General features: G+C 57.4%; 55 protein-coding genes and 1 other RNA gene (2 of these 56 cut by a window edge). 31 read left to right on the top strand and 25 right to left on the bottom strand.

From position 1 onward, the window contains the following. Positions 1–1,130, bottom strand: the 5' portion of a protein-coding gene (locus CWM53_RS21605; protein WP_100729383.1) for a maltodextrin ABC transporter substrate-binding protein. 103 nt of this gene lie to the left of the window's left edge; only the first 1,130 of its 1,233 coding nucleotides appear in the window; its start codon is at positions 1,128–1,130; the stop codon falls past the left edge of the window. 356 nt (positions 1,131–1,486) lie between these two features. Between CWM53_RS21605 and CWM53_RS21600 the strand changes: the two genes are divergently transcribed. After that, positions 1,487–2,596: an ABC transporter ATP-binding protein gene (locus tag CWM53_RS21600; RefSeq protein ID WP_016160387.1), complete on the top strand. Its 1,110-nt coding sequence runs from the start codon at positions 1,487–1,489 to the stop codon at positions 2,594–2,596. Positions 2,597–2,830: 234 nt separating this feature from the next. Beyond that, positions 2,831–4,390 carry an EAL domain-containing protein gene (locus CWM53_RS21595; protein ID WP_088717837.1) on the top strand — a complete coding sequence of 520 codons (1,560 nt, stop codon included), beginning with the start codon at positions 2,831–2,833 and terminating at the stop codon, positions 4,388–4,390. Between the two features lie 62 nt (positions 4,391–4,452). Here the strand turns inward: CWM53_RS21595 and CWM53_RS21590 are convergent, their stop codons facing one another. Then, positions 4,453–4,725, bottom strand: coding sequence for a metal/formaldehyde-sensitive transcriptional repressor (locus tag CWM53_RS21590; protein ID WP_061155535.1), 273 nt, complete (start codon positions 4,723–4,725; stop codon positions 4,453–4,455). Between the two features lie 165 nt (positions 4,726–4,890). Here CWM53_RS21590 and CWM53_RS21585 point away from each other — a divergent pair, with 165 nt between their 5' ends. Beyond that, positions 4,891–5,736, top strand: a complete 846-nt coding sequence (locus CWM53_RS21585; protein WP_100729384.1) for a nickel/cobalt efflux protein RcnA — start codon at positions 4,891–4,893, stop codon at positions 5,734–5,736. A gap of 44 nt (positions 5,737–5,780) precedes the next feature. Here CWM53_RS21585 and CWM53_RS21580 read toward each other — a convergent pair whose 3' ends face one another. Next, positions 5,781–6,395, bottom strand: a complete 615-nt coding sequence (locus CWM53_RS21580) for a YczE/YyaS/YitT family protein (protein ID WP_008805419.1) — start codon at positions 6,393–6,395, stop codon at positions 5,781–5,783. Between the two features lie 88 nt (positions 6,396–6,483). Here CWM53_RS21580 and CWM53_RS21575 point away from each other — a divergent pair, with 88 nt between their 5' ends. Next, positions 6,484–7,911, top strand: a complete 1,428-nt coding sequence (locus tag CWM53_RS21575; RefSeq protein WP_100729385.1) for a PLP-dependent aminotransferase family protein — start codon at positions 6,484–6,486, stop codon at positions 7,909–7,911. Positions 7,912–8,045: 134 nt separating this feature from the next. On the opposite strand, the gene CWM53_RS21570 is transcribed toward CWM53_RS21575, so the two are convergent. The 3 genes from CWM53_RS21570 to ffs form a co-directional block, all read right to left on the bottom strand. Beyond that, positions 8,046–8,261 (bottom strand): hypothetical protein, encoded by a 216-nt coding sequence (locus CWM53_RS21570; protein ID WP_004142688.1) that lies wholly within the window; start codon positions 8,259–8,261, stop codon positions 8,046–8,048. After that, positions 8,258–8,515, bottom strand: coding sequence for a hypothetical protein (locus CWM53_RS21565; RefSeq protein WP_074386727.1), 258 nt, complete (start codon positions 8,513–8,515; stop codon positions 8,258–8,260). Before CWM53_RS21565 ends, CWM53_RS21570 begins: the two co-directional genes overlap by 4 nt. Positions 8,516–8,824: 309 nt before the next feature. After that, positions 8,825–8,921, bottom strand: an RNA gene (ffs, locus tag CWM53_RS21560) — signal recognition particle sRNA small type. Between the two features lie 241 nt (positions 8,922–9,162). Between ffs and CWM53_RS21555 the strand changes: the two genes are divergently transcribed. Both CWM53_RS21555 and CWM53_RS21550 read left to right on the top strand, forming a co-directional pair. Beyond that, positions 9,163–9,570, top strand: a complete 408-nt coding sequence (locus tag CWM53_RS21555; RefSeq protein ID WP_100676202.1) for a dTDP-glucose pyrophosphorylase — start codon at positions 9,163–9,165, stop codon at positions 9,568–9,570. A 68-nt stretch (positions 9,571–9,638) separates the two neighbouring features. Continuing rightward, positions 9,639–9,950: an MGMT family protein gene (locus CWM53_RS21550; protein WP_074386728.1), complete on the top strand. Its 312-nt coding sequence runs from the start codon at positions 9,639–9,641 to the stop codon at positions 9,948–9,950. A 37-nt stretch (positions 9,951–9,987) separates the two neighbouring features. On the opposite strand, the gene CWM53_RS21545 is transcribed toward CWM53_RS21550, so the two are convergent. Beyond that, on the bottom strand, positions 9,988–10,479 hold the full coding sequence (locus CWM53_RS21545; RefSeq protein WP_100729386.1) for a YbaY family lipoprotein: 492 nt from the start codon (positions 10,477–10,479) through the stop codon (positions 9,988–9,990). A gap of 221 nt (positions 10,480–10,700) precedes the next feature. Here CWM53_RS21545 and tesB point away from each other — a divergent pair, with 221 nt between their 5' ends. Next, positions 10,701–11,564 carry an acyl-CoA thioesterase II gene (gene tesB, locus CWM53_RS21540; protein ID WP_008805414.1) on the top strand — a complete coding sequence of 288 codons (864 nt, stop codon included), beginning with the start codon at positions 10,701–10,703 and terminating at the stop codon, positions 11,562–11,564. A gap of 51 nt (positions 11,565–11,615) precedes the next feature. On the opposite strand, the gene amtB is transcribed toward tesB, so the two are convergent. The 5 genes from amtB to CWM53_RS21515 form a co-directional block, all read right to left on the bottom strand. Further along, entirely contained in the window at positions 11,616–12,902 is a 1,287-nt protein-coding gene (gene amtB / locus CWM53_RS21535) for an ammonium transporter AmtB (RefSeq protein ID WP_061155542.1), read from the bottom strand. A 33-nt stretch (positions 12,903–12,935) separates the two neighbouring features. Continuing rightward, the gene (gene glnK / locus CWM53_RS21530) at positions 12,936–13,274 is read right to left on the bottom strand and encodes a P-II family nitrogen regulator (protein WP_002891893.1); all 339 of its coding nucleotides are present in this window, start codon (positions 13,272–13,274) and stop codon (positions 12,936–12,938) included. Positions 13,275–13,517: 243 nt separating this feature from the next. Then, positions 13,518–15,296 carry a SmdB family multidrug efflux ABC transporter permease/ATP-binding protein gene (locus CWM53_RS21525; RefSeq protein WP_061155543.1) on the bottom strand — a complete coding sequence of 593 codons (1,779 nt, stop codon included), beginning with the start codon at positions 15,294–15,296 and terminating at the stop codon, positions 13,518–13,520. Continuing rightward, complete coding sequence (locus CWM53_RS21520; protein ID WP_061155544.1) at positions 15,289–17,061, bottom strand: SmdA family multidrug ABC transporter permease/ATP-binding protein; 1,773 nt, start codon at positions 17,059–17,061, stop codon at positions 15,289–15,291. Before CWM53_RS21520 ends, CWM53_RS21525 begins: the two co-directional genes overlap by 8 nt. A gap of 42 nt (positions 17,062–17,103) precedes the next feature. Continuing rightward, the gene (locus CWM53_RS21515) at positions 17,104–17,562 is read right to left on the bottom strand and encodes an Lrp/AsnC family transcriptional regulator (RefSeq protein WP_004204786.1); all 459 of its coding nucleotides are present in this window, start codon (positions 17,560–17,562) and stop codon (positions 17,104–17,106) included. Positions 17,563–17,677: 115 nt separating this feature from the next. On the opposite strand from CWM53_RS21515, the gene CWM53_RS21510 reads away from it, so the two are divergent. Beyond that, on the top strand, positions 17,678–18,730 hold the full coding sequence (locus CWM53_RS21510) for a PLP-dependent cysteine synthase family protein (protein WP_074386730.1): 1,053 nt from the start codon (positions 17,678–17,680) through the stop codon (positions 18,728–18,730). 44 nt (positions 18,731–18,774) lie between these two features. On the opposite strand, the gene cof is transcribed toward CWM53_RS21510, so the two are convergent. Further along, positions 18,775–19,593: an HMP-PP phosphatase gene (gene cof, locus CWM53_RS21505; RefSeq protein WP_016160381.1), complete on the bottom strand. Its 819-nt coding sequence runs from the start codon at positions 19,591–19,593 to the stop codon at positions 18,775–18,777. 127 nt (positions 19,594–19,720) lie between these two features. On the opposite strand from cof, the gene CWM53_RS21500 reads away from it, so the two are divergent. Together CWM53_RS21500 and queC are read left to right on the top strand one after the other, a co-directional pair. Beyond that, complete coding sequence (locus tag CWM53_RS21500; RefSeq protein ID WP_074386731.1) at positions 19,721–21,421, top strand: SgrR family transcriptional regulator; 1,701 nt, start codon at positions 19,721–19,723, stop codon at positions 21,419–21,421. Positions 21,422–21,487: 66 nt separating this feature from the next. Continuing rightward, on the top strand, positions 21,488–22,189 hold the full coding sequence (queC, locus tag CWM53_RS21495) for a 7-cyano-7-deazaguanine synthase QueC (RefSeq protein WP_061155548.1): 702 nt from the start codon (positions 21,488–21,490) through the stop codon (positions 22,187–22,189). A 111-nt stretch (positions 22,190–22,300) separates the two neighbouring features. On the opposite strand, the gene CWM53_RS21490 is transcribed toward queC, so the two are convergent. From CWM53_RS21490 to bolA, 9 genes are all read right to left on the bottom strand, one after another. Further along, positions 22,301–22,702 (bottom strand): YbgC/FadM family acyl-CoA thioesterase, encoded by a 402-nt coding sequence (locus tag CWM53_RS21490; protein ID WP_023288617.1) that lies wholly within the window; start codon positions 22,700–22,702, stop codon positions 22,301–22,303. A gap of 111 nt (positions 22,703–22,813) precedes the next feature. Further along, on the bottom strand, positions 22,814–23,182 hold the full coding sequence (locus CWM53_RS21485) for a helix-hairpin-helix domain-containing protein (protein WP_077268420.1): 369 nt from the start codon (positions 23,180–23,182) through the stop codon (positions 22,814–22,816). Between the two features lie 148 nt (positions 23,183–23,330). After that, positions 23,331–25,205, bottom strand: a complete 1,875-nt coding sequence (gene ppiD, locus CWM53_RS21480; protein WP_061155550.1) for a peptidylprolyl isomerase — start codon at positions 25,203–25,205, stop codon at positions 23,331–23,333. Positions 25,206–25,419: 214 nt separating this feature from the next. Further along, positions 25,420–25,692, bottom strand: coding sequence for a nucleoid-associated protein HU-beta (gene hupB, locus CWM53_RS21475; protein ID WP_002444653.1), 273 nt, complete (start codon positions 25,690–25,692; stop codon positions 25,420–25,422). A 209-nt stretch (positions 25,693–25,901) separates the two neighbouring features. Beyond that, on the bottom strand, positions 25,902–28,256 hold the full coding sequence (gene lon, locus CWM53_RS21470) for an endopeptidase La (protein WP_061155551.1): 2,355 nt from the start codon (positions 28,254–28,256) through the stop codon (positions 25,902–25,904). Positions 28,257–28,439: 183 nt separating this feature from the next. Continuing rightward, the gene (gene clpX, locus CWM53_RS21465) at positions 28,440–29,714 is read right to left on the bottom strand and encodes an ATP-dependent protease ATP-binding subunit ClpX (RefSeq protein WP_061155552.1); all 1,275 of its coding nucleotides are present in this window, start codon (positions 29,712–29,714) and stop codon (positions 28,440–28,442) included. A 250-nt stretch (positions 29,715–29,964) separates the two neighbouring features. Then, positions 29,965–30,588, bottom strand: coding sequence for an ATP-dependent Clp endopeptidase proteolytic subunit ClpP (gene clpP, locus CWM53_RS21460; protein WP_002891804.1), 624 nt, complete (start codon positions 30,586–30,588; stop codon positions 29,965–29,967). A gap of 310 nt (positions 30,589–30,898) precedes the next feature. Then, a complete protein-coding gene (tig, locus tag CWM53_RS21455; protein WP_061155553.1) occupies positions 30,899–32,197 on the bottom strand; it encodes a trigger factor in 1,299 nt (432 codons plus the stop codon). Positions 32,198–32,542: 345 nt separating this feature from the next. After that, a complete protein-coding gene (bolA, locus tag CWM53_RS21440) occupies positions 32,543–32,860 on the bottom strand; it encodes a transcriptional regulator BolA (RefSeq protein WP_002891649.1) in 318 nt (105 codons plus the stop codon). A gap of 302 nt (positions 32,861–33,162) precedes the next feature. Between bolA and CWM53_RS21435 the strand changes: the two genes are divergently transcribed. The 8 genes from CWM53_RS21435 (at position 33,163) to CWM53_RS21400 (ending at position 41,149) form a co-directional block, all read left to right on the top strand. After that, positions 33,163–33,741, top strand: coding sequence for a lipoprotein (locus CWM53_RS21435; protein WP_061155554.1), 579 nt, complete (start codon positions 33,163–33,165; stop codon positions 33,739–33,741). Positions 33,742–33,784: 43 nt separating this feature from the next. Next, complete coding sequence (gene ampG / locus CWM53_RS21430) at positions 33,785–35,260, top strand: muropeptide MFS transporter AmpG (RefSeq protein WP_100729387.1); 1,476 nt, start codon at positions 33,785–33,787, stop codon at positions 35,258–35,260. A 479-nt stretch (positions 35,261–35,739) separates the two neighbouring features. Next, positions 35,740–36,684 carry a cytochrome o ubiquinol oxidase subunit II gene (cyoA, locus tag CWM53_RS21425; protein WP_074386735.1) on the top strand — a complete coding sequence of 315 codons (945 nt, stop codon included), beginning with the start codon at positions 35,740–35,742 and terminating at the stop codon, positions 36,682–36,684. Positions 36,685–36,703: 19 nt separating this feature from the next. After that, on the top strand, positions 36,704–38,695 hold the full coding sequence (gene cyoB / locus CWM53_RS21420; protein ID WP_061155557.1) for a cytochrome o ubiquinol oxidase subunit I: 1,992 nt from the start codon (positions 36,704–36,706) through the stop codon (positions 38,693–38,695). Beyond that, positions 38,685–39,296 (top strand): cytochrome o ubiquinol oxidase subunit III, encoded by a 612-nt coding sequence (locus tag CWM53_RS21415; RefSeq protein WP_074386736.1) that lies wholly within the window; start codon positions 38,685–38,687, stop codon positions 39,294–39,296. The genes cyoB and CWM53_RS21415 overlap by 11 nt, the downstream gene beginning before the upstream one ends. Continuing rightward, positions 39,296–39,625, top strand: a complete 330-nt coding sequence (locus CWM53_RS21410; protein ID WP_032732610.1) for a cytochrome o ubiquinol oxidase subunit IV — start codon at positions 39,296–39,298, stop codon at positions 39,623–39,625. The genes CWM53_RS21415 and CWM53_RS21410 overlap by 1 nt, the downstream gene beginning before the upstream one ends. 11 nt (positions 39,626–39,636) lie before the next feature. Then, positions 39,637–40,524, top strand: coding sequence for a heme o synthase (gene cyoE / locus CWM53_RS21405; RefSeq protein WP_002891629.1), 888 nt, complete (start codon positions 39,637–39,639; stop codon positions 40,522–40,524). A gap of 250 nt (positions 40,525–40,774) precedes the next feature. Next, positions 40,775–41,149: a hypothetical protein gene (locus CWM53_RS21400; RefSeq protein WP_100729388.1), complete on the top strand. Its 375-nt coding sequence runs from the start codon at positions 40,775–40,777 to the stop codon at positions 41,147–41,149. Positions 41,150–41,200: 51 nt separating this feature from the next. On the opposite strand, the gene CWM53_RS21395 is transcribed toward CWM53_RS21400, so the two are convergent. Beyond that, positions 41,201–41,959 carry an IclR family transcriptional regulator C-terminal domain-containing protein gene (locus CWM53_RS21395; protein WP_061155560.1) on the bottom strand — a complete coding sequence of 253 codons (759 nt, stop codon included), beginning with the start codon at positions 41,957–41,959 and terminating at the stop codon, positions 41,201–41,203. Between the two features lie 152 nt (positions 41,960–42,111). On the opposite strand from CWM53_RS21395, the gene CWM53_RS21390 reads away from it, so the two are divergent. The 8 genes from CWM53_RS21390 to CWM53_RS21355 all read left to right on the top strand — a co-directional run bounded on the left by CWM53_RS21390 (position 42,112) and on the right by CWM53_RS21355 (position 51,932). Then, the gene (locus tag CWM53_RS21390) at positions 42,112–42,933 is read left to right on the top strand and encodes a shikimate dehydrogenase family protein (protein ID WP_100631433.1); all 822 of its coding nucleotides are present in this window, start codon (positions 42,112–42,114) and stop codon (positions 42,931–42,933) included. Continuing rightward, positions 42,930–44,606, top strand: coding sequence for an FAD-dependent oxidoreductase (locus tag CWM53_RS21385; protein ID WP_074386740.1), 1,677 nt, complete (start codon positions 42,930–42,932; stop codon positions 44,604–44,606). The genes CWM53_RS21390 and CWM53_RS21385 overlap by 4 nt, the downstream gene beginning before the upstream one ends. Positions 44,607–44,619: 13 nt before the next feature. Further along, positions 44,620–44,940: an NIPSNAP family protein gene (locus CWM53_RS21380; protein WP_004204812.1), complete on the top strand. Its 321-nt coding sequence runs from the start codon at positions 44,620–44,622 to the stop codon at positions 44,938–44,940. Positions 44,941–44,950: 10 nt separating this feature from the next. Continuing rightward, complete coding sequence (locus tag CWM53_RS21375) at positions 44,951–46,642, top strand: FAD-dependent oxidoreductase (RefSeq protein WP_100729389.1); 1,692 nt, start codon at positions 44,951–44,953, stop codon at positions 46,640–46,642. A gap of 62 nt (positions 46,643–46,704) precedes the next feature. Continuing rightward, positions 46,705–47,523: a sugar phosphate isomerase/epimerase family protein gene (locus CWM53_RS21370; protein WP_061155564.1), complete on the top strand. Its 819-nt coding sequence runs from the start codon at positions 46,705–46,707 to the stop codon at positions 47,521–47,523. 10 nt (positions 47,524–47,533) lie between these two features. Then, on the top strand, positions 47,534–48,895 hold the full coding sequence (locus tag CWM53_RS21365; RefSeq protein WP_100729390.1) for an MFS transporter: 1,362 nt from the start codon (positions 47,534–47,536) through the stop codon (positions 48,893–48,895). Between the two features lie 334 nt (positions 48,896–49,229). Next, positions 49,230–50,408: a Gfo/Idh/MocA family protein gene (locus CWM53_RS21360; RefSeq protein ID WP_100729391.1), complete on the top strand. Its 1,179-nt coding sequence runs from the start codon at positions 49,230–49,232 to the stop codon at positions 50,406–50,408. 159 nt (positions 50,409–50,567) lie between these two features. Beyond that, positions 50,568–51,932: an MFS transporter gene (locus CWM53_RS21355; RefSeq protein WP_074386744.1), complete on the top strand. Its 1,365-nt coding sequence runs from the start codon at positions 50,568–50,570 to the stop codon at positions 51,930–51,932. Positions 51,933–51,975: 43 nt separating this feature from the next. Here the strand turns inward: CWM53_RS21355 and CWM53_RS21350 are convergent, their stop codons facing one another. Then, positions 51,976–52,467 (bottom strand): YajQ family cyclic di-GMP-binding protein, encoded by a 492-nt coding sequence (locus tag CWM53_RS21350; RefSeq protein WP_061155568.1) that lies wholly within the window; start codon positions 52,465–52,467, stop codon positions 51,976–51,978. A 217-nt stretch (positions 52,468–52,684) separates the two neighbouring features. On the opposite strand from CWM53_RS21350, the gene panE reads away from it, so the two are divergent. From panE to CWM53_RS21335, 3 genes are read left to right on the top strand one after another with little or no spacing between them, the layout of a single operon-like run. Then, positions 52,685–53,596, top strand: a complete 912-nt coding sequence (gene panE / locus CWM53_RS21345) for a 2-dehydropantoate 2-reductase (RefSeq protein WP_074386745.1) — start codon at positions 52,685–52,687, stop codon at positions 53,594–53,596. Further along, positions 53,559–54,152, top strand: a complete 594-nt coding sequence (gene yajL / locus CWM53_RS21340) for a protein deglycase YajL (RefSeq protein ID WP_060619477.1) — start codon at positions 53,559–53,561, stop codon at positions 54,150–54,152. Before panE ends, yajL begins: the two co-directional genes overlap by 38 nt. Before the next feature lie 51 nt (positions 54,153–54,203). Then, entirely contained in the window at positions 54,204–54,680 is a 477-nt protein-coding gene (locus CWM53_RS21335; protein WP_100729392.1) for an SRPBCC family protein, read from the top strand. 70 nt (positions 54,681–54,750) lie between these two features. Here CWM53_RS21335 and thiI read toward each other — a convergent pair whose 3' ends face one another. Continuing rightward, positions 54,751–56,199 (bottom strand): tRNA uracil 4-sulfurtransferase ThiI, encoded by a 1,449-nt coding sequence (thiI, locus tag CWM53_RS21330; RefSeq protein WP_061155572.1) that lies wholly within the window; start codon positions 56,197–56,199, stop codon positions 54,751–54,753. Positions 56,200–56,380: 181 nt separating this feature from the next. Here thiI and xseB point away from each other — a divergent pair, with 181 nt between their 5' ends. Both xseB and ispA read left to right on the top strand, forming a co-directional pair. After that, positions 56,381–56,623: an exodeoxyribonuclease VII small subunit gene (gene xseB, locus CWM53_RS21325; protein WP_002891398.1), complete on the top strand. Its 243-nt coding sequence runs from the start codon at positions 56,381–56,383 to the stop codon at positions 56,621–56,623. A 1-nt stretch (position 56,624) separates the two neighbouring features. Then, positions 56,625–56,800, top strand: the beginning of a protein-coding gene (gene ispA / locus CWM53_RS21320) for a (2E,6E)-farnesyl diphosphate synthase (RefSeq protein WP_074386747.1). The gene runs 724 nt beyond the window's last position; only the first 176 of its 900 coding nucleotides appear in the window; its start codon is at positions 56,625–56,627; its stop codon lies off the right edge, out of view.

The raw sequence follows: 56,800 nt of genomic DNA, 5'->3' as shown, positions 1-56,800 counted from the left end.
AGCGCGGCGTTGGCCGGCCCCCACACTTCCCCCATCTCCGGAATGCCCGGCATCGCCACCGCCCGCGCCGACTGGATGGCAACGGCGCTGGCCTTTTGGTCGTTTTTAATCACCGGATCGTCAATCATCGCCTTCAGCGGCGGAATTTCGCCGGTGGCGACATAGCGGTCTTTCACATACTGCGGCTGGTTGATGAACTCGATAAACTGTTGCGCCAGCGCTTTGTCTTTACTCCAGGTCGATACCACATAGCCTTTGACGCCCAGGAAGGAGCTCATCGGCTTGCCGTCCGGCAGGGTCGGCAGCGGCGCCACGCCATAGTTAATGCCAGCGGCTTCATACGGCTGGAAGGCCCAGGGGCCGTTGATCACCGCCGCCGCTTTTTTCTCGGTAAACAGCGAGTCGATGGCATTCAGCCCGTTATCGCCGAGGATCCCCGCCGGAAAGACCTTCTCGGCATAGAATTTTTTCAGGAAGGTGACGGCTTCCACGGCGCCAGGGGTATTGAGACCCACCTGCTGCGGCTTAAAGCCGCCGCTGTCGTTTTTAGCAAAGATATAACCGCCCATCGGGCCAATCGCCCCCCAGCTGTAATAGATCTGGTCAAACTTGGCGAGCAGGCCGTATTTGTTCTGCTCGCGCTGGGTTTTCGAGTAATCCAGCCAGGCCTGCAGGCTGTCCAGCGGCTTGTCGATCAGGTCTTTGTTGTAGATAAGCACCAGGGTTTCCACCGCCTTCGGGATCCCGTACAACGCGTTATCCATGCGGAAGGCATTGATGGAGGCTGGCGTAAAGGCATCCTGTTTCGCCTGATCGACGCTGAGCGGCGAGAGAAGTCCCTGAACCACGGCGCCGCCGAGCTGGTCATTCGGGATCACCAGCACGTCCGGCCCAATGCCCGCCGGGCCGTCGAGGCGCAGTTTTTCCAGCTGCTGGGCATAAGGCATCTCCTGGAGATTAACCTTCACGTTGTACTGCTTTTCAAAATCGCTAACCGCGGTTTTGATGCCGGCGGATTTTTTAATGTCTTCCCAGACGTTGAGCTGCCCGGCGGCGTGCGCCTGCAGGCTGGTGAGTTGCCCCGCCGCCAGGGTGGTAAGGATCAGTGCAGCAAGCGTGTTCTTTTTCATTATCAACCTCATGTGAAGGTATAACAATTTAATGGTTTTTATTGGACTTATCTCTGCCAGTCAGAAAAATAAATCACTTCAAACTGCCGAGTTATATGAGAAAAAGGTTCCAGCTCTCTTTTGTTATACGCTACCCGTAGATTGCTGACAAAACTACCATAAGCTGCCAGTTGTGTGATCATCCTTGCAGAAATGAAACGCCGCTGTATGGCGCTAAAACTGAGGAAGTTATAGTCAGGGCATGATTTTACTGCTGTTGAACATCGCCACGCTGATTTGTTACACGTAATACAATTCATGCTACACACAGCGACAAAGCAACGGCAAACAACAGCTACTCACTTCGGGGAATGTGGATGTCCAATATACGACTGAGGAATGTCACCAAAAGGTTCGGCAGCACGGTGACGCTGCACCAGGTCAATCTCGATATTGAAGATGGCGAGTTTGCCGTTTTCGTCGGTCCTTCCGGCTGTGGAAAATCGACGCTGCTGCGCATGATTGCCGGTCTGGAAGAGGTCAGCGAGGGTGAAGTGCTGATCGGCGATGAGGTGATGAATGATGTGGTGCCCGCCCGCCGCGGCGTGGCGATGGTCTTCCAGTCCTATGCGCTCTACCCGCACATGACGGTGGCAGAGAACATGGGCTACGGGCTGAAGGTTAACAAAGTGCCGAAAACTGAGATCCGCCGCCAGGTGGAAATGGTGGCCAAAACGCTTCAGCTCTCGCACCTGCTGGATCGTAAACCGAAGCAGCTCTCCGGCGGCCAGCGGCAGCGCGTGGCTATTGGCCGCGCGATCGTACGGAATCCCCGGGTGTTTATGTTCGATGAGCCGCTCTCTAACCTCGATGCGGAGCTGCGCGTCGATATGCGCCTGCATATTGCCCGTCTGCACCAGGAGCTGAAGACCACCATGGTGTATGTCACGCACGATCAGGTAGAGGCGATGACGCTGGCCGATAAAATCGTGGTCATGAACTACGGGAAGGTCGAACAAATGGGTTCGCCGATGGCGCTGTATTACAATCCGGTCAACAAATTCGTCGCCGGCTTTATCGGCTCGCCGAAGATGAACTTTTTGCCGGCCATCGTCAGCGACTGGCAGCCGGAACGCTTAACGGTCACCCTTGCGCAGGACCATCAGTTGGCCCTCAATATCGCTACCCAGCCGCTGAAGCCCGGCGCCGCGGTGACACTGGGGATCCGGCCAGAGCATCTGACGCCCGACGTCACCACCGGTACCGTGGTGGAGTTTCAATGTGAAGTGGTGGAGCGTCTGGGTAACAATACCTATCTGTTCGGCCAGTGTTACGGCCACGATAACGTCAAGGTCCTGCTGCCAGGCGACGTCCATTTCCGCCCGTGGCAGAAAATAAATCTGGCCTTCGATGAGCGCTTCTGCATGGTATTTGATGAGAACGACCTGCGTATCAGCGCCGATATCCCGGCTCCAGATGCGCACTAGCTAACATATTGCTGTCATCTGCGCAGCGTATGCTGCGACTGAATGCCGGAACACACCCTGCCCGGCATTCACACCCTCATTTTTTATTCTGCTGCATCGGAATCATCCTTCTCTCCCGGCATCGCAGCCTCTCGCGATGCCGGTTTTTTCGCGACCTCGGGTCACTTCTCTCGCTGCGCCCGGTTTATCTTTCGCATATACTGATGACACCCGGCGAACGATAAGGACACAGGCATGAGGACCCGGCATCTGGTGGCGCTGTTTACAGGGGTGCTGATACTGGCCATCATCCTGCCCATCTCACTCAGCATCTGGCAGGCAGCGCGACAGGCCAAAATGCAGTTCTATCGTGAACTGGATGATTATTCCAATCGTATCGTCGTCCGCACGCTGCAGGTCGCCGATCAGGCGCGGGAAGCGCTGCGCGAGGCCGACTCACACACTGCCGCCTCCTGTAGCCCTGAGCATCTGCTCACGCTCCGTCGCATCGCCTATACCCATCGCTACGTGCAGGAAGTGCTCTGGCTGCGTGATTCCGTGCCGCAATGTTCCTCGCTGGAAGATCATAGCGTCGCGGTCACTTTTCCCCCGCCGGATCACATTGCCGCCGACGGCTATCGCACCTGGCTGACCTCGATTAACGATCTCGGCCTCGATCACCAGATGACGGCCATGGGCAGTCAACAGCATATGGTAATGATCGATCCCATCTCTTTTATCGATGTGGTTCCTGCCAGCGAGGAGAAGATCCATACCATGCTGTTTGGTTTGGACCACCTGAAAATGGTGATCAGCAGCCAACCGCTGCCGGACACGGTCTGGCAACGCATTAAAGATCCGCATGTTAATATGCTGACGCTGGATAACACGGTCTATCGGATCCAGCGCATTCCCGAGCTAGGCTCCGGCATCGTGACCTGGTCGTCGACGCTGCCGCTGCAGCAGCGCATTCGACAACAGCTGATCTTTTGGCTCCCTGTCGGCATCTTCACCAGCCTGCTTGCCACCTGGCTGCTGCTGCGCCTGCTGAGGCACCTGCGCTCACCGCGTAACAGCATGCTGGACGCACTCAACTCTGAAGCGATTCAGGTTTACTATCAGCCGATAATCTCGTTGCAGGATGGGAAAATCGCCGGGGCCGAGGCGCTGGCGCGCTGGCAGCAACCCGACGGCACCTTTTTATCACCGGATATTTTTATTCCCCTGGCCGAGCAGACCGGGCTGATTACGCAGTTGACGGAAGATATCGTCAGGAAAATATTTACCGACCTGGGCCCCTGGCTGCGGCAGCGGCCGGAAGTGCACATCTCCATCAACCTGTCGGTAGATGATTTACGCTCGCCCACCCTTCCGACGTTGTTACACGATCAGCTGCAGCACTGGGGGATCGCCGCCGAACAGATCATTCTTGAAATTACCGAGCGCGGGTTTGTCGACCCGGAGACCACCATGCCGGTGATCGCTCACTACCGCCAGGCCGGGCACCGCATCTCGATTGACGATTTTGGCACCGGCTACTCCAGCCTCAGCTATCTGCAGAAGCTGGACGTCGACACGCTGAAAATCGATAAATCCTTTGTCGATACTCTCGAATACCGGCCACTGACGCCGCACATTATTGAAATGGCTAAGGCGCTCAATCTGGCCACCGTCGCCGAAGGGGTGGAAACTGAAAGCCAGCGCGACTGGCTGCGACAGCATGGCGTCCAGTACGCCCAGGGGTGGCTGTACAGCAAGGCGCTGCCGAAAGAGAAGTTCATTCTGTGGGCGGAAAATAACCTGCATGCCCATTAAGCGACAGGAGCGTTGAGCAGAACGCCAGCCGGAGCGGCCTCTTGGCCGCCCGCTGCCAGGCGCTACTTCAGATAGGATTTAATGACCTGCATCACCGTTTCCAGATCCGCTTCACGCTGCGTCTCGTCTGGCTCTTTCACCACATGGTCCGTCAGATGCCCCTGAATAACCTGCAGCATCATGCCGTTGACCGCGCCGCGGATCGCCGCCAGCTGCTGTAGCACCTCAGCGCACTCATGCTCGCGATTAAGCATTTTCTCTAACGCGGAACTCTGCCCCTGAATTTTCTTCAGCCGGGTCAGTAACATCTTCTTGTGTCGAACTGTATGTGACATTGCACGATCCACCGTTTCATTCTGTCCGTCATTGCCCGGCCCTCGTCGCCGGCAACGCCTGCCAGCATAGCATGATCCTTTTTGCCCGCCGCTTTTTCTACTGGGGGGTAGTATTTTACTACTGGGGGGGAGTAGGATAAACGCACTTTTGGCAAGGATCCCGATATGAACGATTTCACTTCCCTTCTGCAGCAGGGCAATGCCTGGCTGTTTATACCCAGCGCAATACTGCTCGGCGCGCTGCATGGCCTTGAACCCGGGCACTCAAAAACCATGATGGCCGCCTTTATCGTGGCGGTGCGGGGAACCTTAAAGCAGGCGGTACTGCTGGGGCTGGCGGCGACGGTTTCGCATACGGCAGTGGTCTGGCTGATCGCCATGGCCGGCCTGTGGTTTGGCCGCGGCTGGAACGCGCAGACGTCAGAGCCCTGGTTTCAACTGTTCTCGGGGATAGCGATTGTACTGATTGCCTGCTGGATGCTCTGGCGCACCTGGCGAGAATCGCAGCCCCACATGCATCATGATCACCACCATGAACATGAGCATCGCCACGAACATGAGCACCACCACGAACATGAGCACCACCATGACCATCACCATACGCCCTCATCCGCTGCGCCGCTGGTGGCGGCGGAGTGGCAGGACGCGCACCAGCGAGCTCATGCGCTGGAGATCAACCGGCGCTTTGATGGTCGCCAGGTGACAACCGGGCAGATCGTGCTGTTTGGCCTGACCGGCGGGCTGATCCCCTGCCCGGCGTCCATTACCGTGCTGCTTATTTGTTTACAGCTGAAGAAATTCTCCCTTGGCGCCACGCTGGTGCTGGGTTTTAGCGTTGGTCTGGCGCTGACGCTGGTGGCTTCCGGAGCCATCGCCGCATTGAGTCTTAAACAGGCCACCCGCCGCTGGCCCTGGCTTAACGATGTCTCGCGCAAGGCGCCCTGGTTCTCAGGTTTACTGATTATCGTGGTGGGGATCTACATGATGCTTCACGGCCTGAGCGGCCTGTAAGCGGCGGCTCGCCCTCTTTACGACGCAGAGGGCGAGTCGTTAATTCAGGAAACTATCTCCTGCGGAGTGCTGACCGCTTTGCGGCTGACGGGCTGGCGAAACCACGGCAGGCACAGCTGGATCAGCGGCCCAATCGACAGCGCGTAAATCACGGTGCCGACGCCAAACTTACCGCCCAGCAGCCAGCCAATCACCAGCACAGTCAGCTCAATAGCCGTCCGGATGCCACGCAAAGACCAGCCGGTACGAGCGTGCAGGCCAGTCATCAGGCCATCCCGCGGCCCGGGGCCAAAGCCCGCGCCGATATACATCCCGGTGGCGATAGCGTTCAGCACAATCGCCCCCACCAGCAGCACACTGCGGGCCACCAGCGACTCCAGCGGCGGCAGGACGGCCAGCGTGGCATCCGCCGCCAGCCCCAGCACGATGACGTTGCTCACCGTGCCGAGCCCCGGCATTTGCCGGATCGGGATCCACAGCAGCAGCACCGCCGCGCCGGTCAGGATAATCACCGTACCGAAACTGATACCCAGCTGTTTAGCCACCCCGAGATGGAAAACATCCCACGGATCGGCGCCAAGATTGGCATGCACGAAGAGCGCCGTGGATACCCCATAAAGCACCAGACCAATATATAACTGCAGCAGGCGACGAAGCATATTTTTTCCTCTACATCATTGCGAATGCCCTCATCATCAGCAAAAATGGACTGATAATTAATGGCCAGTTTTGGAAAAGTGGATCGCCATGTCAACCCGACGCTTTGGAACGCAATCGCTGGTACGCCTGCTCGGCAACTGGCAGGAGTCCACTTCACGCACGCCGCTATGGCGTCAGCTGGCGGAAGCGCTCCGCCTGCTGATCCTCGACGGTCGCCTGACGCTGCAAACGCGCCTGCCCGGCGAGCGCGAGCTGGCGACGGCGCTGAACGTCAGCCGGACGACCATCGCCAGCGCGCTCGGTCAGCTGCGGGAGGAAGGTTTTCTCTACAGCCGTCAGGGAAGCGGTTCGCGCATTGTCTTGCCAGAGCGCCCCGCCGACCTGCCGCCGCCCTCAGGCATCCCCTCCACGCTGAATCTCTCTACCGCCGCCCTCAGCGCCGGACCGGAAGTCCATCAGGCCTTCCAGCATGCCATGACGCTGCTCCCCCCCTACCTGACGCAAACTGGCTACGATCAGCATGGATTGCCGGTGCTACGGGAGGCCATTGCCCGGCGCTACAGCGAACGCGGCCTGCCGACGCGACCCGATGAGGTGATGGTGGTCAACGGCGCCCTTAGCGCCTTCGCCTTGATCCTGCGCCTGTTTACCGGCCCGGGTGACCGGGTGGTCATTGACGCCCCCACCTATCCGATGGCGATTAGCGCCATTCAGGGCGCCTCCTGCCGCCCGGTCGGCGTTGCGCTTCCGCAGCAGGGATGGGACTGTGATGGACTCGCGGCGACTATTGCGCAGACCGCACCGCGTCTGGCGTGGCTGATGCCGGATTTTCACAATCCCACCGGGCGCTGTATGGATGCTCCCACCCGCCAACGGGTCGCGGACATCGCCGCCAGAACGCGGACGACGCTGGTGATCGACGAGACCATGGTTGATCTCTGGTATAACGCGCCACCGCCCCCGCCGCTGGCCTGCTTTAATCCCGATGCCGCGGTGATCACCATTGGTTCAGCCGGGAAAAGTTTCTGGGGAGGACTACGCATCGGCTGGATCCGCGCCAGTGCGCGAACCATCGCCTCCCTTATTCAGGCTCGCGATTCCCTGGATTTAGGTACGCCGTTGCTGGAGCAACTGGCCTGCAGCTGGCTGCTGGCCAATGCCGCCACGCTGCTGCCGCCGCGGCGGGAAATGCTGAAGGCGCGCCGGGACATGTGCGAAACGCTAATGGCGGAGTATTTTCCCCGCTGGCGATTTTCACCGCCGGAAGGTGGCCTCTCTTTTTGGGTGGAGCTCCCTGACATGCTGGCCACGCTGTTCTCTGCGCGCGCGGAAAGTCAGGGTATCCATATCGGCACCGGTACACGTTTTGGTCTTGAGGGAGCCTTTGATCGCTATTTGCGTCTGCCATTTACACTGTCAGACGAAGCATTGCGCCAGGCCTTCTCCACGCTACAACCGCTGTGGCAAAGCCTTGCAGAGCAGAAGGAAAATACGCGTTTGCGGAAAATAATATAAGAAAATATCGACGGGCTGGCTTCAGCCCGTCAAATGACCATCATCCATGAGGTATATGAGATGTTTTTATAAAATTGCCTGCCTATCCTGCCCTCTGGTTATGGCAACCCGGTGACAGAAAAAAGGCAATTTCATTAATGCTGGCGCGGAATAGGAAACCCTTTCAGGGAAATAATAAAGCCATCTTCATCTTTTTTTATTTTTGCGCCGGTGTCACACCAGTCGGAGGCAATGCGAAAAAACTCATCACTACCGATATTCCAGTTCAGGCGCACGTGTTTTACGTATCCTGAGCGCAACATATCGCAAGCTTCGCTATAGTTGCTGGCCGTAGAGAATTGTTGTTTCATTTTTTCTTCTTCAGAAGTTTTCTTAATGCTTTGATTTCTTTAGGGGTTAATGGGGTCGCTTCCTCTTCGGTATGCTGGCTGTCAATGTCCTCTTCCGTCACCCCCGCCTCACCTGCTGACTCCTCCAGCTGAAAAGCCATCTGCAGCAGCTTTTCCGTTGCTGTACCCAGGTTCTCGTTATTCACTTCCGCATAATGACGCAGCTTCTCTTTTAACTCGGCGTCAATTTTTACATTCAAAACCACTGTGGTCATAGCTACGCTTCCCGTGCAATAAAATCATCATAATTAATACACGAAGTTAACATGCTGATCCAGAGATATATTTTATAGCATGGCTCTGGCAACAAATTCCCATCAGTAAGATGCCCTTTATTTATGACATACAAATGACATTAATATTTCAGTAGTATTTCATATTTATGACAAGTGAATATTATGGAATAAAAAGGGGGTGTTTTAACAACCAAAAATAATATGTGACCTGTATCAGAAATTAATTATAGCAGAAGTAAAGACCGGACAAATACAAGGGATATATCAGAAGGGCGAAATGGGTGGGGGCCCTGCCAGCTACATCCCGGCACACACGTCGTCTGCTCTGGCTGCTTCCTTCCGGACCTGACCTGGTAAACAGAGTAGCGTTGCGGGAGAACCAACAGAGCCCCCATTGAGAGCGCTAGTTACCTAACGCGCTGGCGCATTATCCCTGCTGACCTGGTGAATTGCAAGCTCGCCCCGCTCACCTGCCGGTTTATTGCACAATACGCCAATAAAACCAGCAACTCACGGTCAACCGGTAAGATTGCGAGCGCGCGCTCAGCACACAAGCGGGTTATCCACCATACTTAGCCACCTTGCGTCCCCTTTTATCATCAGCACATTGTCTCTACGGTAATCGAATGACTGACTCATCACCACAGACCATCACTCTGCCTTTACCCGCTATTGAAGGGATGACCATCGCCTTTCATGGCGTGAACTATCTGCGCCCGGAAAAAATGCTCGACTTCGTGACCATCAGTCAGGCACCAGTGCGAGCGGTCACGCCGCTGGCGCTGCTCTATTCCACTGTCGGCGTGCTGCGCCAGGTGGAACTGCGCAAGCTGCCCGTCTACATCAGCGGTCGGGTGGTTTACCCCATTTCGTCGCTGACCATGCCGGGCCTGCGGGCGAAGCTAATCATTAACGCCACCTCGCAGCGTTTGAAATTTCTTGAGAGCCTCATCGCCAGTTCACCGTCTGACAATGTCCATGGCATGCAGATCCTCGGCCTGGCCCTGACTTTCACTGTCGAACAACCCGCCTGAACCGAGGCAGGCTGTACAGCCTGCGGCTCAGCGCTTATGCTGGCGTTTTCCGGTTAACAGGGCTGAACATGGATCCGCACGACACATTCCCCCAACGCGTCTGGCACATCGTGGCGTCGATACCGGAAGGCTATGTCGCCACCTACGGCGATATCGCCCGCCTGGCCGGTTCACCGCACGCCGCACGCCAGGTAGGCGGCGTACTGAAGCGCCTACCGGAAGGGTCCACCCTGCCCTGGCATCGGGTGGTCAATCGCCATGGCGATATCTCCCTCACCGGGCCCGATCTTCAGCGACAGCGTCAGGCGTTGCTGGCCGAAGGGGTTCAGGTCTCCGGCAGCGGCCATATCGATCTTCAGCATTATCGCTGGGTTTACTGAAGGTAAAAAAAAGCCCCCGTCAGGGGGCTCGGCGAGCTTATTGCGCAACGGGGACGGCGGTCTGCGTGACCGGAACCAGCGTCAGGTCGGCATGCGTCCCCCCCTGGTTTATCACTGTCTGCACGGTATCGGTAATGAACATTAGCTGGCCGTTCACCGCGATCGCGGCACTCAGCAAAATACGGGCGTTCGGCTGAATGTCTGCCGGATTGTAAGGCAGGGCAAAGTTAAATGGCCCCTGTTTGCCTTCGGTACGCACCGCTTTTTGCGACAACACGCGGGCTGGCGCATCTGCCAGAGAAGCATCCGACAGGGTCACCGTCAGTACCGCGTCCGGCGGTAAAGCGATTCTCTGGCGGATATTAATCGTCCCCGTAACGCTCGGCTGCTGCTGTGCCACGCTCAGCGTCGCGATGCCATAAGGGTCGGGCGCGGCTGCCTGAGTCGAAGAACTGGTAGAGTGGTGATTAGCACAGGCGGTTAGCGTCGCGGCGACGGCTAAGGCACTAAACATATAGGCAAATTTCATGATGTTCTCCTTATCATCCCTTAATACCCAGGAGGATGTTCCGCCGCTTCGCCGGCAGGAACTTTCGTGTCGTCAATAAGTGTGGCACAGATCTCAGATTTGTTCCTGTTGCCCCCTCGTTATTCAGATTATTACACCCATCGGACCACTTGCGATTCCAGGTTATACTTTGCCACATCACGCGCATCGCGCTGCGCCGCTATCATTAATTGAGGATAAGTATGAGTCAGGCACTCTCTAACCTGCTGGCATTATTAGATCTGGAAAAAATTGAGGAAGGGTTATTCCGCGGACAGAGCGAAGACCTGGGATTGCGCCAGGTTTTTGGCGGCCAGGTGGTGGGCCAGGCGCTGTATGCGGCAAAAGAGACCGTGCCCGTTGAACGTCTGGTACATTCATTTCACAGCTACTTTCTGCGCCCCGGCGACAGCCAGAAACCGATCGTCTACGATGTGGAAGTACTGCGCGACGGCAACAGCTTTAGCGCCCGGCGAGTGGCCGCCATTCAGAACGGGAAGCCGATCTTCTATATGACCGCCTCCTTCCAGGCGCCAGAGCACGGCTATGAGCATCAGAAAGCGATGCCGCCGGCCCCCTCTCCTGACGGCCTGCACTCGGAAACCGATATCGCCCGCAAGCTGGCACACCTTCTGCCGCCGCAGGTGAAAGATAAATTCCTCTGTGATAAACCGCTGGAGATCCGCCCGGTTGAATTTCATAACCCGATGAAAGGCCATATCGCCGAACCGGTGCGCCAGGTGTGGCTGCGCGCCAACGGCGCCGTTCCCGACGATCTACGTATTCATCAGTATCTGCTGGGCTATGCCTCGGACTTTAATTTCCTGCCGGTCGCACTGCAGCCGCACGGCGTCGGCTTCCTTGAGCCAGGCATGCAGGTCGCCACCATCGACCACTCAATGTGGTTCCACCGGCCGTTTAATATCAATGAATGGCTGCTGTACAGTGTCGAAAGCACCTCGGCCTCCAGCGCCCGTGGCTTCGTCCGCGGCGAGTTCTACACTCAGGATGGAACGCTGGTAGCTTCAACGGTCCAGGAAGGGGTGATGCGCAACCGCAACGCATAAAAAAAGCCTCCCGGACGGGAGGCTTTTTGCTACAAGGAGAAGGGTTTTCTATCAGGCGTTGTAGGCGTTTTCGCCATGGCTGTTGACGTCCAGCCCTTCGCGCTCCTGCTCTTCCGGTACGCGCAGCCCTACGGTCATGTCAGCCACTTTGTAGCCAATGTAAGCCACGACGCCCGACCAGACGATGGTGATGGCGATACTTTCGAGTTGCACCAGCAGCTGATGGCCCATGGTGACGCCTTCTGCATAACCCACGCCGCCCAGAGAGGTGGCCGCGAAGATACCGGTCAGGATACAGCCGACGATGCCGCAGACGCCGTGGACGCCGAAGACGTCGCAAGGGTCATCAACCCGCAGCCAGCGTTTCAGCGCTGTTACGCCCCAAATACCCGCCAGACCAGATGCGATACCCACAATCAACGCCCCACCGACACCGATATACCCGCACGCCGGGGTGACGCCAACCAGACCGGCAATTGCACCGGAGCAGGCGCCCAGCAGAGAAGGCTTACCGCGCAGGGCCCATTCGCCAAAGGTCCAGGCCAGGATGGCTGCCGCTGTGGCGACGACGGTGTTGACGAAAGCCAGTGCGGCAATTTCGTTCGCTGCGCTGGCGGAGCCGGCGTTGAAGCCGAACCAGCCCACGTAGAGGATGGCAGTGCCGGTGAACACCATCGGCAGATTATGCGGTTTGAACGCTTCTTTGCCGAAGCCCACACGTTTGCCCATCATGTACGCACCCACCAGCCCGGCGACGGCGGCGTTGATGTGTACAACGGTACCGCCCGCGAAGTCCAGCGCGCCGTGGGTCGCCAGCAGACCGCCGCCCCAGACCATGTGCGCAATCGGAACATAAGAGAGCGTCATCCACACCACCACAAAAATCAGCACGGCGGAGAAACGAATACGTTCAGCCAGCGCCCCCACGATCAGCCCGACGGTGATACAGGCGAACGATCCCTGGAAGGCAACGTGGATGTACTGATAGAAGGTGCCCATCAGCGCTTTCAGTTCAATATTTTTCAGCATCACCCAGTCAAAGCTACCGAAGAAGCTGCCGCCGGTGCCGAAGGCCAGGGTATAGCCATAAATCACCCACAGTACACAGACCAGGCCAAAGGTCACAATCACCTGGGTCAGCATGGAAAGAACGTTTTTGCCGCGGATCAGGCCGCCGTAAAACAGCGCGATCCCCGGGATAGTCATAAACAGAACCAACGCGGTGCAAATCATCATAAACGCGTTATCGGCTTTGTCCGCCACTGCGGGCGCAGCCATTGCCAGTCCCGGAAGAAGGGCCAATGCCCCCAGACCCGATTTCATTGTTGCCATTTTCATTGTTTCGTTCCCCATCACTGTGTGGTCTGGAAATTACAGTGCCGCTTCGTCAGCTTCGCCGGTACGGATGCGAATGACGCGCTGCAATTCAGCGACGAAAATTTTGCCGTCGCCAATTTTTCCGGTGTAAGCCGCTTTGCTGATCACATCGATGACTTCATCCAGCTGATCGTCGGCAATCGCCACATCAATCTTCACTTTTGGCAGAAAGTTGACGCTATACTCGGCGCCGCGGTAGAGCTCCGCATGACCTTTCTGACGGCCAAAGCCCTTGACTTCAGTGACCGTCAGGCCCTGAATGCCGATGGAAGACAAGGCTTCACGCACGTCTTCCAGTTTGAATGGTTTGATTACCACGGTAACCAGCTTCATAAGTCCCCTCCAGTCAGTATTCGGTAATGGCCGCAGCTAACACGATGGATATAAAGCAAGGGCTATGCCAGAAATGAAAAAAGGCCGCAGAGCGGCCCTTTGATGGCAAAAAACAGGGTGCAGGTCAGACAATTGCCTGCTGAAACGCGTTTGCAGCGCAAAAATGCACCACAACAGTGCATTTGATGTAACGTTTTTGCACCACGGCAGGCCACGCTTTCTTCGCTGCCTGATGGTGGTGCATCAGGCGCTGAGCGATTCTTCTCTGGCGCTGGCCGCTAGCTCTTCGCCAGCCAGCTGCAGCTGATACATCTGCCAGTATCGCCCTTTCGCCGCCAGCAGCTGCTGATGATTACCTCGCTCGACAGCCTGTCCGCGATGCAGGACCAGGATGGTATCGGCCTCAACGATGGTTGACAGCCGATGGGCGATGACCACCAGGGTGGTATGCTGACGAACTTTCGCCAGCGCCAGTTGAATCGCCTGCTCGGTGCCGGAGTCGATGTTGGCCGTCGCCTCATCCAGAATCAACACCTGCGGAGTCTCCACCAGTACGCGCGCCAGCGCCAGCAGCTGCTTCTGCCCGACGGAGAGGTTATTGCCCTGCTCGCCCAACTGGGTGTACAGGCCATCGCTCATGCTGCGCGCCACCTCCGCCAGTTGCACCGCCTCCAGCGCTTCCCAGACCTGCGTCTCACTGATGTCCCGACCCAGCGCGACGTTGGCATAGAAGGTATCCGCCAGTACCACCGGATCCTGTTGCACCATCGCGATGCCCCGACGCAACGCGCTGTGGCTGAGGGAAGCGAGCGGCCGACCATCGATGCGGATCTCCCCGTGGGTTAACGGGTAATAGCCCATCATCAGACTCGCGAGAGTACTCTTCCCGCTGCCGGTATGCCCGACCAGCGCCACAAAGCTGCGCGAGGGAATGTCCAGGCTGATATCCTGCAGGACCAGTCGATCCCCCCGGTAGGCAAAGGAGAGATGGTCAATTTCCACCCGGCCGCTGCGCAGCGGCGCGTCATCCGAGCCCCACGCCTGGCGCGGGCGATCCATCAGCTCAAAAACGCGTTCGCCGGCGACCACCGCCTGCTGCAGCATCGACTGCTGGGTGGTCAGCTCAATGAGTGGCTCATTGAGGCGTCCGAGATAGCTGATAAACGCGTACAGGACCCCGACCTCGATCGTGCCCACCGCGCTAAAGCCAAACAGCATCAGCAGCCCGCACAGTACCAGCGAGGAAAAGAGGCTCAGCAGCGGGCGCAGCAGGAAACCGTCGAGGCGCAGCGTCTGCATTCGCGCCAGGTAGTGGGCATAGCTGGCCTCGCGCATCCGTTCACCAAAGCGCGCCTGCTGGCGGAACTGCTGGATCACCCCCATGCCGTTGATCACTTCGTTGAAACCATCGTTGATATCAGCAAGCCAGGCGCGCACCCGGCGCACAATCGGCGTGCTATAGCGCTGATAGATAATCATCACGATCAGTACCGCCGGGAAAATCGCGATCGCCACCAGCGCCATTCGCCAGTCGAGGCTGAACATTGCCACCAGCATCGCGCCGATCAGCGCGGCGCTGCGCAGCACGGTTGCCACCACCGTCACGTACAGGTCACGAATGACTTCGGTATCGTTGGTCACCCGTGAGATAAGCTGCCCGACCGGCTGGGTATCAAACTCGCTGAGCGGCTGATGCAGGGCGGCATCCATCACGTCGCTGCGCAATTGCTGGACGACGCCGACCGCGGCGCGGTTAAACAGTAGCGACTGGTTATAGTGCAGTAACGCCGCCAGCAGCTGCAGGCCGATATAGGCTACCGCCAGGCCTGCCACCAGCTTCAGCGGCAGCGTATGCTTCGCCACCATATTATCGATGAAATAGCTGATGAGCAGCGGGCCGCTCACTTCCGCCGCCGCCGCGATCCACATCATCCCCACCGCGATGGCCAGCGGCTTACGCCACGGTGAACCATAGGCCAGCAGGCGTTTAAGCGTCGGCCAGAGTTCGGTAAAGCTACGCATCCAGGGCCTCCTCTTGCGCCTGCGGAACCTCGTCGAGCGCGGCTTCCAGCTGCTGGTAACGATACATGTCGCGATACCAGCCTGGCTGCACGGCCAGCGCCTCGTGGCGGCCACGCTGGGCAATATGCCCATGCTGCAACACCAGAATTTCACTAGCCTCGGTCAGCGCCGACAGCCGGTGGGCGCTGATAATCACCGTCCTCCCCTCTCCCCACTGGCGCAGGTTGTGCAGGATCTGGTGCTCCGTACGGCCATCCACCGCCGACAAAGCATCATCCAGGATCAAAATTTCGGCCTCCAGCAGCAGAGCGCGGGCAATCGAGATGCGCTGTTTCTGGCCGCCGGAGAGCATCACGCCGCGCTCGCCCACTTCGGTATCGTACCCCTGGGGCAGGCGCAGAATGTCGTCATGCACGCTGGCCAGCCGTGCCACGCGTTCAATCTGCGCTGGTGTCGCATCCGGTTTGCCCAGCGCGATATTATTGGCGACGGTGTCGGAGAATAAAAAAGGCGTCTGATTGACCACCGCCAGCCGGGCACGCCAGCTGTCGAGCTGCAGACGCGGCAGCGGCAGATCGTGAAAGCGGATCTCGCCGCTGGTGACGTCAAAATGACGTTGCAGCAGCGCCAGAATGGTACTTTTACCGGCACCTGTCGGCCCGCAGATACCCAGCATTTGCCCAGGCTGGAGGGTAAAATTAACCTGCTCCAGCGACGGTTTACTCGCCTGCGGATAGCTGAAATTGCGGATGGCAACCTGCAGGACACCGCGGCCTGCCGGCACGGCTTCAGTACCGTCGTCCACCGCTGGCGCCTCTTCGAGCATCGTGCGGATACGACCATAGGCCGCGCTACCGCGCTCAACAATGTTAAACATCCACGCCAGCGCCAGCATCGGCCAAATCATCAGGCCAAGATACATTACAAAGCTGGTCAGCTGGCCCAGCGTCAGGCTGCCGTGGATCACCATCCAGCTGCCGCCGCCGATAGCCAGCAGGTTAGCGGCCCCGATGGCGATATAGATGGTGGGGTCGAAACGCGCATCAATGCGTGCCACGCGCATGTTTTTCGCGCCGGTATCGGCGGCATCGGCGGCAAACTGCGCCGACTGGCGATCCTCCAGCCCAAAAGCCTTAATCATACGGATGCTGGTCAGGCTCTCCTGTGTGCGATCGTTAAGGCTGGAAAAGGCCGCCTGGGCCACGCGAAAACGTTCGTGAAGCGCATCGCCGTTGCGTTTAATCGCCAGCGCCATCAGCGGCATCGGCAACAGCGCCAGCAGGGTGAGCTGCCAGCTAATCTGCGTCGACATCACAATCAATACCGCACAACCCATCACCATCGAATCCACCAGGGTTAACACCCCTTCACCGGCGGCAAATACCACCCGGTCAACATCGTTGGTGGCGCGGGCGATCAGATCGCCAGTACGATGGCGTAAATAGAATGCCGGATGCTGGCGGCTCAGTTGCCGGTAAAAATCTTCCCGCAGTTCGACCGCCAGCTGGTAAGAGGCGCCGAACAGCAGCACGCGCCAGACATAGCGCAGCAGGTAGACCATTACCGCGACCAGCACCAGCGCGCCGATCCACATCCACACCTTCTCGGCGGTGTAATGTTGTTGCGTCACGCCGTCCACCACAATGCCCACCACCTTCGGCGGAATAAGCTGCAGGACGGCAATAATGGCCAGCAGGGCAATCGCGCCAAGATAGCGGCGCCACTCCCGGCGGAAGTACCAGCTGAGTTGAGCAAATAATCGCAAGCAGTAAAATCCTGATTTGTAATGGGTTACGGCGCAATACCGTTATTCGACAGGCAAGGCGGTGGTATATTTTATCTGTTCCATAGCAAAACTCGAAGTGACATCCGACAGCCCCGGCACGCTGTTCACTAAACGTTTATAAAAATCGTCATAGCGTTTCATATCGGCCACTTGCACCCGCAGCAGGTAATCATACTCTCCTGCCATCCGCCAGAAGCCGAGCACCTCTGCCATCTGCGTCACTTCGCTCACAAAATGGCAATACCAGTCGCTGCTGTGATGCTGGGTCTTGATCAGGACAAACGCCGTCAGGCCCAGCCCCACCTTTTCCGCATCCAGTAAGGCGACGCGCCCGCGCAAAATACCTTCATCTTCGAGCCGTTTCAGGCGTTTCCAGCAGGGTGTGGTGGTCAGATTAACGGCATCGGCCAGCGCCTGCAAAGAGAGGGTGCAATCTTCCTGCAGCAGCGCCAGCAGCTTACGGTCAATTTTATCTAGCATAGGGTATCCGAAGAGAAAATTTTGCTCCCATAATGGTAATCCAAAGGTTAAATGGCAACAATTTTTCCCGGACTTTCCGCTAAGCTAGGCACAAAATGACAAACAGGAAATCACGATGAATAGCGCCTGGGTTAAACATGCCATTAGCGAAATCAACGCCGACTATCAGCGCTCCGCTGACACGCATCTGATCCGTCTGGCGCTGCCTGCGTTTCCAGGCATCCAGCTGTATCTGAAAGATGAAAGTACCCACCCCACCGGCAGCCTTAAGCATCGCCTGGCACGGTCGCTGTTTCTCTATGGCCTGTGCAACGGCTGGATCAAAGAAGGTACGCCGATTATCGAGTCCTCCTCGGGCTCAACCGCCGTTTCGGAGGCCTATTTCGCCCGCCTGCTGGGGCTGCCGTTTATCGCCGTGATGCCTTCCTGCACCGCCAAACGTAAAATCGAACAGATCGAGTTTTACGGCGGACGCTGCCATTTTGTGCAGAGCGCCTGCGAAATCTACGACGCTTCCGAAATGCTGGCCCGCGAGCTGAACGGCCATTATATGGATCAATTCACCTTCGCCGAACGGGCCACCGACTGGCGCGGTAACAATAATATCGCCGACAGTATTTTCCGCCAGATGAGCCATGAACCGCACCCGCAGCCATCATGGATCGTCATGAGCGCCGGCACCGGCGGCACCTCGGCAACCATTGGCCGCTATATCCGCAGCCAGGGCCATGAGACGCAGTTGATGGTTGTTGATCCGCAGAATTCGGTCTTCCTCGAGTACTGGCAGACCCGCGACGCCAGCCTGCGCAGCCTGGTCGGCAGCAAAATTGAAGGCATCGGCCGCCCACGCGTCGAACCGTCATTTATTCCCGACGTCGTCGACGAGATGTTGCGCGTGCCGGATGCGGCGAGCGTGGCCACCGCCCTGTGGCTGGAAACACAGCTTGGGCGCAAGGTCGGCGCTTCTACCGGCACCAATATGTGGGGCGTATTGCAGCTGGCCGCGCGGATGCGCGAGGAAGGACGAACGGGTTCCATCGTCACGCTGTTGTGCGACAGCGGCGAGCGCTACCTGGAAACCTATTACAACCCGCAGTGGGTGGCCGCCAATATCGGCGATATCGCGCCCTGGCAGGTGGAGATCGCCGCGCTGGTCGGCAGGCGATAAAAAAAGCCAGATAGAAAACTATCTGGCTTGCCGGAAGGGTCTCTCTATTCGGGGGAATAAGGAAGATCAGGATTATCCAGCCAATGCGTTAAAAAGTGGGAGACCGCCTGATGTCGGCAGTCACCGATAACAGGAAGATGCGGCAGCTCGGCTTTCAGCTGCGGCATCGCGTTGCCCATGATAAATCCCCGCCCAACGCTGCCCAGCATCTCGCGGTCGTTCATCGCATCGCCAAACGCCATGCACTCCTGCAGGGTGAAGCCTAAGTGCTGGCTGAGCACCGCCAGCGCCGCACCTTTATTACACCCAACCGGCAGCACTTCCAGACAGTCCATCGCCGAGAAGCAGAGAAACGCGCGATCGCCCAGCGTCTCATTTAGCTGGATCCGCAGGCGGCGGAGATCGTCATGATCGCCGCAAAAACAGATCTTGGTGACATGCTGCGCCGACATGCGTTTCGGATCGCACAGTTGATAGTGAAAGCCGCTGAAGACATGCGCTTGCAACAATTCAGGCCTTGCCTGACCGGTGAACCAGCCGCCATCGTTAAACACATGCATGCTGGCCTGAGTATCCCATTTGCTGTGCAGCACCGCTTCCGCCGCCTCGGGAGCGAGATCCTGGCGATAAAGCTCCTCCCCTTCCAGCGAATGGATGCGCGTCCCGTTGCCGGTGATCAGAAATGCGTCCAGGGAAAATTCGCCAATCACATGGTGCATCTCCAGCACATGGCGACCGGTAGCGAACGTCAGGGTGATATTACGTTCCCGCAGCCGTTTCAGCGCGGTGAGCGTTTGCTCGCCGAGACGATGGTCCGGCATCAGCAGGGTGCCGTCCATATCAAATGCGGCCAGTTTTGCCATGATGTATTCCCCGATGTGTGATGGGCTTCGCTTGTGTTGCAGTATCACCTGGGATATACGGAAGTAATAGTGAATAGATATTATTAATTGTTCCGGGTTTACAGCGGCCCGGTGGACGACGGCTCCCATGCGACTCTTACACCGTTTAAATCAGTACCAGCGATTGTGGCAACCCTCAGCCGGGGCGCCGCAGCAGGTGACCGTCGGCGAACTGGCGGAGCGCTGTTTTTGCAGCGAACGCCACGTCCGCACTCTGCTGCGTCAGGCGCAGGAGGCGGGGTGGCTAAGCTGGCAGGCCAGCTCCGGGCGCGGCAAACGCGGGCAGCTCTCATTTCACAAAACCCCGGAAAGTCTGCGCAACGAGATGATGGAGCAGGCGCTGAACAACGGTCAGCAGCAAAACGCGCTGGAGCTGGCGCAGCTGGCCCCGGTGGAGCTGAAAGCCCTGCTCCATCCCTTCCTCGGCGGTCAGTGGCAAAACAATACTCCGACGCTGCGTATTCCTTACTATCGCCCACTGGAGCCGTTGCGCCCTGGCTTTCTGCCCGGACGCGCCGAGCAGCATCTGGCCGGGCAGATCTATGCCGGGCTAACGCGCTTCGACGAAGGCGACAATATGCCGATCGGCGATCTGGCGCATCACTGGCAGGTCTCACCGGACGGCCTGCGCTGGCATTTTTATATTCGCTCTACGCTGTACTGGCACAATGGCGATGCGGTGGAAACCGCGCAGCTGCGGCAGCGGTTACGGCTGCTGCTTGAGCTGCCAGCCTTGCGGACCCTCTTCGCCAGCCTTAGCCGTATCGATGTCACTCACGCCCAGTGTCTAACCATCACGCTGCATCGTCCTGACTACTGGCTGCCGTTCCGTCTCGCCAGCTACTGCAGCGTGCTGGCGCATCCTGACGATCCGGCCATCGGCTGCGGGCCATTCCGCCTGAAGCGGTTCAGTCCGGAACTCGTCCGCCTGGAGAACCATCCCCGTTACCACCTGCAGCATCCGCTGATCCAGGCAGTGGAGTACTGGATCACTCCTCAGCTCTTTGACCGCGATCTCGGCACCAGCTGCCGCCATCCGGTGCAGATCACCATCGGCGATCGCGAAGAGCTCCACAATCTGCGTCAGGTCAGCAACAGTATCAGCCTTGGCTTCTGTTATCTCACCCTGCGCCACAGCCCGCGTCTTAGCAAAGCGCAGGCCCAGCGGCTGGTGTCGATAATCCATCACTCGTCGCTGCTGGAAACGCTGCCGCTGGAGGAGGATCTGATTACGCCGAGCCATGAGGTGCTGCCAGGATGGTCCATCCCGCAGGGACCGGAAAACAACGCGGTACCGCTGCCGGCCAGACTTACCCTGCTCTATCATCTGCCGGTCGAGCTTCATGCGATGGCCGAACAGCTGAGGCAACGGCTGGCTCTGCTGGGCTGCGAGCTGACGCTCATTTTTCATGACGCCAAAAACTGGGAAGGCTGTCAGCATCTGGGGCAGGCCGATCTGATGATGGGCGACCGGCTAATCGGCGAAGCGCCTGAATACGCCCTCGAACAGTGGCTGCGCTGCGATATGCTGTGGCCTAATTTGCTGACCGGGGCGCAATATGCCCATCTGCAGGCGACATTAGACGCCGTGCAGGCGCAGCCCGAAGCCCGCAGTCGCAACGATGCGCTGCGCAACGTGTTCAACAGTCTGATGGAAGACGCCATCATGACGCCGCTGTTCAAATATAACTATCGGATCAGCGCGCCACCGGGGGTCAATGGCCTGCGTCTTAACGCCCGGGGCTGGTTCGACTTCGCCAGCGCCTGGCTACCGGCGTCATCGTCATGAGAGAGCTGGTCGCCGCGCGCGTCTGGCGCTACCATAGCGCCTTTACTCATTTAGTCAGGAATTGCCATGAAACGCGCCGTAGTTGTCTTCAGCGGAGGACAAGATTCAACCACCTGCCTGGTGCAAGCTCTGCAGCAGTATGATGAAGTGCATTGCGTCACTTTTGATTATGGCCAACGCCACCGCGCGGAAATCGACGTGGCGCGCGAACTCGCCCTGAAACTGGGCGCTGTCGCGCATAAAGTGCTGGACGTCACTCTGCTCAACGAACTGGCAGTCAGCAGCCTGACCCGCGATAACATTCCGGTACCCGACTATCAGCCTGATGCCGAGGGCATTCCCAACACCTTTGTCCCCGGGCGCAATATTCTGTTTTTAACCCTGACAGCAATCTACGCCTATCAGGTGAAAGCCGAAGCCATCATCACCGGCGTGTGCGAGACCGACTTCTCCGGCTACCCGGACTGCCGCGATGAGTTTGTCAAAGCGCTGCACCATGCCGTCAGCCTTGGGATGGCGAAAGACATTCGCTTTGAGACGCCGCTGATGTGGCTGAATAAAGCCGAGACCTGGGCGCTTGCCGACTACTGGGGTCAGCTGGATCTGGTGCGCCAGGAAACCCTCACCTGCTACAACGGCATTAAGGGCGATGGCTGCGGCCAGTGCGCCGCCTGTAACCTGCGCGCAAACGGACTCAACCAGTATCTGGGGGACAAGGTCGGCGTAATGGCGGTGATGAAGCAAAAAACCGGGCTGGCACAGGCATAGCCTCGGGGAGCTTTTTGCCCTAAGCTTCAGTTCAAATTCCCCGGTGGCGCAACGCTTACCGGGGCTACGGGTTCATCACCTGCCGTGGGCCCGGCACTCACGCGACGGTTGTCAACGCAAGTTCATCTGGTCAAGTTTCTCGCGCAACTCCCCTTCCAGCGGCAGCGCCTTCTGGGTTTTCAAATCGATACAGACGAAGGTAATCAGCGCATCGGCCACCACTTCGCCATTGGGGTTGAGGGTGACCACCTGGCTTAGCGTGCCGCTTTTGCCGTTGAGTTGCTCCAGTTTGCTGCTCACTGTCAGCACATCGCCCAGTACCGCCGGACGACGGTAGTTAATATTGATATTCACCACCACGAAAGCGATATTTTTCTCCGTCATCCACTGAAACGCGGGGCTGTTTTCCAGGCCATCCCAGCGGGCTTCCTCAAGGAACTCCAGGTAGCGTGCGTTGTTCACATGCTGGTAGACGTCGAGATGATAGCCGCGAACTTTAATTTGTGTCTGCATAGCACCAATGCCTTTCTGTTATTGTTGTTTATGAGGTAAGAGGTCACACCACTTGATGCAACCTCTTTATCCTGGCAAAAAATCACCGCTGTGCAAGGTCTGGCATAAAATTTACAGCGTCAGATGGGCTAAATTGCGCTCCACCAGCGAGCTGCCCATTCCCGGGACCTGCTTCAGATCATCGAGGGTTTTGAACGGCCCGTACTCTTCGCGGTAGCTGACAATGGCCTGGGCTTTTTTCAACCCCACGCCATTCAACGCCTGAGCCAACTGTTCGGCGCTGGCGCGGTTAATGCTGACCTTTGTCACCCCGTTGTCCGCCTCACCGGGCACCGTTTCCGCCTTCGCCGAAGTAGTCGCCTGCACATTTTCTTTATTCACCGCCGCTTTGCCGCTGGCGGGTGCAGCCAGCGCTCCCTGTACGCCTACCGCGAAAACCAGTACGCCCGCGGCCATCAGTGCTTTTATTCCATATTTCATGCTGATATCTCCTTGTGTGTAGACAGCAAGGTTACGATAGCGTCAGTGCGGATGGCCGACAAAAGGCAAATCACAGAAATGGAAAGGGCCGCGAAAGCGGCCCTTGGGGATTACATCGTGTTGCTCATTTTTGCGAGACGACGCGAAATTACTGCTGCTGGTCGATGCTGTCGCCCAGTTTAATTTTCGCCGCCTTGCGCAGGTTACTCATCAGCGCTTCGAAAGCGATTTGGGCGTTGTTCTGGGTAATCCCCTGAACCATGGCCTTCTTCTGCTCTTCCGGCATGTTGCCTGCTTTCACTTCATCCAGCGCCACCAGCACCACATCGCCTTGCATATTGCTGCCAACGCCATAGACCGGTTTGCCCTGCTGCGGCAGCGGCAGAGTAAATGCCAGTTGGCTCAGCGGATCCTGGCCGGTACGGGAAAGCGTCTGCGGCGCGCCGAAGCTCAGGCCAGCCGCCTTCATCGCTTCATCGCCTTTGCCGTCTTTCAGCGCCGCCAGCAGCTTGTCGGCATCCAGTTTCGCCTGCTGTTCCGCTTTATTGTGCTTAACGATATCGCTGACCTGCGCCTTCACTTCGGCCAGCGGTTTCACCGCCTCGGCTTTGTGTTCGCTAATGCGCAGAACAAAAGCGCGATCGCCGTCAACGGTGATGATGTCGGAGTTGCTGCCCGGCGCGCCATTCTCACCCACCAGACCGCCGTTGAAGATTGCGTCAGCGACCGGTTTAAAGTTCAGCTCTTCCGGCAGGTTATCGCGGCCAAACCAGCCGGTTTCCACCACCTTCAGTCCGGCGACCTGCGCCGCGCCCGCCAGCGATTCATTATCGTTACTGGCCGCATCGCTCACCTTCTGCTGCAGCGCGTAGTAAGCATCCAGCGCTTTTTCCTGCTTCACTTTCGCCGCAATGTCATTGCGCACGTCAGCCAGCGGTTTCACCTGCGCCGGCTGGACGTCGTCCAGACGGGCCACCAGGAAGCCAACTGAGGATTTGATCACGCCAGACAGCTGGCCTTTCTCTTTCAGCCCGGCATCTTTCAGCTCAGGCACCGTAGAGGCATCTTCCATCCACCCCATATCGCCGCCGTTGCGGGCAGAGATAATATCAGTCGATTTTTCTTTCGCCAGCGTGGCGAAATCTGCCCCTTTTTGCAGCTCGGCCAGCACCGCTTTCGCATCGGCTTCCGTTTTGGTCTGAATCACGCTGTAGCGGTTGCGCTGCGGCTGAGTGAACTGATCCTTGTGCTGGTCATACCATGACTGAATCTCTTCGTCAGAGGCACTCTCCTGCATGCTGGCGGCATCCATTTTGATATAGCTGACGCGGAACTGTTCCGGTGCCATAAAACGGGCCTGATTCTGCTGCCAGAAGGCGTTGATTTCCTCATCGCTGGCCGTCTGTTTTGCCGCCAGGGCATTCACGTTGATGGTCGCTTCGCGGACGACACGCTGCTGAGACACCAGCGCCGCCAGTTGATCGGACTCGCCCGGCAGCATGAAGTCGGTACCCGCAATGGCGTTAATCAGCTGCTGTGTGGTCAGCTGGTTACGCAGCGCCTGAGCGTACTGATCGGTGGTCATCCCCATCTGGGCGACAATACCGCTGAAACGCTGGTTGTCGAACTTACCGTTCGTCTGGAACGCCTGGGTCTGGAAGATCGCCTGCTTCACCTGCTCATCGCTGATGCTGAGACCCAGCTCGCGGGCATACTGATCCAGAAGCGACTCATCGATCAGCCGGTTCAGCACCTGCTGGCGCATGGTTTTCATGTAGTTTTCGTTCGCCGCCAGCTCGGAGAACTGGTCGCCAAGCTGCTGCTGCATACGGTTACGTTCGCTGGCGACGGCGTTTTCAAACTGCCCACGGCCAATCTCCTGGCCATTCACTTTTGCGGCATAGTTTTTGCCACCGCCAATCAGGTAACCACTCACCCCGGTCAAAATGAACGAGACGATAATGATACCGAAAATAATCTTGAGCACGACGCTGTTGGCGGCCGTGCGTAGGTTGTCCATCATGGTGTAACAACGCTCCGCTGTAGATGACTTTAGCTCGCGCAGCATAGCACGTGATGGCCGCCGCGCGTGAGGACGTATTTTGACAAGAAAACAGGGTGATTGTCAGCCCACAAGTGGCGATAAACACACATAAAGTGGTCTGAAAAGGCAATAAAAAAGGCACATCTCACGATGCGCCCTTGTACTTCGTCACATTCCCTGACGGGAAAGCCGATCAGTTCACCGCGTCTTTCAGCGCTTTACCAGCACGGAAGCCCGGTACTTTTGCGGCAGCGATAGTAATTTCTTTACCTGTTTGTGGGTTGCGACCAGTACGGGCGGCACGTTCTTTAACAGCAAAGGTACCAAAACCTACCAGCGCAACGTCATCCCCAGCCTGCAGAGATTCAGTAACAGAAGCGATTAAAGCATCTAACGCACGTCCAGCTGCAGCTTTAGAAATGTCCGCACCCGCAGCAATTTTGTCAATCAGTTGAGATTTATTCACTGTTCTCTTCCTCTCTTTATAATTTATATCGCACCTGAGTCCTTCATAGTGCGACCGCGCAGCAGTTATATCAGGACTGTCATGCCCTTACAACAGCAGTTGTCGATGACCCCCCTGCCAGCGATCTAAGTTAGCTACACAAAAAAAGGCTGGCAAGTCCGAAATGACTTACCAGCCCTATTTTTATTAGCGCAATTTGCGCAGAATCACTATTTCGCGGTCACAACCTGCATGCCGAACGGTTCGTTCTGCAGCGCAAGTGTCAGAACTTCCTCGATTCGTTTCACCGGATGGATATCCAAATCGGCGATAACGTTATCTGGAATTTCTTCAAGGTCGCGTTTGTTCTCATCAGGAATCAGAACAGTCTTAATGCCGCCGCGATGCGCCGCCAGCAGTTTTTCCTTCAGACCGCCGATCGGCAGCACCTGACCACGCAGAGTGATTTCACCGGTCATCGCCACATCAGCGCGTACCGGGTTACCGGTCAGACAGGAGACCAGCGCCGTACACATGGCGATACCCGCACTCGGACCATCCTTCGGCGTCGCCCCTTCCGGGACGTGGACGTGAATATCACGCTTCTCGTAGAAGTCGGCGTTAATGCCCAGTTTGTCCGCCCGCGAACGCACCACGGTCAGCGCAGCCTGAATCGACTCCTGCATGACTTCACCCAGCGAACCGGTGTAAGTCAGCTTGCCTTTGCCTGGTACGCAGGCGGTTTCGATGGTCAGCAGATCGCCGCCCACTTCCGTCCACGCCAGACCGGTCACCTGACCAACGCGGTTCTCGCTATCGGCACGGCCATAGTCAAAGCGCTGTACGCCGAGATAATCGTGCAGATTCTCACCGTTAATCTCGATGTGTTTCAGCGTTTTATCCAGCAGCAGCTGTTTAACGGCTTTACGGCACAGCTTGGAGATTTCACGCTCCAGGCTTCGAACCCCCGCTTCACGCGTGTAGTAACGAATAATGCCGATAATGGCGCTATCGTCGACGGTCAGCTCGCCTTTCTTCAGCGCGTTACGTTCAATCTGCTTCGGCAGCAGGTGACGCTTGGCGATGTTCAGCTTTTCATCTTCGGTATAACCGGAGAGGCGAATCACTTCCATACGATCCAGCAGCGGTGCCGGAATGTTCATGGAGTTAGACGTCGCCACGAACATCACGTCGCTGAGATCGTAATCCACTTCCAGATAGTGGTCGTTAAAGGCCACGTTCTGTTCCGGATCCAGTACCTCAAGCAACGCTGAAGCTGGGTCGCCGCGCATGTCGGAAGACATTTTATCGATCTCATCCAGCAGGAATAGCGGGTTTTTGACCCCCACTTTCGCCATTTTCTGGATCAGTTTGCCCGGCATCGAGCCAATATAGGTCCGACGGTGACCGCGGATTTCCGCTTCATCGCGCACGCCACCTAATGCCATACGTACGTATTTGCGTCCGGTCGCTTTGGCGATGGATTGGCCCAGCGAGGTTTTACCTACCCCCGGCGGTCCCACCAGACAGAGGATTGGCCCCTTGATTTTGTTCACCCGGCTCTGCACCGCGAGATATTCAAGGATGCGATCCTTCACGCGCTCCAGACCATAGTGATCGGTATCGAGGATCTCCTGGGCCTGACGCAGGTCTTTTTTGACCTTACTGCGCGCATTCCACGGCACCTGCACCATCCAGTCGATGTAGCCACGCACGACGGTCGCTTCCGCAGACATCGGCGACATCATCTTCAGCTTCTGCAGTTCCGCTTCGGTTTTTTCTTTCGCCTCTTTCGGCATTTTCGCCGCGTCGATCTTACGCTTTAGCGCTTCGTTTTCGTCCGGGGCGTCGTCCATCTCGCCGAGTTCTTTCTGAATCGCTTTCATTTGCTCGTTCAGATAGTACTCGCGCTGGGATTTCTCCATCTGCTTTTTGACGCGGTTGCGAATGCGCTTCTCAACCTGCAGCAGATCGATTTCCGATTCCATCATCGCCATCAGATATTCCAGACGTTCGTTGATGTCGGACATCTCGAGCACGGACTGCTTGTCAGCCAGCTTCAACGGCATGTGCGCCGCGATGGTATCCGCCAGGCGCGCCGGATCGTCGATACTGTTCAGCGACGTCAGCACTTCCGGTGGGATCTTCTTGTTCAGCTTGATATAGCCTTCAAACTGGCTGATAGCGGTGCGAACCAGCACTTCCTGCTCACGTTCGTCAATCGCCGGCGAGTCGAGATACTCCGCTTTCGCCGAGAAATGTTCGCCATTATCAGACAGCGCAGAAATACGTGCACGCTGCAGCCCTTCGACCAGCACCTTCACGGTACCGTCCGGCAGCTTCAGCATCTGCAAAATAGACGCCACGGTTCCAACGGTGAAAAGATCGTTTACACCCGGCTCATCCGTCGACGCTTCTTTCTGCGCAACCAGCATGATTTTTTTATCATGGTCCATGGCCGCTTCGAGGCAACGAATAGATTTTTCCCGCCCTACGAACAGGGGTATGACCATGTGCGGATAAACCACCACATCGCGCAATGGCAATACGGGGATTTCAATGCGTTCAGAACGCTCAGGATTCATAGAGCTCTCTCTTAGTTTAAAGTCCGCCAGGTAGCCGACGACGCCATACTCCACTGCATCGTCGTTAATATGTAATCCAGTATATGGGGATGTATTCCACACATTCAACGGCGGGAATGCAGGAAAAATAAAAGGGGAGATAAAATCCCCCCTTTTTGTTAACTGCTTGAGTGAAATGGTTAATTATTCACCAGATGCCTGCTGAGCTTCCGGTTTACCGTAGATCAGCAGCGGTTTGCTCTGACCCTCGATAACCGACTCATCAATGACCACTTTTTCGACATCATCCATCGAAGGCAGGTCATACATGGTATCCAGCAGCGCCGCTTCCACAATCGAGCGCAGGCCACGGGCACCGGTTTTACGCGCCATCGCTTTCTTGGCGATAGCATCCAGCGCTTCGTCGCGGAATTCAAGTTCTGCGCCCTCAAGGCTAAACAACGCCTGATACTGCTTGGTCAGGGCGTTTTTCGGCTCTTTCAGGATCTGGATCAGCGCTTCTTCGCTCAGCTCATTCAGCGTCGCCACCACCGGCAGACGACCGATGAATTCAGGGATCAGACCAAATTTGATCAGATCTTCCGGTTCAACCTGAGACAGCAGCTCACCTTCGCTGGCTTTGTCGGACTTCGCTTTTACCGTCGCGCCAAAACCAATGCCAGAGCCGGTTTCAACACGGTGGGAAATCACTTTGTCCAGGCCGGCGAACGCGCCGCCGCAGATGAAGAGGATCTTGGAGGTATCAACCTGCAAGAACTCCTGCTGCGGATGTTTACGTCCGCCCTGCGGTGGAACGGCGGCGACGGTGCCTTCGATAAGCTTCAGCAGCGCCTGCTGTACGCCCTCGCCGGAGACGTCGCGGGTAATCGACGGGTTATCGGATTTACGCGAAATTTTGTCGATTTCGTCGATATAGACGATGCCGCGCTGCGCTTTCTGCACGTCGTAGTCGCACTTCTGCAGCAGTTTCTGAATGATATTTTCGACGTCCTCACCCACATAACCCGCTTCGGTCAGGGTGGTGGCGTCTGCCATGGTAAACGGCACATCCAGCAGGCGCGCCAGCGTTTCCGCCAGCAGCGTTTTACCGGAACCGGTCGGCCCGATCAGCAGAATGTTACTTTTACCCAGCTCTACGCCATTGCTGGTATCGCCATTGCGCAGACGTTTGTAGTGGTTGTATACCGCGACCGCCAACACTTTCTTCGCCTGTTCCTGACCGATGACGTAGTCATCAAGGTGGTGGCGAATCTCGTGCGGCGTCGGCAACGCGCTGCGCTCGCGGTGCGGCGCAACTTCTTTAATCTCTTCGCGAATGATGTCGTTACATAAATCAACGCATTCGTCGCAGATATACACGGATGGCCCGGCGATCAGCTTACGCACTTCATGCTGGCTTTTGCCGCAAAAAGAGCAATACAACAATTTGCCCGATCCATCTTTGCGTTTATCTGTCATGAGTCCAAACCTCTTTTTAAGTTCTTTGTGCCGCACACGACGACGCAAATGCCATTCTCAGGCGCAAGCCGCCATATAGCGTTGTGCCGCCCTTCATTAGTATATACACAAAATCCTTCGCGCTACATCGAGGCGCTGGCAAAGCAACCGGCCGCAAGCCTGACCGGCAAGCGTCCGGAAAAATGCCAACCACTCACGAAAACGTGGCGAGAAGAATGAAGCGTAAAGCGGCACCCTTGCGCCTCGGGCATCAATTACGATGGGTCAAAATAGAGTCGACCAGCCCATACTCCACGGCTTCCGCAGCAGAGAGGAAGCGGTCACGCTCGGTGTCACGCTCAATCTGCTCAAGAGACTGGCCGGTATGATGTGCCATCAGCTCATTCATGCGCCCTTTCACCTTCAGGATTTCGCGGGCGTGGATCTCAATATCCGTCGCCTGTCCCTGATAGCCGCCCAGCGGCTGGTGGATCATCACGCGGGAATTAGGCAGGCAGAAGCGCTTGCCTTTCGCCCCGGCGGTCAGCAGGAACGCCCCCATGGAAGCGGCCTGGCCCATACAGATGGTGCTGACGTCCGGCTTGATGAACTGCATGGTGTCATAAATCGACATCCCGGCGGTGATCACCCCGCCCGGAGAGTTAATGTACAGGTAAATGTCTTTTTCCGGGTTTTCCGCTTCCAGAAACAGCATCTGCGCCACGATCAGGTTTGCCATGTGGTCTTCGACCTGGCCGGTCAGAAAAATGACGCGTTCCTTAAGCAGACGGGAGTAGATATCAAAAGAACGTTCACCGCGTGAGGTCTGTTCAATGACCATCGGCACCAGGGCCATATGGGGTGCAAAGTTGTCTCGTTCGCCACTGTATGACATTTCCGTCTCCTGGAGTAATTTTTAAAATACCTGCTGCACTGATTGTAACCTTACGGACGGATTATCAGCCACAGTTTCTATCCGCTGAACGCGTCACCGCCTCTTCAACACGCGTGCGATTGCGGATGCAGTTGCCTCCCCCGGTAATGGGGATGGTGTTGCCATATTTCAAGCATAACAAGCTTTTGCTGTAACGCTATCATGGTAAATGCGTTTTAGCACCGTGCCTGAGGCTATCATTATCCTAAAAAAAAACCCGCCGCCTTTCGGCAACGGGTTTTTGCTCGAACCTTAAACAATCGCGGCGAAATTACGCCTGCTGGTTCATCAGTTCGTTGAAGGAAGTGGCTTTTTCAGACACTTTGGCTTTCGCCAGCACGGCTTCAACAGCCTGCTCTTCCAGCGCCACGTTGCGCATGTTGTCCATCAGCTCTTTGTTCTTGCTGTAGAATTCAACGACTTCTGACGGATCTTCGTACGCAGAAGCCATCTCTTCGATCAGGCCTTTCACGCGCTCTTCGTCAGCTTTCAGCTCGTTGGTGCGAATCACTTCGCCCAGCAGCAGACCGACAACGACGCGGCGTTTAGCTTGCTCTTCGAACAGCTCGCGCGGCAGTTCCAGAGCCTGTTTCTCGTTGCCACCGAAACGCTGAGCAGCCTGGCGACGCAGCACGTCGATTTCGCTGTCGATCAGGGCAGCCGGAACGTCGATCTCGTTAGCTTTAACCAGACCTTCAATTGCCTGAGACTTCACGCGGTTACGTACAGCGCCTTTCAGCTCGCGTTCCATGTTTTTACGCACTTCAGCGCGCAGGCCAGCGACAGAACCATCTTCCACGCCGAAACGTTTGATGAATTCTTCGGTCAGCTCAGGCAGTTCACGCTCTTCAACTTTTTTCAGGTTGATAACGAACTTAGCCGCTTTACCTTTCAGGTTTTCTGCGTGGTACTCTTCCGGGAAAGTCACGTCGATGGTGAACTCTTCACCCGCTTTGTGACCTTTGATACCGTCTTCGAAGCCCGGGATCATGCGACCCTGGCCCATCGCCAGTACGAAGTCAGAGGCTTTACCGCCTTCGAACTCTTCACCGTCTACGGAACCGGTGAAATCGATGGTTACGCGATCTTCAGCGTCAACAGCGCCGTCTTTGTCTTTCCAGGTCGCCTGCTGCTTGCGCAGGGTTTCCAGCATGGTGTCCACGTCAGCGTCGGTCACGTCAACAACCGGTTTTTCAACTTCGATCGCGTCCAGACCCTGCAGCTCAACTTCCGGATACACTTCGAACTCTACCGCGTAGGTGAAGTCTTCGCCCAGTTTGTATTCGCCCGGAACGTAGTTCGGCGCACCAGCCGGATTGATTTTCTCTTTGATGATCGCGTCAACGAAATGACGGCTCATCAGGTCGCCCAGCACGTCCTGGCGAACGGATGCGCCATAACGCTGAGCAACAACATTCATCGGCACTTTGCCTTTACGGAAGCCGTCAATGCGAACTTTTTTCGCTACGTTGACCAGCTCGCTTTTGACAGCATTCTCGATGCTGTCAGCGGCGATAGTAATCGTTACACGGCGCCCAAGGCCCTGAGTGGTTTCAACTGAAACTTGCATCTTGTTACCTCAAAAAAATCACAGTGCTCGGTCAACTCTGGAAGCGCGTGTAGGTGGCTTCGCAGAACCGGGATGCCCTCTTCAAATCAGAAACACATTCCCTGTCGTCAGAATCATCCCGAAGACATTCATATATAAGACGCGGCATTATAGCGGCATCACTTTTGTGAGTCGAGAACGGTTGTCGCCCACTGCTGCGGCATTTTTCACATTTCCCGCTCAAATTTGTCCGCAAAAGCGCTCACTTTGCGCATTTTCCAGGCAAAACAAAACGGCCCGTAGGCCGTTTTTGCTAAATCTGCAAGCAACATACTGGAAAAGCGCCAGCGGTTGCAAATGGGATTTCTAGGCGATACTCCCCGCACCGCGGCAAGGCGGCGAGGCGAAAACCGTATCTTGTAGAGCTTCCCACTCTTTAATCGTGTAGGTGTGCAGCGCCAGGGCATGCACCGTATTCGACAGCTCCTCAGTTAGCGTGCCGTAGATCATACGGTGGCGATTGAGGAAACGCTCGCCAGTGAAGCGATCGCTCACTAACACCACTTTAAAATGACTTTCAGAGCCCGCTGGGACGTTGTGACGATAACTTTCATCCACGACTTCGAGATACATCGGGTCGAACGCTGCTCTAAGTTTTGCTTCGATCTGTTCACGTATCATCATGAATTTTCTCCTCCGACAACGCTGAGATGCCGCCACTCCCTATAAATGTTAGCCGCTTTTACCGCTTCCATTAGGAGAAAACAACAAAAAATTAGCATTGTTCTGATATTTTCATTCAAAAGTATCACGTTTACTGGCTCTGGTCGCCAGAACTGCCGGGGAAAGAGCGATTAACCGTGGCGGGACGCTCAGAAAACCGCCAGGGCGATGGATTTACACGCGTTGCCACTTCCCCTTGCCGTTGGCAATGCTATGATGGCGGTAATTTTCCTTATAACAACACCATGCGTTGAGACCTGAACATGCTTAAGAAGATCCTTTTCCCGTTGGTCGCCATGTTTATGCTGGCAGGATGCGCCACGCCGCCGACCACCATTGAAGTATCGCCGAAAATCACGCTGCCGCAGCAGGATCCGAGCCTGATGGGCGTGACCGTCAGCATCAACGGCGCTGACCAGCGTCCGGACCAGGCGCTGGCAAAAGTCACGCGCGACAATCAGCAGGTCACCCTCACCGCCTCCCGCGATCTGCGCTTCCTGCTGCAGGAAGTGCTGGAGAAACAGATGACCGCACGCGGTTATATGATTGGCCCGAACGGCGCGGTTGATCTGCAAATTATCGTCAACAAACTCTACGCTGATGTCTCCCAGGGTAATGTGCGTTACAACATCGCCACGAAAGCGGATATCGCCATCATTGCCACCGCGGCAAACGGCACGAAGATGACCAAAAACTACCGCGCCAGCTACTCCATTGAAGGCGCTTTCCAGGCCTCGAACAAGAACATCGCTGATGCCGTTAACAGCGTCCTGACCGATACCATCGCCGATATGGCGCAGGACACCAGCATCCACGATTTCATCAAGCAAAACGCGCGTTAATGCCACCACGAACCCGGCCTCAGCCGGGTTCGTGCTTTATGCTATGTCCAGTCATTACTTACGCATTTTTCAACAGCCGAAATCAGCAATTTTGCTGATCCTCGGTTTCGCCTCAGGCCTGCCGCTGGCCCTCACCTCCGGTACCCTGCAGGCCTGGATGACGGTGGAAAATATCGATCTGAAAACGATCGGTTTTTTCTCACTCGTCGGCCAGGCCTATGTCTTTAAATTTCTCTGGTCCCCGCTGATGGACCGCTATACGCCGCCGTTTCTTGGGCGTCGTCGCGGTTGGCTGCTGACTACCCAGGTCCTGCTCCTGCTGGCCATTGCGGCGATGGGATTTCTTGAGCCCGTCTCCCAGCTCCGCTGGATGGCGGCGCTGGCGGTGGTGATCGCCTTCTGCTCGGCATCACAGGATATCGTGTTCGATGCCTGGAAAACCGACGTTCTGCCGGCGGAAGAACGCGGTACCGGCGCCGCGATCAGCGTGCTGGGCTATCGCCTCGGGATGCTGGTGTCCGGTGGTCTGGCTCTGTGGCTTGCCGACCGCTATCTCGGCTGGCAGGGGATGTACTGGCTGATGGCGGCGCTGCTGGTGCCCTGTATCATCGCCACACTGCTGGCACCCGAGCCGAGCGACGTTATCCCGGTTCCCAGGTCGCTGGAGCAGGCGGTCGCCGAACCGCTGCGCGATTTTTTCGGTCGCAATAACGCCTGGCTTATTCTGCTGCTCATCGCCCTTTATAAGCTTGGCGATGCGTTTGCCATGAGCCTGACCACGACCTTCCTCATCCGCGGCGTTGGCTTTGATGCCGGAGAAGTCGGGATGGTGAACAAAACTTTGGGCCTGTTTGCCACCATTCTCGGCGCCCTGTACGGCGGGGTCCTGATGCAGCGGCTGACACTGTTTCGGGCGCTGCTGATCTTCGGTGTGCTGCAGGGGGTCTCCAACGCCGGCTACTGGCTGCTGTCGATTACCGATAAGCACCTCTATTCCATGGCAACCGCCGTGTTCTTTGAAAACCTGTGCGGGGGAATGGGGACAGCGGCGTTTGTCGCGCTGCTGATGACGCTGTGCAATAAATCATTCTCCGCCACCCAGTTCGCGCTGCTCTCTGCGCTGTCTGCGGTCGGCCGCGTGTACGTTGGGCCAATCGCCGGCTGGTTTGTCGAGGCCCACGGCTGGTCGACGTTCTATCTCTTCTCGGTCGTCGCGGCGGTGCCGGGGATCGCGCTACTGCTGCTGTGCCGGCAAACGCTTGAGCATACCCAACGTACGGCAAGCTTTATGCCGCGAAGCGAATACCCGCAGGCCTATGCGCTGGCGCTGGGGATCCTGGCACTGGGCTGCCTGCTGCTGACGGTATGGCTGGCTTTGCTTATCATGAACGCCCTGGATTACACCGCCTTCTCATTCCTGTCCGGTCTGCTGGAGGTTGCCGCGCTGACTGCCGTTGGCGGTATTTTGTTCGGCGGTCTGCTCGACTACCTGGCACTGCGTAAAACTCGCCTGATTTAAGGACGCTGCATCATTATTAGCCGTTGTAATTACGAAACGTAATTATAACGGCTTATTAACGCTTTTATATTGTCCGCCGCGCTATTTGTTGTTTTGTGCGTTTTTGATTTCTGGAAATTATTGACAGTTTTCATTCGATTCTTTAAATAATTTAACCGATTCAGCTACAGCGATTTTATTTTAGGTTTTCACAATGTCTTTTATTTGATAATTAAATGTTAAACAATTGTTCTAATTTATGGGTGGTTATGCCCATTCGCCGCTAAGTACTCCTTTTCTTATCCCTTTCGTTATCAATCCCATGAAATTCAGGCTTTGCAAGCGATTACGTAACACTACGTAACATATGTGACAAACCAAGCAGAAGCCGCTAACACAGAACTGACAGAGATCCAATCATGTTTACAGTAATGCAACCTTACCGTAAAATGCCCGTACACTTTAAACGCCACCAGATCCCGTGGAATTGAGGTCGTTCAATGAGACTCAGGAAATACAATAAAAGTTTGGGATGGATGTCATTAATCGCAAGTACTGTATTACTCAGTGGTTGTGATTCTGCACTCCTTGACCCAAAAGGACAGATTGGACTGGAGCAACGCTCTTTGATTCTGACGGCTTTCGGCCTGATGATGATTGTCGTTATTCCCGCCGTCTTGATGGCAGTAGGATTTGCCTGGAAGTATCGCGAGAGCAATAAAGATGCGAAGTATAGCCCGAACTGGTCACACTCCAACAAAGTGGAAGCTGTGGTCTGGACGGTACCTATTCTGATCATCCTGTTCCTGGCCGTTCTGACCTGGAAAACCACTCACGCACTGGAGCCAAGCAAACCGCTTGCCCATGACGAGAAACCAATCACCATCGAAGTCGTTTCGATGGACTGGAAATGGTTCTTTATCTATCCGGAACAGGGTATTGCTACCGTTAACGAAATCGCCTTCCCGGCGAACGTACCGGTACACTTCAAAGTGACCTCTAATTCGGTGATGAACTCGTTCTTTATTCCGCGCTTAGGTAGCCAGATTTACGCAATGGCCGGGATGCAGACTCAGCTGCACCTCATTGCTGACGAAGCTGGTACTTATGACGGTATCTCCGCTAGCTACAGTGGCCCGGGCTTCTCAGGTATGAAGTTCAAAGCGATTGCTACCCCGGATCGTGCAACCTTCGATCAGTGGGTTGAAAAAGCCAAACAGTCGCCGAACTCCATGGACTCCATGGCCGCGTTCGATAAAGTGGCTGTGCCTAGCGAATACAACAAAGTGGAATACTTCTCTAACGTGAAGCCGGATCTGTTCAAAGATGTTGTGAACAAATTCATGTCTCACGAGAGCATGAACATGTCCAAACCTGAAGGCGAGCACGCTGCTCACGACGGGATGGAAGGCATGGACATGAGCCACGCGGAAACCGCTCACTAAGGGGCCGAGGAAGAAAACGATGTTCGGAAAACTTACACTGGATGCAGTGCCCTACCACGAACCCATTATCGTGGTTACGGTGGCTGCGATTATCATTGGGGGACTGGCGCTTCTGGCTGCCATCACTTACTTCGGTAAGTGGTCCTACCTGTGGAACGAGTGGCTGACTTCTGTCGACCACAAACGTCTCGGTATCATGTACGTTATCGTGGCAATCGTCATGCTACTGCGTGGCTTTGCTGATGCCGTGATGATGCGTAGCCAGCAAGTGCTGGCCTCGGCCGGGGAAGCTGGCTTCCTGCCACCTCATCACTACGATCAGATCTTTACCGCCCACGGCGTTATCATGATCTTCTTCGTGGCGATGCCGTTCGTTATCGGTCTGATGAACCTGGTGGTTCCGCTTCAGCTCGGCGCGCGCGACGTGGCCTTCCCGTTCCTCAACAACCTGAGCTTCTGGTTCACCGTTGTTGGCGTGATTCTGGTTAACCTGTCTCTGGGCGTCGGTGAGTTCGCGCAGACTGGTTGGCTGGCCTATCCGCCGCTGTCGGGAATTGAATACAGTCCTGGCGTTGGGGTCGATTACTGGATTTGGGCGCTGCAGCTCTCCGGTATCGGTACTACCCTGACCGGTATTAACTTCTTTGTGACCATTATCAAGATGCGTGCCCCGGGCATGACCATGTTCAAGATGCCGGTATTCTCCTGGGCATCTCTGTGCGCCAACATCCTGATTATCGCCTCCTTCCCCATTCTGACCGTCACCATCGCGCTGCTGACCCTGGATCGTTACCTGGGCACCCATTTCTTTACCAACGATATGGGTGGCAACATGATGATGTACATCAACCTGATTTGGGCCTGGGGTCACCCGGAAGTGTACATCCTGGTTCTGCCAGTGTTCGGGGTCTTCTCCGAAATCGCGGCGACCTTCTCGCGTAAGCGTCTGTTTGGTTACACCTCGCTGGTGTGGGCAACCGTGTGTATTACCGTTCTGTCGTTCATCGTTTGGCTGCACCACTTCTTCACCATGGGTGCGGGTGCGAACGTTAACGCCTTCTTCGGTATTACCACCATGATTATCGCGATCCCGACCGGGGTTAAGATCTTCAACTGGCTGTTCACCATGTATCAGGGTCGCATCGTCTTCAACTCGGCGATGATGTGGACTATCGGCTTTATCGTGACCTTCTCCGTAGGTGGGATGACCGGCGTGCTGCTGGCGGTACCGGGTGCGGACTTCGTTCTGCACAACAGCCTGTTCCTGATCGCGCACTTCCATAACGTTATCATCGGCGGCGTGGTATTCGGTTGCTTCGCAGGTCTGACCTACTGGTGGCCGAAAGCCTTTGGCTTTACCCTGAACGAAACCTGGGGCAAACGCGCTTTCTGGTTCTGGATCATCGGCTTCTTCGTCGCATTTATGCCGCTGTACGTGCTGGGCTTCATGGGTATGACCCGTCGTCTGAGCCAGCAGATCGATCCGCAGTTCCACCCGATGCTGGTTGTTGCAGCCTGCGGTGCGGCGCTGATCGCTTGCGGTATCCTGTGCCAGCTGATTCAGTTCTACGTGTCTATTCGCGACCGCGAACAGAACCGTGACCTGACCGGTGACCCATGGGGTGGTCGTACGCTGGAGTGGGCAACCTCTTCTCCGCCGCCGTTCTACAACTTCGCTATCGTTCCTCAGGTTCACGAGCGTGACGCCTTCTGGGAAATGAAAGAGAAAGGTGAAGCGTACAAACAGCCTGCCCATTATGAAGAAATTCATATGCCGAAAAACAGCGGCGCCGGTATCGTCATTGCCGCCTTCGCCACGGTATTTGGTTTCGCCATGATCTGGCATATCTGGTGGCTGGCGATCGCAAGCTTCATCGGCATCGTAGCGACCTGGATTATTAAGAGCTTTGACGAGGACGTGGATTACTACGTACCGGTTGCAGAAGTCGAAAAACTGGAAAAACAGCATTTCGATGAGATTAACAAAGCAGGGCTGAAAAATGGCAACTGATACTCTTGCGCATACTGCCCACGCGCATGAACACGGGCACCATGATACAGGACCGATGAAGGTATTCGGTTTCTGGATCTACCTGATGAGCGACTGCATCATCTTCGCTACGCTGTTTGCTACCTATGCCGTTCTGGTGAACGGCACGGCCGGCGGACCGACGGGCAAAGATATTTTCGAACTGCCGTTCGTTCTGGTTGAAACCGCACTGCTGCTGTTCAGCTCCATCACCTACGGCATGGCGGCTATCGCCATGTACAAAAACAACAAGAGCCAGGTGGTTTCCTGGCTGGCGCTGACCTTCCTCTTCGGGGCAGGGTTCATCGCGATGGAACTCTATGAGTTCCATCACCTGATTGTTGAAGGTATGGGTCCGGATCGTAGCGGCTTCCTGTCAGCGTTCTTCGCGCTGGTCGGCACCCATGGTCTGCACGTGACCTCGGGTCTGATCTGGATGGCTGTGCTGATGTTCCAGGTTTCACGTCGTGGCCTGACCAGCACTAACCGCACGCGTATCCTGTGCCTGAGCCTGTTCTGGCACTTCCTGGACGTTGTGTGGATCTGCGTGTTCTCGGTTGTCTATCTGATGGGGGCGATGTAATGAGTCATTCTACCGATCATAGCGGCGCTTCTCACGGCAGCGTGAAGAGCTACATGACAGGATTTATCCTGTCCATCATCCTGACGGCCATTCCGTTCGCCATGGTGATGAGTGGCTCCGCCTCGCATGCGGTTATTCTTGGCACCATTCTGGTGACTGCTGTGGTGCAGATCGTGGTACACCTCGTGTACTTCCTGCATATGAACAGCAAGTCCGATGAAGGCTGGAACCTGACCGCATTTATCTTCACCGTAATCATCATTGCGATCGTGGTTGTTGGCTCCATCTGGATTATGTGGAACCTGAACTACAACATGATGATGCACTAAGAGCGGCGAGTATGTTTAAGCAATACCTGCAAGTAACGAAACCAGGCATTATTTTTGGCAACCTGATCTCCGTGATCGGCGGTTTCCTGTTGGCCTCCAAAGGCCACATCGACTATCCGCTGTTCGTCTGGACGCTCCTTGGAGTATCCCTGGTGGTCGCCTCGGGTTGTGTATTCAACAACTACATCGACCGGGACATCGATCGTAAGATGGAACGGACGAAAAACCGGGTGCTGGTCAAAGGGCTGATCTCGCCAGAAGCTTCGCTGGTGTACGCCACCTTGCTGGGTATTGCTGGCTTCATGCTGCTGTGGTTCGGCGCAAATCCGCTGGCCTGCTGGCTGGGGGTGATGGGGTTCGTGGTTTATGTCGGCGTCTACAGCCTGTACATGAAGCGCCACTCCGTCTACGGCACGCTGATTGGCTCACTCTCCGGCGCCGCGCCGCCGGTGATTGGCTACTGCGCGGTCACCGGTGATTTCGACAGCGGTGCGGCGATCCTGCTGGCTATCTTTAGCCTGTGGCAGATGCCTCACTCCTATGCCATCGCGATTTTCCGCTTTAAGGATTATCAGGCGGCAAACATTCCGGTACTGCCGGTAGTGAAAGGCATTTCAGTCGCCAAAAACCATATTACGCTGTACATCGTCGCCTTTGCCGTGGCGACCCTGATGCTCTCGCTGGGCGGCTACGCCGGGTATAAATACCTGGTCGTGGCGGCAGCGGTCAGCGTCTGGTGGCTGGGCATGGCGCTGCGTGGCTATAAAGTGGCAGATGACAAAGTCTGGGCGCGTAAGCTGTTCGTCTTTTCCATCGTCGCCATCACCGCGCTGTCCGTGATGATGTCCGTTGACTTTATGGTGCCGGATTCACATAGTCTGCTGGCTTACGTGAGATAATCACCCACGCCAGTGCGATATAAAGCCCCGTTTTTACGGGGCTTTTTCTTTTCTGTTTCCTCACCGCTTTCTTTCTCAATTCATATTTCCCTCCCCTCCCCCGTGCCCTTCTCACTCCCTTTTCGGCCAAAAAATGAGAAAAAAATGAGCCAGTACACACCGGGCATCACTCGCGCCGCACGGTCCTACAATGCTACCTTTCGCCCCGGGCTTATGCCCACCTAGAAAATAACCACTACAAGGAATTGCAATGAAAGAGTTAACATTGAATCAAATGGAGTACATCTCCGGTGGCTTTAGCCTGACCGGCTCTATCAGTGGCTTTAGCCTGACCGGCTCAGTCAGTAGCTATAGCCTGACCGGCTCGGCCAGCAGCTTTGCCAGTTTTGTCGCCAACTCGGCCGTCGGCTTCACCTCTTTTGTTCTCACCTCCGGCAGCGCGTTTGCCTCCTTCGTCGTCGACAGCGCGATGGCGTTTGGCTCCTTCCTGACAGGGCAGTCAAACTGGGAAACTTTTGTGACCGCCGGTAAGGAAAACTGGGGAGGTTTTGTTAACACCGCAGGCAACAGCTGGAACACCTTTGTCAATAACGCCGCCAGCGACTGGAACAGCTTACAGAGCTAAGCGCCAGCCTAAGCGACGTCTCTCTGAGGGCAGCACGATTCGCTGCCCTGTTTAGCTCACCAGCATCGCCTGCGCACTGTAGAGCAGATCGAGGTGGTCGCGGCATAAAGCCTCAAGTGAAGTACGCGATTGATGGCTAGTCAGACTCAGCGCTCCCCACCAGGTCCCTTCCCTGTCGGTTAACGGCACCGCCAGCACCAGCATGCCAATCTCAAACTCCTGTTCGATGGTGGCATATCCCTGGCGCCGCACCTGCGCGATTTTCTCCATCAGCGACGCGACGTCGGTCACCGTATAGGGCGTGCGTTGTTCCCGGGTAATGCGCTGCAAGACCGCCTCGCACTCGGCTTCCGGCAGCGAAGCCAGCCACAGTCGCCCCCCGGCGGTACAGAAAATGGGTACCCGCTCCCCGAGTCGCACCGACGTGGAGTTAAACGGCGTATGGCGGCTGCGGGCGATATAGACCAGTTCATCTTCATCCACCACGCCCACCGAGGCATGCTCCTCCGTCCGGCTGGCGATGTATTCGACAATCGGCCGCACCATGCGGGGAAACTGCGCCGAATCAACGTAAGCCTGACCAAGCCGCAGCGTTTTCGGAGTAAGCCAGTAATAGCGTCCGTCGGTTTGCAGATAGCGCTCATGCAGCAGCGTCAACAGAAAACGCCGTGCGGCGCTTTGCGTCAGGCCGCTCATTTTCGCTGCCTGGGCGACGGTGAGCTTTGGGCAAGTTTTGGAAAAAAGCTGGATAAGCGCCAGCCCTTTTTGTAAACCGACGATCAGATCGCGTGGATGAATGGTGTTTTGCATATTCGCTCACATTTTTGCAACATCATTATCGATTTCCTGCGATTATCGCAGCGATCGTGCGATTAACAACCGACATGTCCGAATTCTGCGTTGTCGCTCTCAGCTTCCACTGAAATACTTTCACAACATTCATTTAACAAATGAGGTTTGAAATGGTCAGTGGAACTACCCAGGTTGTCGCCGTGATTGGTCATCCGATCGCCCAGGTGAAATCACCGGATAACTTCAACCGCTACTTTGCTGAACAGCACATGGACAGTGTCATGATCCCGGTGGATATCGCCCCGGAAGCGGTGGTCGCCTACCTCAACGCCCTGCGCGGCTGGCAGAACATGACCGGCGTGCTGGTGACAGTACCGCATAAGCAGCGCGCCGCCGCGCTGGTCGACGACCTCACCCCCCGCGCGCGTCGTCTCAACGCCGTCAATGTGATCCGTAAGCTGGCGGATGGCCGGTTACAGGGCGATATGCTGGACGGCGTCGGCTTTCAGCTCGCCGCCGAGGCGCAGGGTTTTCAGCCAGCAGGAAAGCAGGCGCTACTCTCCGGGTGCGGCGGCGTCGGCAGCGCCATCGCCTGGGGGCTGTGCGAGGCGGGGATCCGTCAGTTGGCCCTGCACGATCAAAACCCGGCCACCCGGCAACGCCTGCACGATCTCCTTGCCGAGGCCTTTCCGGCGGTGCAACTGAGCGCGCTGCCGGACACCCTTCATGGCGTCGATCTGCTGGTTAATGGCTCGCCGGCGGGCATGGCCGGATTTGATGAGCTGCCCCTGCCGCAGGCGCTGCTGGATACGCTCGACAGCGCAACCCACGTGGCTGACGTTGTCACCGCCCCGGTGATGACGCCGTTGCTCACTTTCGCCGCCGCTCGCGGCTGCCGGGTGCAGACCGGGCCGGAAATGGCGCTGGCGCAGATGACGCTGATGGGCCAGTTTATCGGCGCCATCCCGCAGGCGCAGGGAGCGGCAGCATGAAGAGCTGGGATGTGATCGTCATCGGCAGCGGCGCCGCTGGCTTTGCCGCCGCGGTCACCGCCAGCTGCAAAGGGCTGTCGGTGCTGATGCTGGAGAAAGCTGGCCAGTTCGGCGGCACCTCGGCCATCTCCGGCGGCGCCGTGTGGCTGCACGATACCGATCAGGCTCGCGCCCTGGGCAAAAGCGGCAGCACCGAGGCGATCAAAACCTATCTGCGGACCATCATCGGCGAGGCCCACTATCGGGACGATATCGCCGAGGCGTTTGTCAGCGCCGGGCGGGAGGCGCTCTCCTTTCTGGAGCGCGAGGGGGCGGTGAAATACAGCCTGCGCCCGCTCTCACCTGATTACTATCCGGATGAACCCGGCGCGGTCGACGTCGGTCGGGCGCTGGAGGTGGTGGAGTATGACGGCCGTGAACTGGGTGACGCGTTTCGCGACCTGCGTTCGCCGCCGCCGGGGATGCTGCTGTTTGGCGGGATGATGGTCAACCGCGTCGATATTCAACATTTTCTCGACATGCGTCGCTCGCTGCGCTCCCTGGCCCATTGCACCCGGCTGCTGCTGCGCTATGCCCGCGACCGGGTGAAGTACCCTCGCGGCACCCGCCTGGCGATGGGCAATGCGCTGATAGCTCGCATGGCGACAACGGCGCTGCGAAAAGGCATGAACCTGCGGCTGAATGTCAATGTTCTGGCGCTGTGCGAAGCGCAAGGCGCGGTCACCGGGGTGGAGATTGAGTATCAGGGGCAAAAAGAGACGCTGCACGCCCGCCGCGGGGTGGTGCTGGCCGCTGGCGGCTTTGCCGCGGGCGCGCTGGCGGCGCGCTATCGGCCGCACACCCGCGAGCACTTCACCATGTCACCGCCGGCCAACGATGGCGCCGCGCTACGTCTCGCGGCGGCGCTTAACGCTCGCGAGGGAGCCGATCGGCAATCCAATTTTTTCTGGGCGCCTGTATCCGTGCTGACCCGTGCCGATGGCAGCGAGGAGCGCTTTCCCCATCTGGTGACCGACCGGGCCAAACCGGGCGTGATTGCCGTCAATCAGCGGGCGGTACGCTTCGTCAACGAGTCTAACTCCTATCACCATTTCGCCAGCGCGATGCAACGCGCTGCGGAAAATGCCCCCTGCTTTTTACTCTGCGACGCCCAGGCGATGAAGCGTTATGGCCTCGGGCTGGCACGCCCGGCGCCGGTCAACAATGACGCCCTGATCGCCGCCGGCTATCTGTACAAAGCCGACACCCTGGAGACGCTGGCGCAACAGCTTGGTCTGGATGCCCAAACGCTGAGCGAGACGGTTGCCCGCTACAACCGCGACGCCGCGCAGGGCGTGGATCGGGAATTTGCTAAAGGCGGCAACAGCTATAACCGGGCGATGGGCGATCCAGGTCATCAGCCTGACGCCTGTAACGCCCCCCTGCTCAGCGCGCCGTTCTATGCCATCAAACTCTATACCGGCGATCTGGGGACGTCGCGGGGCCTGGTCACCACCGCCGATGCACAGGTCGTCAACGCGGAAGGAAAACCCATCGCGGGGCTGTACGCGGTGGGAAATGACATGGATTCGCTGATGGCCGGCACCTACCCGGGTCCCGGCATCACCCTCGGCCCGGGGCTGACGTTTGGCTACCTCGCCGCCTGCCATCTGGCACAACACTCCCCCCACTAATCAGGAAAACATCATGATCTACGAAAAACGCACGTACACCATCAATCCGCTGAAAATGGCCGACTGGCTGGCGCTGTACCAAAGCGATGCCCTGGCGGTGCAGACCGACCATCTCGGCAAACTGATCGGCTTCTTTTTTACCGAGATCGGCGTGGTCAATCAGGTGGTGCACATCTGGGCTTATGAAAGCCTGGACGATCGCCTGGTGCGCCGCGCGCGAATGGCGCAGGACGAACGCTGGCAGACCTTTTCGCGGAAAAATCGCGAACTGGCCGCCGTTGAACGCCTGGAGTCGGTGCTGATGCGCCCCACCGCTTTTTCACCATTGCAGTAAGGAGCCCATCATGAGTGGGCCTGTGAAGGTGGATGTGCTGGTGGTCGGCTCCGGCGCGGCGGGACTCTCTGCCGCGGTCACCGCAGCTATGCACGGCGCCAGCGTCATGGTGGCGGAGAAAGCGTCGGTGCTCGGCGGGACCAGCGCCTGGTCCGGCGGCTGGCTGTGGATCCCCCGCAACCCGCTGGCGCGGGCGGAGGGCATCGACGAAGCGGCTGACGCCCCGCTGACCTATCTGCAGCATGAGATGGGGGGCGAAGCCGCCGACCTTCGCCTGCAGACCTTCCTGCGCCACGGGCCGGAGATGGTGGATTTTTTCCATCACAGGACGGCGGTGCAGTTTCTCTCGGGCAGCGCCATGCCGGACTTTCACGCGTCGCCGGGTGCGGCGAGCGGTGGGCGGTCGGTCACCGCTCAGCCCTACGATGGCCGTCAGCTCGGCGACTGGCTCCACCGACTGCGTCCGCCGCTGGAGACCATCAGCCTTGCCGGGATGGGCATCGCCGGCGGCGCGGATATGGCGCATTTTTTCAATGCCACCCGCTCACCGCGCTCCGCGCTGTATGCCGTCCGCCGCCTGCTGCGCCACGGCTGGCAGCGGCTGCGCGCCGGACGAGGGCAGCATCTGGTCAATGGCAATGCGCTGGTCGCCCGTCTGCTGCGTTCCGCCCTCGACGCCGGGGTGCGTTTTCAGCTTAATGCCCCGGTGGTCCGGCTACTGCAGGGTCCGCAGGGCGTGTCCGGCGCGGTGCTGCGCAGCGACGGTGGGGAGATTCACGTCGAAGCAGGTGCCGTGGTACTGGCCTGCGGCGGTTTTCCCCACGATCGGCAACGGCTGGCGCAGGTAGTGCCCCACGCGGCGGAGGGTTACGGCCATTTTTCCGCCGCACCGCCGGACAATCAGGGCGAGGGGATCAGGCTTGGCGAATCCGTCGGCGGCCAGTTCGACACCCGCCTGCGCCACCCGCTGGCCTGGGCGCCGGTGTCCCGCGTCACCCTGGCCAGTGGCCAGCAGCTGATGTTTCCCCATCTGGTGGAACGCGCCAAGCCCGGGGTGATCGCCGTCCTGCCCAACGGCAAACGCTTTGTTAACGAGGCCGACTCTTATCATGACTTTATCGCCGCCCTGCTGGCGGCCACACCCGCGGGCGACACGCCGCAGGCCTGGCTGCTGGCCGATCGTCGCGCGCTGCGTCGCTACGGCCTGGGCCATGCCAGACCGTTCCCCTTCACCCCCACCGCCTGGCTGCGTACCGGTTATCTGCAGCGGGGAAACACGCTGGGGGAGCTTGCGAAGCAGTGCGCCATCGACGCCAATGCGCTGGCGGAAACCGTTGAACGCTTTAACCACTTCGCCAGCACTGGCGAAGATGTCGATTTTCACCGCGGGGCATCAGCCTATAACCGCGCTCAGGGTGACCATCAGGTGACGCTCGGACCGCTGCGCGAAGGGCCGTTCTACGCGGTGCGCATTCTGCCCGGCTCGCTGGGCACCTTCAGCGGATTGCAAACCGACGAACGCGCCCGGGTGCTGGATGAACAGCAGCAGCCGATACCGGGCCTGTTCGCCATCGGCAACGACATGTCGAGCGTGATGCGCGGCTATTACCCCAGCGGAGGGATCACCCTCGGGCCGGCCATGACCTTCGGCTATCTGGTGGGCAAAAATCTGGCGGCAAACGTAGTAAAAACAAAACAATAAAAAACAACCAGGGACGGCAATACCCATAACTATCCTCACCTGCAACTGTACCGGAGCCCTTTATGAACATGCGTACCCTATCGCTCGCCGCGCTGACCCTGCTCGATGTCCCTCCCCCCGAACAGGTGCGGATAGCGGCCAGAACCGGTTTTACCCACGTTGGTCTGCGGTTGCTTCCCGCCACACCGGCCGATCCGGACTACGACATGCTGGGCGATACCCCGGCCGTGCGCGCGACGCTGGCCGCGCTGATGGAAACCGGCATCCGCGTGTCGGACGTAGAGATCGTCCGCCTGACCCCCGGATTTACGCTCGACGATCGGCTGCAGCGGTTTATGGAGACTGCGGCGCGTCTTGGCGCCGGACAGGTGCTGGTCGCCGGCAATGACGACAACCTTCAGCGTAGCGCCGACAACCTGGCCATCCTCGCCGCGGCCAGTCGCCCTTATGGGCTGACCATGAACCTTGAGCCGATGCCCTGGACCCAGTTGCGCACTATCGCCGATGCGCAGGCGTTGATCGCCGCCAGCGGGCGGGAAGATATCGGTATCCTGGTGGACGCCCTTCATTTCTGGCGCGCAGGAGAATCGCTCGCCGCCCTCTCCAGCCTGCCCGCGCATCATCTCAACTATATGCAACTCTGCGATGGCGCGGCGCAGAGGCCGGAAAGTGAGCAGGAACTTATCCGCCAGGCCCGCTCGGCGCGCAACGTGCCGGGGGAAGGCGGTCTGGATCTGCACGGTCTGATGTCGGCCCTGCCGGCGACGCTGCCGGTCTCCCTCGAAGTGCCGCTCGACGGTGAGCAGGGCGCCCTGCCGCCCCTCCAGCGGGCACAATTACTGTTCAATGCCGCGCAGCCCTACCTGCGCTCCTGCGCATAAGGAATACGCTATGACACAGACTCAACGCCTGGATGTCAGAGAGTTAATAAACCGTAACCCGCTGAGCCGCTTTCAAAAGCAGATCATTTTTCTCGGTTTTTGCGTTATCGCTCTCGATGGTTTTGATATCGCGATCATGGGGTTTATCGCCCCGACGCTAAAGCTGGAATGGGGGGTAAGCAACCACCAGCTAGGCCTGGTGATCAGCGCCGCGCTGATCGGCCTCGCGCTGGGGGCGATTTTCTCTGGACCGCTCGCCGACTGGCTGGGGCGCAAGAAAATCATTATCAATAGCGTCTTTTTCTTCGGCTTCTGGACCATCGCCACCGCCTTCTCGCACAACATTGAGCAGATGATGTTTTTCCGCTTTATGACCGGACTCGGGTTGGGCGCCGCGATGCCGAACATCGGGACGCTGGTGTCGGAGTACGCCCCGGAACGCCAGCGTTCATTTATTATTACCGTCATCTTTTGCGGCTTCACCTTCGGCGCGGCGGCAGGAGGATTCTCGGCATCGTGGCTGATCCCGCAGTTTGGCTGGCACTCGCTGATGGCGCTCGGCGGCATTCTGCCGCTGCTGTTTGCCCCCCTGCTTATCTGGCGGTTGCCGGAGTCAGTTCGTTTTCTGGTGATCAAACAAGCGCCAGCGGCGCGCATCCGCGCCATTCTTAACCGTCTCTATCCTGGACAAGTCAGCGACAACGTGACGTTTATCCTGCCGACGCAGCCGGCGGCCGGCAACGCGATGCGCATTGTGCTCTCCCGCCAGTACGGCTTCGGCTCGCTGATGCTATGGCTGGTCTACTTTATGGGGCTGTTCCTGGTCTATATCCTCGGTAGCTGGCTGCCAACGCTGGTTAAAGCGGTGGGAATGACCGTTAGCCAGGCGGCCATCATGACAGCGATCTACCAGGCGGGCGGCACCCTCGGCTCGCTGTTTGCCGGCTGGCTGATGGACAGGATCAACCCCCATCGCGCGCTGGGGATGATCTACGCTGTTGGCGGCCTGTTCACCATGGCAATGGGCTACGCCGCGGGCAGCTTTGCCCTGCTCTGTATGCTGGCGTTTATCAGCGGCGCCTGCCTGAATGGCGCCAATACCGGTATGAACGCCCTCTCCGCCCGCTACTATCCTACGCAGGCGCGGGCGACGGGATCCAGCTGGATGCATGGCGTCGGGCGCATCGGCGCCATTCTCAGCGCCTTTGCCGGTGCCGAGATGATGGCGCTCAACCTGCCCTTTGAAAGCGTCTTTTTGATCCTCGGTATCCCGGCAGCCCTCACCGTCGCAGGCCTGGCGGCGAAAGGCATCTTTGCGGCCGGTAGCCCCGCCGCCGCTTCACCTGCCCCTGCGTCTGCGCGCGGAGCGTAATGCTGTATTCTCCCTCCGGTGCAATCTGCGGATTGCACCGGGCTCAGCGGCCAAAAGAAGAAAATTTATTTCATATTTATCAAAAACGAAAAACCACCCACAACAACCTGGTCTGCCACGGGGGCGATAATCCCTCACTCACCTTTTCAATGAAGCCCAAAAGAAACTTTCGTTAATTCGATCCCCCTCGCATATATGGAAAATAAATTCCATATTACAATTGAAACAGAACAAATATTTCCTTAAGTTTAAGTCAGTCTATCCGGATGCGCGTTGCCGCAGGCGTCGGCATTGAGCGCCTCAGAGTGTGAATGATTTCAAAAAGGAGAGCACCATGTTAAACGGCCTGAAACCCTTATCCCGCTCCCTGCGTTGGGGCATGGTCGGCGGCGGGGGAACCAGTCAGATCGGCTACAGCCACCGCTGTGCAGCGCTGCGTGACAATGTTTATACCCTGCTGGCCGGCGCGCTTGACGTCGATGCCGAACGCGGGCGCGCGTTCGGTGAGCGACTGGGCATCGCGCCGGAGCGCTGCTACGCCGACTACCAGACCCTGTTTCGTGAAGAGGCGCAGCGCCCTGACGGCATCGAGGTCGTCTCGGTCACCACCCCGAACAATACCCATTTCGCTATCACCAAAGCGGCACTGGAAGCGGGCCTCCACGTCATCTGTGAAAAGCCCCTCTGCTTTAGCGCCGAAGAAGCACGCGAGCTGGTGGACCTGAGCAAAAAACAGAACAAAATCGTCGGCGTCACCTACGGCTATGCCGGCTATCAGATGATCCAGCAGGCGCGGCAGATGATTGCCGATGGGCTGCTCGGCGAGATCCGCATCGTTAATATGCAGTTCGCTCACGGCTTTCATAACCAGGCCGTCGAGCTGCAGGCTGAATCCACCCGCTGGCGCGTGACGCCGAAGTTTGCCGGGCCCAGCTATGTGCTGGGCGATCTGGCCACCCATCCGCTGTTTGTCGCCGAAACCATGGCACCGCAGCTTAATATCAAACGGCTGATGTGCTCCCGTCAGAGCTTTGTCCCCTCCCGCGCGCCGCTGGAAGATAACGCCTTTGTCCTGATGGAATATGACAACGGCGCGGTTGGCTCGATGTGGACCAGCGCCGTCAACAGCGGCGCCATGCACTCGCAAAAAGTGCGTATCGTCGGCGAAAAAGCGAGTATCGAATGGTGGGATGAGCATCCTAACCAGCTCAGCTATGAGGTGCAGGGCGAGCCGGCGCGGATTCTGGAACGCGGGATGCCCTACCTGTCGCCGAACGCGCTGGCGGATGACCGCATCGGCGGCGGCCATCCGGAAGGGCTGTTCGAAGCCTGGGCCAACCTCTATCGCCGCTATGCGCTGGCGATTGACGCCACGGACCGTGACGATCGCGCCTTCCTGCAAGACTTCTGGTATCCGGACGTTGAAGCCGGGCTGCACGGCGTCTATTGGGTCGAACAGTGCGTCAAATCGGCTGACGCTGGCAGCCAGTGGGTTGACTTTACTTTACCTTAATTTTTTCCCTCGCCAGTGGAGTCCCCCTCCACTGGTTTATTGATTTTTACCAACTTGTCTCATCGCGCAACAGCCCCGTAATATCTGTTAAACAAACATTTATTTACGCTTCTTACCCCCCGCCGCTACACTAGGCGCAGTTTTTATATTGAGGTGGTAATGAACGATAACAAAATGACGCCAGGGGAACTGCGCGCGACCTGGGGTTTGGGGACGGTATTCTCCCTGCGCATGCTTGGCATGTTTATGGTCCTGCCGGTTCTGACCACGTATGGCATGGCGTTGCAGGGCGCCAGTGAAGCGCTGATTGGCCTGGCGATCGGTATCTACGGCCTGGCGCAGGCGGTTTTCCAAATCCCCTTCGGACTGTTATCTGACCGTATTGGCCGTAAGCCGCTGATCGTCGGCGGCCTGCTCATCTTTGTACTCGGCAGCGTCATCGCCGCGCTCACCGACTCTATCTGGGGCATCATTCTTGGCCGCGCCCTGCAGGGCTCCGGCGCCATCGCCGCCGCGGTCATGGCCTTGCTGTCCGATCTCACTCGTGAACAGAACCGCACCAAAGCCATGGCCTTTATCGGTGTCAGCTTCGGCGTCACTTTCGCCATCGCCATGGTGCTGGGGCCGATTGTCACCCACCAGCTGGGTCTGCACGCGCTGTTCTGGATGATCGCCATTCTGGCGACCGTCGGCATCCTGCTCACCCTGTGGGTGGTGCCCAACAGCCATAACCACGTGCTCAACCGCGAATCCGGGATGGTGAAGGGCTGCTTTAGCAAAGTACTGGTGGAACCACGCCTGCTGAAGCTCAACTTTGGCATCATGTGCCTGCACATCATGCTGATGTCCACCTTTGTCGCGCTGCCCGGCCAACTGGAGGCCGCTGGCTTCCCGGCCGCCGAGCACTGGAAGATTTACCTGGTCACCATGGTTATCTCGTTCATCTCGGTGGTGCCGTTTATCATCTATGCCGAAGTGAAGCGCAAAATGAAGCGCGTCTTCCTGCTCTGCGTCGCCATCCTGCTGATTGCGGAAATTGTTCTCTGGGGCGCCGGGGGCTACTTCTGGGAGCTGGTGGCGGGCGTACAGCTCTTCTTCCTGGCCTTTAACCTGCTGGAAGCGCTGCTGCCATCGTTAATTAGCAAGGAGTCGCCGGCAGGCTATAAAGGCACCGCAATGGGCATCTACTCCACCAGCCAGTTCCTCGGCGTGGCGATTGGCGGCGCCCTTGGCGGCTGGGTCGATGGTTTCTTTGATTCGCAAACGGTCTTTCTGCTGGGCGCCCTGCTGGCAATGCTGTGGCTGCTGGTGGCCAGTACCATGAGCGAGCCGCCGTACGTCAGCAGCCTGCGGGTGGAAGTGCCGGACGGCGTGGTGGTCGACAGCGCGCTACAGACGCGCCTGCTGAACGCCAGCGGGGTTCAGCAGGCGCTGGTGGTGCCTGAGGAGCGCTCGGTGTATATCAAAATCGACAGCAAGGTCACCAACCGCTTCGAGATAGAGCAGCTCATCAAAGGGGTATAAAAAAAGCGGGGAAATCCCCGCTTTTTGCTGTCTGTCCGCCGCGTTAGTCGCGGAAGTTTTTGAACTGGAACGGCTGCCCCAGATCGCCACCGCGCACCAGCGCCATCACCGACTGCAGATCGTCGCGGGACTTACCGGTCACGCGGATCTCTTCGCCCTGAATCTGCGCCTGCACTTTCAGTTTGCTGTCTTTGATCAGTTTGACGAGCTTCTTCTGCACCGCGCTTTCAATGCCCTGCTTCAGCTTCGCTTCAACAAACCAGGTTTTACCGCTGTGCACGATATCTTCCGGCACGTCGAGGGAGGTGCCTTCAATGCCGCGCTTGAGCAGCTTGGCGCGCAGGATATCCAGCAGCTGGTTCACCTGGAAGTCAGACTCACTCAGTACTTTTATGGTTTTGTTGGCGTCGTTTAATTCAAAAGTGGCTTCAACGCCACGAAAATCAAAACGCGACTCGACTTCGCGGCTCGCGTTGTCCACCGCGTTACGGGCTTCCTGAAGATCAACTTCAGAGACAATATCGAAAGATGGCATCTTTTCCTCTCCTTCCGTTTCTTTTGCGTTGCATAATACCTGCAACGCGGCATAACTCAACTTGTTATCCCGGAAGCTTAGCTGATTACGCAACGCTCGCGCTATTTCCCCGTGCTGCCCGACGACGCCGAATCCCCCTTTCCGTCCGACAATGCGAAAAGCGACGAGATATACTTTAGCCATCAGCGCCTGGGGTAGCGGCAGATGAGGAGGAACAATGAAAGTAACCGTACTGGGATGCGGTGCACTGGGACAACTATGGCTGACCGCGTTGTGCAAACAGGGACATGAAGTCCAGGGCTGGCTACGCGTACCGCAGCCATTCTGTAGCGTCAATGTCATTGAAACCGACGGCTCGGTGTTCAACGAGTCGCTGACGGCCAACGACCCCGATTTTCTCGCCAGCAGCGAGCTGCTGATCGTCACCTTAAAGGCCTGGCAGGTGTCGAATGCGGTGAAGCACCTGGCCGGGATCCTGCCGGTCACCACGCCAATTGTGCTGGTGCATAACGGCATGGGCACCGTCGAGGAGCTGCACGGCGTGAAACAGCCTTTGCTGCTGGCCTCCACCACCCAGGCAGCGCGTCGCGACGGGAACGTGATCATCCACGTCGCCCAGGGCACCACCCATATCGGTCCGGCGAAAAGCTACGAGGAGGACTACAGCTATCTCGCGGAAGTCCTGCAAAGCGTACTGCCGGATGTCGCCTGGCACAACCATATCTACTCGGCCACCTGGCGCAAGCTGGCGGTGAACTGCGTCATTAATCCCCTGACCGCCCTCAAAGGGTGTAAAAACGGCGATCTGCGCCACTCTCCGCAGGAGGTTGCCGCCATTTGTCAGGAAGTGGCGGCGGTGATGGAGCGCGAAGGTATTCATACCTCGGCGGAAAACCTGCTATTTTATGTCTGGCAGGTCGTTGAAAGTACAGCAGAAAACATCTCATCCATGCTGCAGGACATTCGCGCCCAGCGGCACACGGAGATCGACTACATCACCGGTTTTCTGCTCAACCGCGCCCGCGCCCACGGCGTTGCCGTACCGGAAAACGCCCGCTTATTTGAACTGATCAAGCGTAAGGAGAATGAATATGAGCGCGTCGGCACTGATTTGCCTCGCCCCTGGTAGCGAAGAGACCGAAGCGGTCACCACCATCGACCTGCTGGTCCGCGGCGGAGTGAAAGTGACCACCGCCAGCGTCGCCAGCGACGGCGGCCTGGCCATCGTCTGCTCGCGCGGCGTCAAACTGCTGGCGGATGCGCCGCTGGTCGAGGTGGCCGATGGTGATTTCGATATCATCGTCCTCCCGGGTGGTATCAAGGGCGCAGAGTGCTTCCGCGACAGTCCGTTGCTGGTGGAAACCGTCCGACAGTTCCATCTCTCTGGCCGCATTGTGGCCGCCATCTGTGCCGCTCCAGCGACCGTGCTGGTGCCCCATCAGCTGTTCCCGATCGGTAACATGACCGGTTTTCCGGCGCTGAAGGAGCATATCCCCGCCGATCAGTGGCAGGATAAACGGGTGGTCTGGGATCCACGGGTGAATCTGTTAACCAGCCAGGGGCCGGGGACATCGATCGATTTCGCCCTGAAAATGATTGACCTGTTGGTGGGTCGCGAGAAAGCGTATGAAGTCGCCTCACAGCTGGTGATGGCCGCCGGCATCTATAATTACTACGAAGCCTGATAGCTGGTCCGCGCCGCGGACTGGTTCCCCTTTTTCCTGAGGAGTCGTAGCATGTCCCGTAGCGCAACCGATTCTCGCGATCTTGTCATCAGCCGCCTGCTCAGCGCGCCAGCCTCTGCCCTGTGGCGCGCGTGGGCCGACCCGGCATTACTCAAAACCTGGTGGTGCCCGAAGCCCTGGTATACTGAGGTTCTGGCCTTTGATTTTCGCTCTGGCGGGGCTTTTCACACCGTGATGCACGGCCCTGACGGTGAACGCAACGATAACCCTGGCTGTTTTCTTGAGGTCATCCCGCAACAAAAAATCGTCATGACCTCGATGCTGACGGCGGATTATCGTCCTGCCGTGTCCCCTTTTGCCATGACGGCCATCATCACCTTTGCCGACGAAAAAGACGGATGTCGCTATACGGCCACGGTGCTGCATGCGGATGATGAAACTCGCGAGCAGCATGAGCAGATGGGATTTTTTGAGGGCTGGAATATCGTCATCGATCAGCTGAATGACCTGGCGATGACCCTGTGCTAATGCGCTGACCCGGAGATGACAAAAAGGCCTTCCATCGGGGAAGGCCTTTTTCAATATGGATGGCAACCCGTTACGGGCGATAAACTTTCACGTTGCTAAAGCCCTGCTCGCGCAGATAGAGCGCCTGCAGACGGCTCATCACGCCGCGCTCGCACCACAGCAGCCAGGTTTTGCTCTGATCGAGATCGCCAAATTTGGTGCTCAGCTTGTAGAACGGCAGCGAAACGACCTCAACGCCCTCGACCTTCAGCGGCTTGTCTTCCTGCTCGTCAATGGAGCGAATGTCGAGGATCGCGTCGTTGGCGCCAAAGCCGGTCACGGTTTCCACTTCAACCACAGAGGCTTCCGTCTGCTGGGCGATATCGCGAATGTCGATATTGCTCGCCTCTTCCACCACTTTATCGAGGATGCTGAAATCGAAGTGTTCTTCTTCCGCTTCAATCTTCGCCTTCACCGCCTTCACGGTCGGGCTCTTCGAGATCACGCCGCAGTATTCCGGCATGGTGCGGGCGAAATCTTCCGTGCCGATCTCACGCGCCAGGTCGATGATGTGCTCTTTATCGTGCGAAATCAGCGGGCGCAGGATCAGAGTATCGGAGACATTGTCGATCAGGCGCAGGTTAGTGAGGGTCTGACTGGAGACCTGACCGAGCGCTTCGCCGGTGACCAGCGCCTGCACGCCGTAGCGTTCCGCGACTTTTGACGCGGCGCGGACCATCATACGTTTGAGCACGACGCCCATCTGGCCGTCGTCCACTTTTTCGAGGATTTCGCCGACCACCGGCTCAAAGTTAATCGCCACAAAGCGAACGCGGTGCGAGCTGCCGAAGCGGTTCCACAGGTAATGTGCGACCTGGCGGACGCCAATCTCATGGGCGGCGCCGCCAAGGTTAAAGAAGCAGTAGTGCACGCGGCAGCCGCGGCGCATCAGCATATAGCTGGAAACGCCGGAGTCGAAGCCGCCGGAGATCAGCGACAGCACATCTTCCTGGGTGCCGATCGGGAAGCCGCCGATGCCTTCATAGCGGCCTTTCACCAGCAGCAGGCGATCGTTTTCAATCTCGAGATTGACGGTGACGTCCGGGTCGGTCAGCTTCACGCGCGCCGTTTCAATATGCTGATTCAGACCGCCGCCGACGTAGCGTTCCACCTCAATTGAGGTGAATTCATGTTTACCGCGACGCTTCACACGCACGCAGAAGGTTTTGCCTTCCAGCGCCTCGCGCCACAGCGGCAGCGTCTTTTCAAAAATATCGTGCAGCGAGGTGAACGGTACGTCTTCGACTTCCAGAATATGGTGGATGCCGGGGATACGGGTCAGCGCATCGCGAATAGCCGGGCGCTGATTTTCATCTTTCGCGCGAACTTCGATATGATCCCAATGACGGACGACGGCCAGCGTCTCGTCATAGTTTTTGAGAACGTTACGAATGTTCCCGGTTAAGATTTTAATGAAGCGCAACCGCACAGATTGGCTTTTGATGGTGATTTCCGGGAACAATTTAATGATAAACTTCATGGCGACAATAGTTCGTTGGCAAGCCCGACAGGGCTATAAGCAAAAGTTGTAAAGCAGCGCACACCGGTGCCTGCATCCTGGGCGCGGAGTATATCACCATTGCGCGTTATTTGCTTACACGCGTGACTTCGTTACCATACCCGGTATTGCCGTCGCGACATAACAAGAGTCTACATTCACTATGCCAAAGAAAAATGAGGCCCCGGCCAGCTTTGAAACTGCTCTGGGCGAACTGGAGCAGATCGTTAACCGTCTGGAAAGCGGCGATTTGCCGTTAGAGGAAGCGCTAAGCGAATTTGAACGCGGCGTACAGCTGGCGCGCCAGGGGCAAAGTCAGCTGCAGAAGGCCGAACAGCGCGTGCAGATCCTGCTGGCGGATAGTGAAGATTCCCCGACCACGCCTTTTACGCCGGACGCTGAATAAAATGGATTTCCCGCAACAATTGCAGGCCTGTGTGGAACAGGCTAATGGGGCATTGCGCCGTTTTATCGCGCCGCAGCCTTTTCAGAACACTCCGCTGGTGGAAGCGATGCATTATGGCGCACTCTTAGGGGGTAAACGCCTGCGCCCCTTCCTTGTCTATGCCACCGGCACGATGTT

This window comes from Klebsiella sp. A-Nf5 (assembly GCF_002810545.1).
Lineage (GTDB): Bacteria > Pseudomonadota > Gammaproteobacteria > Enterobacterales > Enterobacteriaceae > Klebsiella > Klebsiella variicola.
This window is presented reverse-complemented; position numbering and strand designations above follow the sequence as displayed.

Bases quoted from the DNA above. Each gene is read 5' to 3' on its own strand.
- CWM53_RS21600 (WP_016160387.1), top strand. From the start codon at position 1,487: ATGTCCAATATACGACTGAGGAATGTCACCAAAAGGTTCGGCAGCACG.
- CWM53_RS21595 (WP_088717837.1), top strand. From the start codon at position 2,831: ATGAGGACCCGGCATCTGGTGGCGCTGTTTACAGGGGTGCTGATACTG.
- CWM53_RS21590 (WP_061155535.1), bottom strand. From the start codon at position 4,725: ATGTCACATACAGTTCGACACAAGAAGATGTTACTGACCCGGCTGAAG.
- CWM53_RS21585 (WP_100729384.1), top strand. From the start codon at position 4,891: ATGAACGATTTCACTTCCCTTCTGCAGCAGGGCAATGCCTGGCTGTTT.
- CWM53_RS21580 (WP_008805419.1), bottom strand. From the start codon at position 6,395: ATGCTTCGTCGCCTGCTGCAGTTATATATTGGTCTGGTGCTTTATGGG.
- CWM53_RS21575 (WP_100729385.1), top strand. From the start codon at position 6,484: ATGTCAACCCGACGCTTTGGAACGCAATCGCTGGTACGCCTGCTCGGC.
- CWM53_RS21570 (WP_004142688.1), bottom strand. From the start codon at position 8,261: ATGAAACAACAATTCTCTACGGCCAGCAACTATAGCGAAGCTTGCGAT.
- CWM53_RS21565 (WP_074386727.1), bottom strand. From the start codon at position 8,515: ATGACCACAGTGGTTTTGAATGTAAAAATTGACGCCGAGTTAAAAGAG.
- CWM53_RS21555 (WP_100676202.1), top strand. From the start codon at position 9,163: ATGACTGACTCATCACCACAGACCATCACTCTGCCTTTACCCGCTATT.
- CWM53_RS21550 (WP_074386728.1), top strand. From the start codon at position 9,639: ATGGATCCGCACGACACATTCCCCCAACGCGTCTGGCACATCGTGGCG.
- CWM53_RS21545 (WP_100729386.1), bottom strand. From the start codon at position 10,479: ATGAAATTTGCCTATATGTTTAGTGCCTTAGCCGTCGCCGCGACGCTA.
- tesB (WP_008805414.1), top strand. From the start codon at position 10,701: ATGAGTCAGGCACTCTCTAACCTGCTGGCATTATTAGATCTGGAAAAA.
- amtB (WP_061155542.1), bottom strand. From the start codon at position 12,902: ATGAAAATGGCAACAATGAAATCGGGTCTGGGGGCATTGGCCCTTCTT.
- glnK (WP_002891893.1), bottom strand. From the start codon at position 13,274: ATGAAGCTGGTTACCGTGGTAATCAAACCATTCAAACTGGAAGACGTG.
- CWM53_RS21525 (WP_061155543.1), bottom strand. From the start codon at position 15,296: ATGCGTAGCTTTACCGAACTCTGGCCGACGCTTAAACGCCTGCTGGCC.
- CWM53_RS21515 (WP_004204786.1), bottom strand. From the start codon at position 17,562: ATGCTAGATAAAATTGACCGTAAGCTGCTGGCGCTGCTGCAGGAAGAT.
- CWM53_RS21510 (WP_074386730.1), top strand. From the start codon at position 17,678: ATGAATAGCGCCTGGGTTAAACATGCCATTAGCGAAATCAACGCCGAC.
- cof (WP_016160381.1), bottom strand. From the start codon at position 19,593: ATGGCAAAACTGGCCGCATTTGATATGGACGGCACCCTGCTGATGCCG.
- CWM53_RS21500 (WP_074386731.1), top strand. From the start codon at position 19,721: ATGCGACTCTTACACCGTTTAAATCAGTACCAGCGATTGTGGCAACCC.
- queC (WP_061155548.1), top strand. From the start codon at position 21,488: ATGAAACGCGCCGTAGTTGTCTTCAGCGGAGGACAAGATTCAACCACC.
- CWM53_RS21490 (WP_023288617.1), bottom strand. From the start codon at position 22,702: ATGCAGACACAAATTAAAGTTCGCGGCTATCATCTCGACGTCTACCAG.
- CWM53_RS21485 (WP_077268420.1), bottom strand. From the start codon at position 23,182: ATGAAATATGGAATAAAAGCACTGATGGCCGCGGGCGTACTGGTTTTC.
- ppiD (WP_061155550.1), bottom strand. From the start codon at position 25,205: ATGATGGACAACCTACGCACGGCCGCCAACAGCGTCGTGCTCAAGATT.
- lon (WP_061155551.1), bottom strand. From the start codon at position 28,256: ATGAATCCTGAGCGTTCTGAACGCATTGAAATCCCCGTATTGCCATTG.
- clpX (WP_061155552.1), bottom strand. From the start codon at position 29,714: ATGACAGATAAACGCAAAGATGGATCGGGCAAATTGTTGTATTGCTCT.
- clpP (WP_002891804.1), bottom strand. From the start codon at position 30,588: ATGTCATACAGTGGCGAACGAGACAACTTTGCACCCCATATGGCCCTG.
- tig (WP_061155553.1), bottom strand. From the start codon at position 32,197: ATGCAAGTTTCAGTTGAAACCACTCAGGGCCTTGGGCGCCGTGTAACG.
- bolA (WP_002891649.1), bottom strand. From the start codon at position 32,860: ATGATGATACGTGAACAGATCGAAGCAAAACTTAGAGCAGCGTTCGAC.
- CWM53_RS21435 (WP_061155554.1), top strand. From the start codon at position 33,163: ATGCTTAAGAAGATCCTTTTCCCGTTGGTCGCCATGTTTATGCTGGCA.
- ampG (WP_100729387.1), top strand. From the start codon at position 33,785: ATGTCCAGTCATTACTTACGCATTTTTCAACAGCCGAAATCAGCAATT.
- cyoA (WP_074386735.1), top strand. From the start codon at position 35,740: ATGAGACTCAGGAAATACAATAAAAGTTTGGGATGGATGTCATTAATC.
- cyoB (WP_061155557.1), top strand. From the start codon at position 36,704: ATGTTCGGAAAACTTACACTGGATGCAGTGCCCTACCACGAACCCATT.
- CWM53_RS21415 (WP_074386736.1), top strand. From the start codon at position 38,685: ATGGCAACTGATACTCTTGCGCATACTGCCCACGCGCATGAACACGGG.
- CWM53_RS21410 (WP_032732610.1), top strand. From the start codon at position 39,296: ATGAGTCATTCTACCGATCATAGCGGCGCTTCTCACGGCAGCGTGAAG.
- cyoE (WP_002891629.1), top strand. From the start codon at position 39,637: ATGTTTAAGCAATACCTGCAAGTAACGAAACCAGGCATTATTTTTGGC.
- CWM53_RS21400 (WP_100729388.1), top strand. From the start codon at position 40,775: ATGAAAGAGTTAACATTGAATCAAATGGAGTACATCTCCGGTGGCTTT.
- CWM53_RS21395 (WP_061155560.1), bottom strand. From the start codon at position 41,959: ATGCAAAACACCATTCATCCACGCGATCTGATCGTCGGTTTACAAAAA.
- CWM53_RS21390 (WP_100631433.1), top strand. From the start codon at position 42,112: ATGGTCAGTGGAACTACCCAGGTTGTCGCCGTGATTGGTCATCCGATC.
- CWM53_RS21385 (WP_074386740.1), top strand. From the start codon at position 42,930: ATGAAGAGCTGGGATGTGATCGTCATCGGCAGCGGCGCCGCTGGCTTT.
- CWM53_RS21380 (WP_004204812.1), top strand. From the start codon at position 44,620: ATGATCTACGAAAAACGCACGTACACCATCAATCCGCTGAAAATGGCC.
- CWM53_RS21375 (WP_100729389.1), top strand. From the start codon at position 44,951: ATGAGTGGGCCTGTGAAGGTGGATGTGCTGGTGGTCGGCTCCGGCGCG.
- CWM53_RS21370 (WP_061155564.1), top strand. From the start codon at position 46,705: ATGAACATGCGTACCCTATCGCTCGCCGCGCTGACCCTGCTCGATGTC.
- CWM53_RS21365 (WP_100729390.1), top strand. From the start codon at position 47,534: ATGACACAGACTCAACGCCTGGATGTCAGAGAGTTAATAAACCGTAAC.
- CWM53_RS21360 (WP_100729391.1), top strand. From the start codon at position 49,230: ATGTTAAACGGCCTGAAACCCTTATCCCGCTCCCTGCGTTGGGGCATG.
- CWM53_RS21355 (WP_074386744.1), top strand. From the start codon at position 50,568: ATGAACGATAACAAAATGACGCCAGGGGAACTGCGCGCGACCTGGGGT.
- CWM53_RS21350 (WP_061155568.1), bottom strand. From the start codon at position 52,467: ATGCCATCTTTCGATATTGTCTCTGAAGTTGATCTTCAGGAAGCCCGT.
- panE (WP_074386745.1), top strand. From the start codon at position 52,685: ATGAAAGTAACCGTACTGGGATGCGGTGCACTGGGACAACTATGGCTG.
- yajL (WP_060619477.1), top strand. From the start codon at position 53,559: ATGAGCGCGTCGGCACTGATTTGCCTCGCCCCTGGTAGCGAAGAGACC.
- CWM53_RS21335 (WP_100729392.1), top strand. From the start codon at position 54,204: ATGTCCCGTAGCGCAACCGATTCTCGCGATCTTGTCATCAGCCGCCTG.
- thiI (WP_061155572.1), bottom strand. From the start codon at position 56,199: ATGAAGTTTATCATTAAATTGTTCCCGGAAATCACCATCAAAAGCCAA.
- xseB (WP_002891398.1), top strand. From the start codon at position 56,381: ATGCCAAAGAAAAATGAGGCCCCGGCCAGCTTTGAAACTGCTCTGGGC.